The following is a 56100-nucleotide window of genomic DNA, read 5'->3' as shown; positions in this document are numbered from 1 at the left end:
GTGGCCTGTCGCACTCTTTGCCCTGTTTATCCCCTCGGTCCCGCATACTGGACGGCGTCCCCACATCCTGAACCGCTCGGCTAGGCTGCGCAGCATCATGCGTTTCGGGCTGCTTCTCCTTAGCTGCCGCGGCGAGGGTCTGTAGTCGAGGCCGACTCCCTCCCCGCGGAGCTTCGCGTTGCGTCGTCGGCCGTCCCATTCGGACATCCGGACCCCATCGAGGAGCCACGCACCATGGCCAACCGCCAGCAGCCCAGTTCCATGCCGATCCACAAGTACGGCCGTTACGACCAGGTGGACATCCCGGACCGCACCTGGCCGGACCAGCGGATCACCGTAGCCCCCCGATGGCTCTCCACCGACCTGCGCGACGGCAACCAGGCCCTGATCGACCCGATGTCGCCCGAGCGCAAGCGCCGGATGTTCGACCAGCTGGTCAGGATGGGCTACAAGGAGATCGAGGTCGGCTTCCCCGCCTCCGGCCAGACCGACTTCGACTTCGTGCGCTCCATCATCGAGGAGGAGGGCGCGATCCCCGAGGACGTGTCCATCTCCGTCCTGACCCAGGCCCGCGAGGACCTGATCGAGCGGACCGTCGAGTCCCTCAAGGGCGCGCGGCGCGCCACCGTCCACCTGTACAACGCCACCGCCCCGGTCTTCCGCCGGGTCGTCTTCCGCGGCTCCAAGGACGACATCAAGCAGATCGCCGTCGACGGCACCCGTCTGGTGATGGAGTACGCCGAGAAGCTGCTGGGCCCGGAGACGGAGTTCGGCTACCAGTACTCGCCGGAGATCTTCACCGACACCGAGCTGGACTTCGCCCTGGAGGTCTGCGAGGCGGTCATGGACGTCTACCAGCCGGGTCCGGGCCGCGAGATCATCCTCAACCTGCCCGCCACGGTGGAGCGTTCGACCCCGTCCACGCACGCGGACCGCTTCGAGTGGATGCACCGCAACCTGTCCCGCCGCGAGCACGTGTGCCTGTCCGTGCACCCGCACAACGACCGCGGTACGGCGGTGGCGGCGGCCGAGCTGGCCGTGATGGCCGGCGCCGACCGCGTCGAGGGCTGTCTGTTCGGCCAGGGCGAGCGCACCGGCAACGTCGACCTGGTCACCCTGGGCATGAACCTGTTCTCCCAGGGCGTCGACCCGCAGATCGACTTCTCCGACATCGACGAGATCCGTCGTACGTGGGAGTACTGCAACCAGATGGAGGTCCACCCGCGCCACCCGTACGTGGGCGACCTGGTCTACACGTCCTTCTCCGGCTCCCACCAGGACGCCATCAAGAAGGGCTTCGACGCGATGGAGGCCGACGCGAAGGCCAGGGGCGTCACGGTGGACGACCTGGAGTGGGCGGTGCCGTACCTGCCCATCGACCCCAAGGACGTCGGCCGCTCCTACGAGGCCGTCATCCGCGTCAACTCCCAGTCCGGCAAGGGCGGCGTCTCGTACGTCCTGAAGAACGACCACAAGCTGGACCTGCCGCGCCGGATGCAGATCGAGTTCTCGAAGATCATCCAGGCGAAGACGGACGCCGAGGGCGGCGAGATCACCCCGAAGGACATCTGGGCGGTCTTCCAGGACGAGTACCTGCCCAACCCGGCCAACCCGTGGGGCCGCATCCAGGTCAAGACGGGTCAGTCGACCACCGACAACGACGGCGTGGACACGCTCACCGTCGAGGCCACCGTGGACGGCGAGGACCGCGTGCTGACCGGTTCCGGCAACGGTCCGATCTCGGCCTTCTTCGACGCCCTGGAGTCCATCGGCATCGACGTACGCCTGCTCGACTACCAGGAGCACACGATGAGCGAGGGCGCCTCCGCGCAGGCCGCCTCGTACATCGAGTGCGCGATCGACGGCAAGGTCCTGTGGGGTATCGGCATCGACGCGAACACGACGCGTGCCTCGCTGAAGGCGGTCGTCTCGGCCGTCAACCGCGCCGCCCGCTGATCCACCCCCACCGGGGGTTTCGAGGCTCCGGTCGCCGCGCACGGCGGCCGGAGCCCCGTCGCTTCTCGGCCATAGGGCCGGACAGGTCACAGATCGGTATCGTCCGGGGTACTGACTCAGCCTCCGTGATGTGGCTAACATCACGCCAGCGCGGCGATGGTGCCGTGCGGTGAGGGAGGTGCGACGTGCTGCCAGTACGGGGACGAGACGGCCATGACCCCAGGGTCCCGCGCATCCTGGGCACCCGCATCGCATGGACGCCCGTCGGCGACGGCGAGTTCTACTGCCCCGGCTGCGGGGGCGACCGCAACTACCAGCGGCTCACCGGACGCCGCCGGCTCACCCTGCTCGGGGTGCCGGTGCTGCCGCGTGGGACCACCGGGCCCGTCGTGGAGTGCGCCGCCTGCGGCCACCACTACGGCACCGACGTCCTCGACCACCCCACCACCCGCCGCTTCTCGGCGATGCTCCGCGACGGCGTGCACACCGTCGCGCTCGCCGTCCTCGCCGCGGGCGGCACCGGCTCCCGGGCGCCCCTGGAGACGGCCTGTGCCGCGGTCCGCGCGGGCGGCGTCGAGGACTGCACCGAGGACCAGCTCGCCGCCCTGGTCGAGGCCCTGGCCGCCGACACCGGGCGGGTCCTGGGCGAGCCCTGCGGCGCCAGCCTGACGATAGAGCTGCACGAGGCGCTGGACCCGCTCGCCCCGCACCTCGCCCCGGCGGGCCGCGAGGCCCTGCTCCTCCAGGGCGCCCACATCGCCCTCGCCGACGGCCCCTACACCCCCGCCGAACGCGACGCCCTGACCACGGTCGGCGCGGCCCTGACGCTCCCGGCCGACGACGTGACCCGGCTCCTGGCGGCGGCCCGCACCCCGTCCTGACCGCCCGGGGCCTCCCGCCGCTTCCCGCCCCTCCCGATCCGCCGTCGGTGCGCCCGGATTACCCCGAACGGAGTAGCGAGGTCCGGCCGGATCGGGGCAGCATCACGACGTGACTCCGCTGCGACGCGCCGTTCTCACCAGCCTCACGCTCCTCGCCGCCCTGGCGGCCCCCCTGCCCGCCCACGCCACGCCACTCGGCTCCCCGCAGGGCTGCGCCTCTTCCCGGCCCTACACCTCGGGACAGGGCGGGTACGCCGCCTACCGCATCCCCGCCCTGGTCCGCACCGGACACGGCACCGTCCTGGCCTTCGCCGAGGGCCGGCGCGACGGCTCCGGCGACAGCGGCGACATCGACGTGGTGCTGCGCCGCTCCTCCGACGGCGGCTGCACCTGGGGCCCGCTCGCCGTGGTGGCCGCGGGCGAGGGGGACACCCGGGGCAACCCGGCGCCCGTGGTCGACCCGAGCACCGGCACCGTCGTCCTCGTCACCTGTGGAAACCCGGGCGATGTGACGGAGGACCAGATCATGCGCGGCCAGGTCACGGCCGAGCGGGGCCGCCGGGTGTACGTCCAGCGCAGCACCGACGACGGCCGCACCTTCACCGCGCCGCGGGACATCACGGCCGACGTGAAACGCCCCGACTGGCGCTGGTACGCCACCGGTCCCGGCCACGCCGCCGCCCTCACCCGGGGCCCCCATGCCGGGCGCCTCCTCGTCCCCGCCGACCACTCCACCGCCCCGCCCGAGGGCTCCAAGGACACCGGCCGGGAGAACCGCCACTACGGCGGCCACGCCCTCTACAGCGACGACGGCGGCCTCACCTGGCACCTCGGCTTCACCGCCACCGGACCCGGCGGGGTCGTCGACGTCAACGAGACCAGTGCCACCCAACTCCCCGACGGCCGGCTCTACTTCAGCGCCCGCGACCAGTACGGCAGCGCCCCCGGCAACCGCCTCGACACCTACTCCTCCGACGGCGGCGCCACCCTCGACCGCCCCTACGCCGCCCAGCCCGCCCTCAAGGACGTCCCCGTGGTCCAGGGCAGCGTCCTCCAACTCCAGGGTGCCCGCGCCCCGCTGCTGTTCTCCGCGCCCTCCGTGCCGACCGCCCGGCGCGACCTGGCCGTGTGGTCCAGCGCCGACGCGGGCCGCACCTTCACCCGCCTGACCACCCTGAACGACGGCCCGGCCGCCTACTCCGACCTGGTCCAGCTCGGCACCGGCGAGGTCGGTGTCCTGTACGAGACGGGTTCCTACGACGGCCTGGAGTTCCGCCGGCTGACCGGGATCGGCGCTCACTCGCCCGCGGGCTCGCCGTCCCGCGGCTGAGCCTCCGGGGCGGGTCTGAGCGAGGGCAGGGTCAGCTGCCACCAGTCGGTGAGCCGGTCGGTGACGGTGGCCGCGCCCTCCAGCGCCTCGGTGAGGGAGCACAGCCCGAAGAACGCCCGCACCAGGGTCCGGGCGGTGGGCGCGGGGCGCACATGCGCGGCCAGATGGCCCGCCTGCCGGGCCTCGGCGAGCAGCCGGGTCGCGGCGGCGGTCCACAGCGCGAAGGGGTCGGGCAGGGGTGCGTCGATGGTGGCACGCTCGGCCCACAGGCGTGCGCCCGCGCGCGTCAGCGGGTCCTCGGCGAGGGCGCGGGCGATGTCGTAGCTGAGGGCGACGAGCCGGTCGACCGGCGGGACCGCCGCGTCCGCGTAGCGCGCGGTGAGCTGGGGCCAGGTGGCGAAGCGGTCCCGGACGACGGCGAGGGCGATGCCCTCCTTGCTGGCGTAGTGGAAGTAGACGGCGCCGCTGGTCCGGCCGGACCGTGCGCTTATGTCGTTGACGCTGGTGCCCGCGTATCCCTGTTCGGCGAAGAGCTGGGCGGCCGCTTCCAGAAGTGATCTGCGGGTTGTCCTGGCCCGTTCCTGCAACGTTCCGCCTGCCCTCGTCCGGCATTTCCGACGGCTTGAATGTAGTGCGCCCGCGTACGCCGGGAGCAATCAGGAATCACACTCGCGCGGTAATCACGTATTTCTTTCGAGAGTGAACGCGGCTGGGTGGTAAGGGAGTCGTCTGCACATCCCATACACCCGGACATCGCCGCCGTCCAGTCCCTCTATGGGGTTATTGCACGATTTCCCGACGGGAAAATATCGTAGTCGTCGCTATCTTTCCGTTTCCTGTGGATCGATCGGGAATGCCGCAAATCATCCACGCGTGCGCCGCACGCCGCCCCCTGTCCCTGCCACCCTAGGAGGTCACTGTGAACGCCAACCCCCGCCCACTGCTCGACTGGTCACCCCGAGCCGTCGTCTTCGACTGCGACGGCACGCTGATGGACAGCGAGCGCCACTGGCAGGAGGCCCGCAGCCGGGCCTTCCGGGAGTTCGGCCTCCAGGCGCCGCCCGGGTTCGCCGAGCAGGCCAAGGGCATGCACTACGAGGAGTGCGGCCGGCTGATGGCGGACTCGGTGCACAAACCCGAGCTGGCGGCCGGCCTGACGGGGGCGCTCCTCGACCACTTCCTGGAGCTGGTCACCGACGACCCGGTGACCATGCCGGGCGCCGTCCACCTCGTCCGGACGCTGTCCGGCCGGCTGCCCCTCGCGGTGGCCAGCAACTGCCCGATGGTGGTGGTGGAGGGCAGCCTGGAACGGGCCGGGCTGCGCACGCACTTCCAGCACATCGTCGTACCCGAGGCCGGGGACTCGGTACGTCCCAAGCCCTGGCCGGACGTGTACCTGCTGGCGGCGCGGCTGTGCGGTGTGCCCCCGCTCCAGGCGATGGCCGTCGAGGACTCCCTGACCGGGGTGGAGTCCGCCCACCGCGCCGGGCTGCGGGTCCTCGGGGTCGGTCCCCGCCCCGCCGGGAACGGCGCGGCACGGGCCGACCTGTGGCTGCCGACGTTGCGTGAGCCCGAGCTGGTCAGCTGGGCCGAGACGCGCGTGGCCGGCGGGCCGGAGCCGGACTGAGCCGGACCGTGCCAGGCGGTCGCGGGCGCGGGAACCCGCGCGGCGGGCCGCTACAACAGCCCCGCCGACGCGAGGAACTTGGCGACCTTCTCCGTCTCCTCGCCGGACAGCGGCATCTGCGGCTCGGCCGTGACCGGGCAGTCGATCACGCCCCGCAGGTGCAGGGCCGCCTTGAAGGCGCCGAGAGCCGAGGAACTGCCGCCCATCCGCGCCGGATCGCCCACCCGGGTCAGCCCGAACAGCGCGCACAGCCTGTCCTGTTCGGCCCGCGCCCCCGTCCAGTCGCCCGCCCGGCACTGCCGGTAGAGCCGCACGTACCCGTGCGGATCGACATTGGCGAGCCCCGGCACCGCCCCGTCCGCGCCCAGCGCCAGCGCGGCGTCGGCGATCAGCTCGGAGCCGGTCAGCACGGCGAAGCCGGGATGGGCGCGGGCCCCGGTGACGATCTCCCGGAAGGCCGCCAGATCCCCGCTGGAGTCCTTGACCCCGGCCAGCACCCCGTCCCCGGCGAGCCCCAGCACCAGCTCGGGGGGCAGCTTGGTGTGCACGGCGACCGGGATGTCGTAGGCGATCACCGGCACCGGGCTCGTCGCCGCGATCCTGCGGTAGTGGTGGACGATCTCCGAGGGGTGGGTGCGGGCGTAGAACGGCGCGGTGACCACGACCGCCTCCGCGCCGGCCGCCGTGACCGCCCGTACGTGGTCCAGGACCCTCGGGGTCGTCATGTCGATCACCCCGGCCAGCACCGGCAGTTGCCCGCCCACGTGCCCGGCGACGGCCTCCACCACCCGCCGCCGCTGGGCGTCCGTGAGGAAGGCCGCCTCGGAGGTCGAGCCGAGCACGAACAGCGCGTGCACCCCCGCACCCACCAGGTGGTCCACCAGCCGGAGCAGCGAGGGCACGTCGACCTCGCGCTCGGGCGTCAGGGGCGTGCAGAGGGGCGGGACGACTCCGGTGAGTGGTGCGGGGAAGGTCATTCACGGCTCCTGCGGGCTACGTCGCGGGTCGACAGGTCCTCCTCCACAGGATGGTGACAGCGGTAGCGGTGCGCCGGGTGCGACGCGGCCGAGAAGTCCGGCATCACCTGTGCGCACACGTCGTCCGCCTTCCAGCATCGGGTACGGAAGGGGCAGCCGCTCGGCGGCCGGGTCGCGGACGGCACAGGCCCGGCCAGCGGGATCGGGTCGACGGGTGCAGCAGCACGGGGGAGGCCGAGAAGAGGGCGCGGGTGTACGGGTGCCGGGCCCGGTCGGTCACCCGCCCCGCCGGGGTCTCCTCCACGATCCGGCCCAGGTACATGGTGACCACCCGGTCGCTCATCCGCCGTACCGTCTGGATGTCGTGCGAGACGAACACCAGGGCGAGCCCGAGCCGGTCCTTGAGGTCGAGCAGGGGGGGGCGAGCAGGGCGACGAGGACGACGACGGCCAGGAAGCCGACGGCGAGCTTCGACGGCAGCGGCAGCCGGCGCCGGCCGCGCAGCCGCGGGCCGGGCCGGGACAGGCGTTCGGCGAGGTGGGCGCGGTTCTCCATCAGGCCGCCCGCAGCCGGGGGTTGACCAGCAGATACAGGATGTCGATGACGAGATTGACGGCGACGAACCCGGTGGCCGTGGTGAGGACGACCCCCTGCACCACCGCGGGATCGCCGTTCTGTACGGCGTCGATCATCAGCTTCCCCGTCCCCGGCAGCGAGAAGATCGTCTCGATCGCGGCCGCGCCGCCCAGCAGATAACCGACCCGGAGCCGAGCACGGTCAGCGGGTTGACCGGGGCGTTCCTGAGGACGTTCCGTCCGACGACGATCCGGGGCGGCAGCCCGCCGCCGATCGCCGTGCGCACGTAGTCCTTGTCCAGTTCCTCCACCACCGAGGTCCGTACGATCCGGGTCAGCTGGGCGGGCACCGGCAGGGACAGCGCGACGGCGGGCAGCGCCATGGTCCGCAGCCAGCCGGTGACGGAGTCGGCCGGGTTGATGTAGCCCCCGGTCGGGAACCATCCGCGGTCCACCGCCAGGTACTGGATCATCAGCAACGCCAGCCAGAACCCGGGCGCGGCGACGCCGACCAGCGAGACGACCCGGATCACCTGGTCCGGGAACCGGTCCCGGTGGACGGCTGCGGTCACCCCGCCCGCGAGCGCCAGGACGACCGCGAACGCGAGCCCCAGGAACGTCAGCTGGAGTGTGAGGGGCAGCGCGGTGGCGACCTGGTCGGCGACGGGGGCGCGGGTCACGTCGTTATGTGCGGGTCCTCCGTCAAGGTCGGGGAGGCGCGGGGGAGGTACGACGTTCTACGTCCGGTTCGATCAGCGTGACCATAAAAGGGCCATGTGGGCGGTCAAGGGGGTGCGCGCGAATGGGCTGGGCGCCAGAGGTCGGACCAAAGAAGGAGGGCAGGTCCCGAGAGGGCCGGGCGCGCTCCCGTTCGGGTGAAGACCTCGGGTTCGCCGGTGTCGCGCCATGCCCTCGCAGGTTTAGTGAATGCTAAACTCGCGAAGGGATTGAAGGTGGAAGAGCAGTGGGACGTCTACCTGACCGCCGGGGTGGATCAGTGGCTGCACGACTTGGAGAAGTCCGACCCCGACTCGTACGTGCTGGTGAACCAGGCGATCTGGGTCCTCGTGTGCAACGGACCGGCGGAGGGGCGCCCACTGGTCGACCGGATCAAGGGCTCGTCCTTGCACAATCTCAAGGAGCTGCGGCCCGGCTCGTCCGGGCGGAGCGAAGTGCGGGTCCTGTTCATGTTCGATCCCTGGCGCTCCGCGATCCTCCTGGTGGCGGGGGACAAGTCGGGGAACTGGGTCGCCTGGTACGACGAGGCGATCCCCTTGGCTGAGCGGGCCTACGCGGAATACCTGGCTGATCGGCAGAAGGAGTCGGGGAAGTGAGCGAATACACCAAGTGGTCTGCCAGTGGTCACCGTGAACGGGCGGAAGAGCTGGCCGGGGGGCAGGAGTCGTTTCGCGCGGGAGCGGAACGGCTGCTCGCGGAAGCCCGGGCCTGGCGGCTGGTGGAGATGAGGCAGGAGCGGGGCTTCACCCAGGCGCAGGTCGCCGAGCGCATGGGGGTGAGCAAGGGGCGTGTCTCGCAGATCGAGAGTGGGCAGGTGTCCGGGACGGACGTCGTCGCCCGCTACGTCGAGGCGCTGGGCGGAAACCTGGTGATGGTCGCGGTGTTCGCGGACGGGGAGTTGCGCAAGGTCGGCTGAGTGCGGACGCCGATTCGAGAGACGGTCTCCGAAGCCTCCTCTGCTTTCTCGCCCGCCTGTTCGGCGAGGGGTCCGGCCTCATTCGGCTGCCCGGCCAAAGGCGTTACGCGGTGGTCAGGCGCGTGCTGAAGAAGGCCAGGGTCTGTTGCAGGCCGGTCTTGGAGAACATGTCGGTCAGGCCGGCGGCTGATTCGGTGGCGGAGGTGGTGCTGCGGGGGAAGAGGGCGGATTCGTAGGCGGTCAGCGCTGCCTCGGGGTCGGTGGGGTGGGCGGCGAGGGATTCGGCGAGTTCGGCGCCGTCGAGCATGGCCAGGTTGGCGCCCTCGCCGGCGAAGGGGGACATCAGGTGGGCGGCGTCGCCGAGCAGGGTCACGCCCGGGGTCCGGTTCCAGCGGTGGGTGAGGGGCAGGGTGTGGATGCGGCGGGGGGTGAGCGGCCCGTCGGCGTCCGCGACCAGGTTCCGCAAGGACTCGTCCCAGCCCGGGAAGCGCGCCAGCACCGCCTCCTTCGCGGCCGCCGTGTCGGTGAAGTCGATCGTGTCCAGCCAGCCCTCGTCCGCCTTGACCGCCGTGTAGACGTGCAGGCTGCCGTCGGTCTCCCGGTGCGCGAGGAAGCCGTTCTCGTCGCCGAGGCTGATGAAGAAACCACCGCCGATGAGGGCCGCGCTGCGCGGATGACGGGTGTCGGCGTCAGGCAGGTCGGTCTCCACGAAGGAGATACCGGTGTAGGCGGGCCGGGCCGACGAAAGCAGCGGCCGGATGCGTGACCACGCGCCGTCCGCGCCGATCAGGAGGTCGGTGGTGACGGTGGAACCGTCGGCGAAGGCCACCTCGTGCCGGCCGTCGCCCAGCGCCCGCGCCCCCCGGGTCGGCGCGGGTTCGCGGGACGCTCCCGGCGGCTGGCCGGCTCTCTTCTCGCTGTCATCCCGCGATCGTAACGAACGCGTTCGGGACGCCGTTCTGGAAGCGGGTGCCCCCCACGGCGCCGACGAACTGCGACCACGCGGCCGAGCCGATCACCAGTACCGGCCCGGCGGTCACCTTGCTGTCGCGGACGGGGACGACGCCGGGGAATCCGTCGGCGACCTCGATGCAGGCCTCCCCGCCGCTGCCACCGCTGTAGCTGCTCTTGCGCCAACGTGCTTTGGTCAGGTCGTGCTCGCGCATCGTCTGTAGTCCTCCGCCACCGACTCGATCAGGGCCAGGGACGCCTCCGGCGACAGCGCGGCGGCCCTGATGTGATCGTAGGACGCTCGAACGCGCTTCACCACCAGCGGCTCGTCCACCAGATTCCCCGAACGCACCGCTTCTGTATAGACGGTTGGTGGGGCGTCCTCGAACTCCATCAGCCACATCATCTTGCCCATCTCCGGGTGTGCGCCCGCCGCAAAGGGCAGTACCTGAAGCAGCGCCTTGTGTTCCTGCGTCAGTGCCGCGATGTGGTCGAGTTGGTGCGCCATGACCGCCGGGCCGCCCACGGGGATGCGCAGGACTGTCTCGTGCAGGACTGCCCAATACACGGGCCTTGTAGCGTCCTTGAGGAGCCGCGCTCGGTCCGTACGCCCCTTGACCAGTTCCTCGATGTACTCCTCGTTGGCGAACGGATTGCTCGCCCAGAACACCGCCTGAGCGTACTCCCGCGTCTGGAGGAGCCCCGGAACCACCGCCGGTGCGTACTCGCAGATCTCCGTCGCCAGCCGTTCGAGCTCAGCCGCGTGCGCGAAGTACTCCGTGTACCGCTGATCCTTGATGAGCTTCTTCCATAGCCGTTCGAAAAAGCCATCGGTTTGTAGGACGGTGTCGAGCCGCTGCGCCACATCCAACTGCGGCTTTCGGATCGCCTGCTCGAACTGGCCGATATAGCCGCCGGAAACGAAGACGAGGGTGCCCAGCTCGGACTGGGTGAGCGCCGCGTTCTCGCGGCGTCGTTTCAGTTCGGCGCCGAAGAACTCCCACGCTGCCTGACGTGAACCGTTGGCCATGGCCAACCCCTTTGATCTGCCTCGTTGTTGTAGTACCCAGGGTGCTGCCGAGTGTAGAGACGGAGGGTCATCATGGGAGTGCGAAGCGTGAAACCGGGAAAGAAGAAAAGGGAATCGGCGATGGCCAAGAAGCACTCCGCGCTGTGTGTCGAGGAGGCGGACGACGTGGTGGAGAAATTGCGCGAGGCGCTGGGAAAGTCGGGGATCGTGCTGCCCTCGCTGCGGATCGATCTGGCGAGTATCGCCCGGGAGAATCCCTGCCCCCACGTGGAATTGGGCGGGTGTTCCGTGGAGGTCGCGCGCAAGCTCGCCGTGGTGCTCGCCGGAGCGGTGCGGTGACGCTGCTGCCGGTCGGGAGTCATGCCGTGGACACGGAATCCGGGCGGATCGGGACCGTGATGGCGTACGAGGAGACGGTCGTGTGGATGAGGCCGTACGGGGGCGGGCGGGAATGGGAGGCCGACCCCGTGGCCGTGCGGGAGGCCACGCCCGCCGAGCGGATCCGGGCGGAGACGGCGTACGCCAACGCCCGTAGCCGGGGCGAGGTCCTCTAGCCGCGCCGACGGCGGAGCGGGCGCCGGGGCCGTGCACCGGCACGGCCCCGGCCGGCCCATGGGGGAGAATGGGGGGCATGAGTCTGTTCCGCGACGACGGCATCGTGCTGCGCACCCAGAAGCTGGGCGAGGCGGACCGGATCATCACCCTGCTCACCCGGGGGCACGGCCGGGTGCGGGCCGTGGCGCGGGGCGTGCGGCGGACCAAGTCGAAGTTCGGGGCCCGGCTGGAACCCTTCTCCCATGTGGACGTGCAGTTCTTCGCGCGCGGGAGCGAACTGGTCGGGCGCGGGCTGCCGCTGTGCACACAGAGTGAGACGATCGCGCCGTACGGTGGCGGCATCGTGACCGACTACGCGCGCTACACCGCCGGCACGGCCATGCTGGAGACCGCGGAGCGGTTCACCGACCACGAGGGGGAGCCGGCCGTTCAGCAGTACCTGCTGCTGGTCGGCGGCCTGCGCACGCTGGCGCGGGGGGAGCACGCCCCGCACCTCGTGCTGGACGCGTTCCTGCTGCGCTCGCTCGCGGTCAACGGGTACGCGCCCAGCTTCGGTGACTGCGCGAAGTGCGGGATGCCCGGTCCCAACCGGTTCTTCTCCGTCGCCTCCGGCGGCTCCGTGTGCGTCGACTGCCGGGTGCCCGGCAGCGTCGTACCCTCCCCGCAGACCCTGGTACTGCTGGGCGCGCTGCTTACGGGAGACTGGGAGACGGCGGACGCCTGCGAGGCGCGGTACGTCCGGGAGGGCAGTGGGCTGGTCTCCGCCTATCTGCACTGGCATCTGGAACGCGGGCTGCGGTCGCTGCGGTACGTGGAAAAGTCCTAGACGGACCTGGGATAGTCGACCTAGAGAGTCGTAGAGGGAGTCGAGCACATGGTGGTACGCGGGATCCTGGGGCGCCAGCGGCGCGAGTACACGGCGCCGGAGCGGCACCCCTCCGGGGCCCGGCCGCCGAAGCTCCCCGGTGAGCTGGTCCCGAACCACGTGGCGATCGTCATGGACGGCAACGGGCGGTGGGCCAAGGAGCGGGGGCTGCCGCGGACCGAGGGGCACAAGGTCGGCGCCGAGCAGGTGCTCGACGTGCTCCAGGGGGCGATCGAGATGGGTGTGCGCAACATCTCGCTGTACGCCTTCTCCACCGAGAACTGGAAGCGGTCGCCCGACGAGGTGCGCTTCCTCATGAACTTCAACCGCGACTTCATCCGCAAGAGCCGGGACCAGCTGGACGCGCTGGGCGTGCGGGTGCGCTGGGCCGGGCGGATGCCCAGGCTGTGGAAGTCGGTCGCCAAGGAACTCCAGGTCGCGCAGGAGCAGACCAAGGACAACGACCTGCTCACGCTGTACTTCTGCATGAACTACGGCGGCCGGGCCGAACTCGCCGACGCCGCCAAGGCGTTGGCGGAGGATGTGCGGGCCGGCCGGCTGGACCCGGCGAAGGTGTCCGAGAAGACGATCCAGAAGTACCTGTACTACCCGGACATGCCGGACGTCGACATGTTCCTGCGGCCCAGCGGGGAGCAGCGGACGTCCAACTACCTTATCTGGCAGAGCGCTTACGCCGAGCTGGTCTTCCAGGACGTGCTGTGGCCGGACTTCGACCGGCGGGACCTGTGGCGGGCGTGCGTCGAATTCGCCTCCCGCGACCGCCGCTTCGGCGGCGCGATCCCGAACGAGGAACTGCTGGCGATGGAGGGCGACGGCTCGTCCTGAGCCGTGGCCCGGCGATCAGCCGCCCGCGCAGTCCGAACACGTACCGAAGATCTCCACGGTGTGCGCCACGTTGACGTAACCGTGCTCCGCCGCGATCGCCTCCGCCCACTTCTCCACCGCCGGGCCCTCCACCTCGACCGCCTTGCCGCAGGTACGGCAGACGAGGTGGTGGTGGTGCTCGCCGGTGGAGCAGCGGCGGTAGACGGACTCGCCGTCGGACGTGCGCAGGACGTCGACCTCGCCGGCGTCGGCGAGGGACTGGAGCGTGCGGTAGACGGTGGTGAGGCCGACGGAGTCGCCCTTGTGCTTGAGCATGTCGTGGAGCTCCTGCGCGCTGCGGAACTCGTCGACCTCGTCCAGTGCCGCCGCCACTGCTGCCCGTTGCCGGGTCGCGCGGCCCTTCACGGGCGGTCCAGCGGTCGTCACTGTTGCCTCCTCACGTCTCACCCCTGACCCGGGCCATTGTGCCAGCCCGGTCTGCCCGAGGTCAGGCGTTGATCTCCTCTTCCGTGCCGCGCGCGGCGGGAATCACGCATTCCGCCGGGTCCCCGCCGGGCCCCGCCGCCGTCGCCGCGCGGGCGCGTCGGCGGGCCAGCGGAGCGGCCAGCACGGTCAGCGCGGCGAACGCGGCGATGGTGAGCAGGACGATCGTCGCGCCGGGCGGAACGTCCTGGTAGAACGACGTGATCGTGCCGCTCACCGTCACGGTCACCCCGATCGCCACCGCGATCGCGAACGTCGCGGCGAAGCTGCGGGTGAGTTGCTGCGCCGCCGCCACCGGCACCACCATCAGCGCCGAGACCAGCAGCAGCCCGACGACGCGCATCGCGACCGTCACCGTCACCGCCGCCGTGACCGCCGTCAGCAGGTTGAGCGCGCGCACCGGCAGGCCCAGCACCCGCGCGAACTCCTCGTCCTGGTTCACCGCGAACATCTGGCGGCGCAGGACCAGGGTGACCAGCACCACGAACGCGGCCAGCAGGCAGATCGCCAGGACGTCGGACCGCGAGACCGTGGAGAGGGAGCCGAAGAGGTACGTCATCAGGTTGGCGTTGGAGCCCGTCGGCGCGATGTTGATGAACATCACGCCGCCCGCCATGCCGCCGTAGAAGAGCATGGCCAGCGCGATGTCGCCGCGCGTGCGGCCGTACCAGCGGATCAGCTCCATCAGCAGCGCGCCGAGGACGGAGACCGCCGTCGCCATCCAGACCGGGGACGCGGACAGCAGGAAGCCGAGGCCGACGCCGGTCATGGCGACGTGGCCGATGCCGTCGCCCATCAGGGCCTGGCGGCGCTGGACGAGGTAGATGCCGATGGCGGGGGCGGTGATGCCGACCAGGACGGCGGCGAGCAGGGCCCGCTGCATGAAGGCGTAGTTCAGGAAGTCCATCAGCTCAGCAGTCCCGTGCGGATCGGCCCGGGGGCCCCGGGGGCGTGCGGGTGTACGTGGTCGTGGCCGGGCGAGGGAGCATGCCGGCCGACGGTTCTCGGCGGTGGGCCGTCGTGCAGGACGCGGCCGTCGCGCAGGACGACCGTCCGGTCGATCAGCGGCTCCAGGGGGCCCAGTTCGTGCAGCACGAGGAGGACCGTCGTACCCGCCTCCACCTGGGCCTCCAAGGTCCGCGCGAGGACCTCCTGGCTGGCCAGGTCGACGCCGGCCATCGGCTCGTCCATGATCAGCAGCTCGGGCCGGGCGACGAGCGCGCGGGCGATCAGGACGCGCTGGTGCTGTCCGCCGGACAGGGCGGTCACCGCGTCCTTGGCGCGGTCCGCCATGCCGACCTGCTCCAGTGCGTGCCGTACGGCGTCCCGGTCGTCCTTGCGGAAGAGGCCGAAGCGGGTGCGGGCGAGGCGGCCGGAGGAGACGATCTCGGTGACCGTGGCGGGGACGCCGCCCGCGGCCGTGACGCGCTGCGGCACGTAGCCCACGCGGGCCCAGTCGCGAAAGGCGCGCCGGGGCGTGCCGAACAGCTCGATGGTGCCGTCGGTGAGCGGGACCTGGCCGATGAGGGCGCGGATCGCCGTGGACTTGCCGGAGCCGTTGGCGCCCAGCAGGGCGACGACCTCGCCGCGGCGGACCGTGAGGTCGATGCCGCGCAGGACGGGGCGGGCGCCGAGGTCGGCCCGCACCCCGCGCAGGGATATGACAGGTTCGGTGGTTTCCATGGGGTCTCCCGTCACCTGGCGCCCAGCGCCTGCTGGAGGGCCTTGAGGTTGGCGTTCTGGACGGAGAAGTAGTCCGTGCCGCGGGACTTGGCCGTGATGCCCTCAAGCGGGTCGAGGACGTCGGTGCGCAGGTCCGCGTCGTGCGCGATGGTCTTCGCGGTCTTGTCGCTGACGAGCGTCTCGTAGAAGACGGTGGAGACGCGGTCGGCCTTCGCCATCCGCTCCAGGTCCCGCACCCGCGCGGCGCTCGGCTCGGAGTCGGGGTCGAGGCCGTTGACCGCCTCCTCTGTGAGGCCGTAGCGCTCGGCGAGGTAGCCGAAGGCGGCGTGCGTGGTGAGGAAGACCTTGGACCGGGTGTGCGCGAGTCCGGTGCGGAACCGCTGGTCCAGGTCGTTCAGCTGCTTGACCAGGGCCGCGGTGTTCTTCTCGTAGTCGCCCGCGTGCCGGGGGTCCGCCTTTTCGAGGGCCTTGCCGACGCCCTGGGCGACCTGGGCGTAGCGCACGGGGTCGAGCCAGAGGTGCGGGTCCCGGCCCGCGGGCTCCTCGCCGGGCCGGGTGTCGTGCGCGGCCGCGTGCCCGCCGACCTCGTTGCCGTGCGCCTCCAGGGTGGTCAGGGCGGCGGCGTCGATCTTCGTCTTCACCGAGGACTGGGCGACCGCGTCGTCCACGGAGGGCTGGAGGTTCTTGAGGTAGAGGACGGCGTCGGCGTCGTCGATCGCGGCGATCTGCCTGGGGCTGATCTCCAGGTCGTGCGGCTCCTGACCGGGTGTGGTGAGACTGGTGACGTGGACGTGGTCGCCGCCGATCCGCTCGGCGAGGAAGGACATCGGATAGAAGGACGCGATGACGTCGAGCCTGCCGTCGCCGGCCGCCGCCGCGTCGTTCCCGGAGCAGCCGGAGAGGGTGCCGACGCCGAGGGCGGCGACGGCGGTGAGGGCGGCGACGGGTATGAGGCGTCCACGTATGTTCATGACAGTCATTTTCAACAAAAATGGAAACCGTTGTCAACAAGCCCTTCCGGGGGTCCCGAGGCGGGGGCCGATTTGGTCGTGGGGGAGCCTGCGCCGGTAACCTGAAGCATTCGCTGGAAGCATCTCGCTTCAACGCCCGTCGTCGTAATGAAGAGAGCACCGTGGCCGCCGACAAGATCGACACCATCGTCAGCCTGAGCAAGCGCCGTGGCTTCGTTTTCCCGTGCAGTGAGATCTACGGCGGTCAGCGTGCCGCCTGGGACTACGGACCGCTGGGTGTCGAGCTCAAGGAGAACATCAAGCGTCAGTGGTGGCGCTACATGGTGACGTCGCGCGAGGACGTGGTCGGTATCGACTCGTCCGTCATCCTGGCCCCCGAGGTCTGGGTCGCATCCGGCCACGTCGCCACCTTCACGGACCCGCTGACCGAGTGCACCGCGTGTCACAAGCGGTTCCGTGCCGACCACCTCGAAGAGGCCTACGAGGAGAAGAAGGGCCACGCCCCGGCGAACGGCCTGGCCGACATCAACTGCCCGAACTGCGGCAACAAGGGCCAGTTCACCGAGCCCAAGCAGTTCTCCGGTCTGCTGTCGACGCACCTCGGCCCGACGCAGGACTCCGGCTCGGTCGCCTACCTGCGCCCCGAGACCGCCCAGGGCATCTTCACCAACTTCGCCCAGGTGCAGACCACCTCCCGCCGCAAGCCGCCGTTCGGCATCGCCCAGATGGGCAAGTCGTTCCGCAACGAGATCACGCCCGGCAACTTCATCTTCCGCACCCGTGAGTTCGAGCAGATGGAGATGGAGTTCTTCGTCAAGCCGGGCGAGGACGAGGCGTGGCAGGAGTACTGGATGGAGCAGCGCTGGAACTGGTACACGGGCCTCGGCCTGCGTACCGAGAACATGCGCTGGTACGAGCACCCGAAGGAGAAGCTCTCCCACTACTCGAAGCGGACCGCGGACATCGAGTACCGCTTCCAGTTCGGCGGCAGTGAGTGGGGCGAGCTGGAGGGTGTCGCCAACCGTACGGACTACGACCTCGGCGCCCACGCCAAGGCCTCCGGCCAGGACCTCTCCTACTTCGACCAGGAGGCCGGCGAGCGCTGGACGCCGTACGTCATCGAGCCCGCGGCCGGTGTCGGCCGCACCATGCTGGCCTTCCTGCTCGACGCGTACGTCGAGGACGAGGCGCCGAACGCCAAGGGCAAGATGGAGAAGCGCACGGTGCTGCGCCTCGACCACCGTCTCGCCCCGGTGAAGGTGGCCGTGCTGCCGCTGTCCCGCAACCCGGAGCTGTCGCCGAAGGCCAAGGGCCTCGCGCAGGCGCTGCGGCAGAACTGGAACATCGACTTCGACGACGCCGGCGCCATCGGCCGCCGCTACCGTCGCCAGGACGAGATCGGTACGCCGTTCTGCGTGACCGTCGACTTCGACACCCTTGAGGACAACGCGGTCACGGTGCGTGAACGCGACACGATGAAGCAGGAGCGCGTGTCCCTCGACCAGATCGAGGGCTACCTGGCGCAGCGCCTCGTCGGCGCGTAAGCGCTCGTCGCACCGTCACGAAGCCGGGCGGGCCGATCACTTCGGCCCGCCCGGCTTTCGTGTGTCCCGCGTGCGTCAACACCCTTGCGGCGCCTCGGCGTTGTCGTCGAACGTCCGGTCCGCGAGCCGCCACCCGAGTGACAAGTATGGAATGACAGATATTGAAATCTGTCAGCAGCCCTGCCATGCTGCTTCCATGACGACAACCCCGCGTACCCGAAACCTCGGCACCACCGGCCCCCGGGTCTTCGCCCTCGGCCTCGGCTGCATGGGCATGTCCGCGTTGTACGGCGACGCCGACCGCGCCGAGTCCATCGCGACCATCCACGCCGCCCTGGAGGCCGGCGTCACCCTGCTGGACACCGGCGACTTCTACGCCATGGGGCACAACGAGATGCTGATCGGCGAGGCCCTGCGCACCGCGCCCGCGGCCCGGCGCGAACAGGCCCTGGTCAGCGTGAAGTTCGGCGCCCTGCGCGACCCGGCGGGCAACTGGAGCGGCTACGACGGCCGGCCCGCCGCCGTGAAGAACTTCGCCGCCTACTCCCTCCAGCGCCTCGGCGTCGACCACATCGACGTCTACCGCATCGCCCGCCTCGACCCGGACGTCCCGATCGAGGAGACCGTCGGCGCCATCGCCGAACTGATCGAGAAGGGGTACGTCCGCCACGTCGGCCTCAGCGAGGTCGGCGCCGGGACGATCCGCCGGGCCGCCGCCACCGCGCCGGTCTGCGACCTCCAGATCGAGTACTCGCTCATCTCCCGGGGCATCGAGCGGGAGATCCTGCCGACCGTCCGCGAGCTGGGCATCGGCATCACCGCGTACGGCGTCCTGTCCCGGGGCCTGATCTCCGGCCACTTCCCCCGCGACCGGCAGCTCGCCGCCAACGACTTCCGCGCCCACTCGCCCCGCTTCCAGGGCGAGAACCTCCAGCACAACCTGAACCTGGTCGAGGCCCTGCGCGCGATCGCCGAGCGCAAGGGCGCCACCGTGGCGCAGACCGCGATCGCCTGGGTGCTGTCCAGGGGCGAGGACATCGTGCCGCTGATCGGCGCCCGCACCCGGGAGCGCCTGGGCGAGTCGCTCGGCGCCCTTGAGGTGACCCTGGACGCGGCCGACCTGGCGGCGATCGAGGAGGCCGTACCGGCGGACGCGGCGGCCGGCGACCGCTACCCGAGCGCACAGATGGCACATCTCGACAGTGAGCGCTGACCGCGCCGCCGGGTACGGTCTAGGCATGGCACCGACCAGCGAGATCCTGACCGCCGAGCGCATCCTCGAAGCGACCGAGGAGGTGCTGCGCCGTCACGGTCCGGCCAAGGCCACCGTGGTGGACGTGGCCCGCGCGCTCGGGGTCAGCCACGGCAGTGTCTACCGGCACTTCCGTACCAAGGCGGCGCTGCGCGAGGCGGTCACCAAGCGCTGGCTGGACCGGACCTCGGAGCAGCTCGCCGTGATCGCCGCCGCGAGCGACCGGGACCCCGGGACCCGGCTGCGGGACTGGCTCGCCGCGCTGTTCGAGGCCAAGCGGCACAAGGCGGGCGACGACCCGGAGCTGTTCGCCACGTACACCGTGCTGACGGACGAGAACGGCGCGGCCGTCGGCGAGCACATAGCCGAACTGACCGCGCAGCTGACCCGGATCATCGAAGAAGCGGCCGGGTCGGGCACCTTCACGGTGCCCGACCCGGCCGCCGCGGCCCGAGCCGTCTTCCAGGCCACCGGCCGTTTCCACGATCCCTGCTACGCCAGGGAGTGGACCCGGCCCGGCGTCGGCGAGGAGTTCACGGCCGTCGTGGACCTGCTGCTGCGGGGTCTTCGCTGACGTCCGCCGCGGTCAGCCGACCTTCACGGTCAGCGGCGAGGACATGATCTTGCCGTCCTTCGTCGCCACGCGCACCGTCTCGGTGCCCTTGGCGGTGAACGCCCGGCGGATGGTGAAGGTGCCGTTGCGGTTGACGATCGTCGTGGACCGCAGGGTGGTCCACTTGCCGTTCATCCGGTGCTGGAGCACCAGCGTGGCGCCGGACTTCACGCCCTTGACGCGTCCGACGAAGGCCACGGTCTCGCCGTGCCGGACGGTCTTGTGGGCGGTCGAGACCGTGATGGAGCCCCTCGCGGTCGCCGTGCCCGTCGGCATCGGTTTCGTGGCCGCCATGTGCGTGGGCATCGGCTTCATGGTCGGCATGCCGCCGGTCTTGGTCGCCTTCGGGGTGGGGGTGCTCGCCGCGAAGGCTCCGGCCGTACCGCCGGAGAGCAGCGCCACGGTCATCGCACCGGCGCCCAGCGCACGGCCGTAGCGGTGGTGGCGGAGTACGGAGGTCATGGTTTTCTCCTGTCGCTCGATCGTTCGCTCGATCGTTCGCTCGATCGGACGTCTCCCAGGCTGACCCGACTTCGCTCCGTCGGCCACTCGAAACGGTGGGTAACCGGCGGAACGGATCTACGAAGGCGCAGGTCAGAGGCGATTTAGGGCGGCTTCCGACCCCCTGCTCGCGAGCCCTGCCGAAGCGCCGCCGGCCCCCGCGCGCGTCCGCCGAACGGCCGCACCCGGCCACAACGCCCAGTCACCCGCCACAACAACGCCCAGTCACCCGCCACGGCGGCGCCGCTCACCCCACCCGCCACGGCGCCGCCGCTCACCCCACCCGCCGCGGCAGCCGCAGCCCCAGCACCCCCGTCAGCACGATCCCCGCCACCTGCGCGAGCAGCGTCACCACCAGCGCCTCCCGCATCCCCACGTGCGGCACCAGCGCGAGGTAGAGCGTGCCGAGCGTCGCGACCCCGAGCGCGAGCCCCGACTGCTGCGTGGTCACCAGCACCCCGCCGCCGACACCGGCGCGAGCGCTCGGCACCTCGGACAGCACCAGCCGCATCACATTGGGCAGTTGGAGCGCCTGGCCGGCCCCGGCGACCGCCACCCCCGGCAGCAGCGCGACGAGACTCAGATGCGGCCAGTCCCGCCAGACCGCCAGCGCGATCAGCAGCACACCGACGCCCTGCACCACCGACCCGGCCGGCACCACCCGGGTGCCGAACCGCCCGATCAACCGCGGCCCCGCGAGCGAGACGAAGAGGAACACCACCGCCATCGGCGCGAGCGCGAGGCCCGCCGGCACCGGGCCCAGGCGCGCCCCCTGCTGGAGCGCCAGCGCGATCACGAACATGAACCCGCTGAAGCCGACCGTGAACGGCACGATCAGCACCAGCCCGCGCCGCAGCGACGCGAGCGCGAGCAGGCTCGGCGGCACCAGGGGCGTGCGCCCCGCCCGGTCCGCCCGCCGCTCCACCAGCCAGAACGCGCCCGCCGCGAACGGGAACGCAGCCAGTGACAGCCATGTCCACAGCGGCCAGCCCGCCGCCCGGCCCTCGGTGAGCGGCGCGAGCAGCGTCAGCAGGGACACCGCGAGCAGCGCCGTGCCGGGCCCGTCGACGGGCTCCGGGTGCTGGGAACGGGTCTCGGGTACGAGTCGTACGGCGAGGACCAGACCCAGCACCACCACGGGCACGTTGACGAGGAACACCGCCCGCCAGCCGCTCCCCGCGATGTCGGCGGCGACCAGGACCCCGCCGAGTATCTGCCCGGCCACCATGGACAGTCCGGCCGTGGCGCCGTACAGGCTCATCGCCTTGGCGCGGCGCGCGCCCTGGGTGGCGGACTGGATGGTGGCGAGCACCTGCGGCAGCATCGCGGCGGCCGCCGCGCCCTGCGCCACCCGCGCGGCCACCAGGCTCCACGCGCCGGGCGCGAGTCCGCAGGCCAGTGAGGTCAGTCCGAAGGCCGCCATGCCGCCGAGGAAGAGCCGGCGGCGGCCGAACAGGTCCCCGAGCCGCCCGCCGAGCACGAGCAGCACGGCGTAGGCGACGCCGTACCCCGCGACCACCAGCTCCAGCACGGCCTCGCCCGCGTGCAGGTCGGCCCCCATGGTCGGCAGGGCGACATTGACGATGAAGAAGTCGACCAGCGGCAGTGCCGCGGCCAACAGGACGGTGAACAATCCGGACCCGCCGAGCGCGGGCGGCGCGGCCGCCGGGCGGACGGCGTGGACGGTGACGGTCTCACTCATGCCATCGAGCCTGCGGCGCGGCTCAGGCAGGTACCAGAGTGTCCTCATCCTGGTACCAGGACTACCTGGAAACAGGCTGACCGGCACGGCACCCTGGGAGCATGGCCACGATGACGACCACCGCACGGGAAGGGACGAGCCCGGTAGGCGGCGCGGAGATCCGGCGGCACGAACTGGCCGCCTTCCTGCGCAGCCGGCGCGAGCGCATCCGCCCCGAGGAGGTCGGCCTGCCGCGCGGCCCCCGCCGCCGTACGCCCGGACTGCGCCGCGAGGAGGTGGCGCACCTGTCCGCCGTCGGCGTCACCTGGTACACCTGGCTCGAACAGGCCCGCGCCATCCACGTCTCCGTCCAGGTCCTCGACGCCCTCGCGCGCACCCTGCGGCTCGACGCCAGCGAACGCGCCCACCTGTTCCAGCTCGCCGGGGCCAACGACCCGACACCGGCGGCCCGTTGCCCGAGCGTGACGCCCGCGCTGCGCGAGATGCTGGACCGGCTCGGACCGATCCCGGCCTCGGTGCAGAACAGCCGGTACGACATCGTCGCCTACAACCGCACCTACGCCCTCCTCATGGGCGCCGACCTGGACGAGATCCCGCCCGAGGACCGCAACTCCATCCTGCTCGCCTACACCAACCCCCACTGGCGGGCCGCGATCGTGCACCTGGAGGAGAGCCAGCGGCTGATGGCGGCCCGGCTGCGCGCCGCCCTCGCCGGTCATCTCGGCGAGCCCGCCTGGAAGATGCTCCTGCGGCGGCTGGAGGAGTCGCCGGAGTTCCGGGAGAACTGGGAGCGGTACGAGGTGGTCGGCCACCGCTCCAAGACCAAGGAGTTCCTCAACCCCTATGTGGGTCACCTGACGTTGGAGCACACCGATCTGTGGCTGGCCCCCGAACCGGGCGGCCGGATGGTGACGTACACGCCGAAGAACGAGGAGACGCGGGAGCGTCTGGAGCGGCTTCACCGGCTGGCACAAGGGAGTTGATCAGTCCCCCGCGGACTGGTGCGCTTTCGGTAAAACATTCGAGTTCCACAACCCGACAGGGTTGTCCTGTGCATGGCTCCATCGATGGGATGCGTGAGACCACTTCGGTCGACACCAGACCTCTCAGGGGATTTCATGCACATATCCCGTACCGGGCGAGGCGTCGCTGCCGCCACGACCGGCGCTGCCGCCCTCGTCGCCGCGCTGGCGACCGCCGTCCCCGCGGGCGTCACCGCCGCCGCGGCCCCGGCCGCCGTGCCGCACACCTTCGCGGCTCCGGCCATCGCCGGGCACACCCTCGCCCACGACGTGGCCAGCCCGCTCTCCATCGCCCAGTGCCAGGCCAAGTGGCACATCAACTGCTACACCCCGCTGCAGTACCGCACCGCGTACAACCTCGGCTCGCTGTACCGCAAGGGCATCACGGGCAAGGGGCGCACGATCGTCATCGTCGACTCGTTCGGCTCCCCGACGATTCAGCACGACCTCGACGTGTACAGCAAGCAGTTCGGCATGGCGAGCACCAAGGTCTCGGTCGTCAAGTGGGGCAAGGTGCCCCCCTTCGACCCGAAGAACGCCGACATGACGGGCTGGGCCGGCGAGTCCACCCTGGACGTCGAGATGGCCCACGCGGCCGCGCCGGGTGCCAAGATCGTGCTCGTCGAGACGGGAGTCGCCGAGACCGAGGGCGTCACCGGTCTGCCGGAGATGATGAGCGCCGAGAAGTCCCTGATCGACCACGGGGTCGGCGACGTCATCACGCAGAGCTTCGACGCGACCGAGAACACCTTCCCGGGCTTCGAGAAGGGCGACTTCTCCAGCATCCAGAACCTGCGGTACGCGTTCAAGGACGCGGCCCGCAAGGGCGTGACCGTCCTCGGCTCCTCCGGTGACGACGGCCCCACCAACAGCACGCTGGACGGCTCGGGCGACTACCCGGTGCAGGTCAACTCCTGGCCGTCCTCCGACCCGTTGGTCACCTCTGTCGGCGGCACCCAGCTGCACCTGGACGAGCAGGGCCACCGGCTCAGCCCCGACAGCGTCTACAACGACTACGGGGCGGGCGGCGGCGGCGAGTCCCACGTGTTCTCCCGGCCCGCCTTCCAGAACGGCGTCAAGAAGATCGTCGGCAGCCACCGCGGCACCCCGGACATCTCGATGTCCGCCGCCGTCAACGGCGGTGCCTGGGTGTACTCGAGCTACGACCCGACCGCCGTCGGCTGGAACGTCTACGGCGGCACCAGCGAGTCCAGCCCGCTCTTCGCGGGCGTCGTCGCGCTCGCCGACCAGGTCGCCGGGCACCGCCTCGGCAACATCAACGCCGCGCTCTACAGCCTCGCCGAGCACAAGGGCACCGGCGTCGTGGACGTCAACGACGGCACGGACAACAGCTACGGCGGCGTCACCGGCTACAAGGCCGTCGACGGCTACGACATGGCCACCGGTGTCGGTACGCCGGACGCGCCGAGCTTCGTCAAGGCGCTGGCCAAGGCCGCCCGCCGCTGAGGCCCCTCCACCGAGAAGGAGCCGGCCCCGGTGTCGCACCGGGGCCGGCTCCTTCCTCGTGCGTGCCGGGTCAGCCGCGGCCGGCGGCGCCCACCGCCTGCCGGATCTCCGTGGTCTCCAGCCGCTCCGCCGCGCGCTCGGCCGTGCGCCGGGCCCACAGGCCGCTGGTGAGCAGCCCCAGGGTGAGCACGGCGAGACCGCAGACGGTGAGGATCCACCAGCCGGGGCGGGCGGCGGAGACGAAGGCGGTGCGGTACGACGACGCGCCGATGCCGGAGGCGAGGACCGCGCCGATCACCGCGACGCCGAGGGTCTGGCCCAGCTGCCGGCTGGTGGAGGCGACGGCGGCGGCGACACCGGCCTGGGCGCGGGGCATGCCGGAGACGGCCGTGTTGGTGATCGGCGCGTTGACGAAGCCGAAGCCGATGCCGAACAGGACGTACCCGATGAACAGGGTGACGTTCGAGGTCTCCGCCTCGAAGAGCGCGAACATGAGGCCGCTGACCGTCATCGCCGTACCGGCGATCAGCAGCGGCAGGCGGGGGCCCCGGGTGCCGACCAGACGGCCGGACAGGGGTGCGCACAGGAAGGTCGGCGCGGCCATGGGGAGCATCCACAGCCCCGCGTGCAGGGCGTCGAGGCCGCGCACGTTCTGGAGGTAGAGCGTCGACATGAACAGGAAGCCGCCGAGCGAGGCGAAGGCGCTGATCGCGATCACGGTCGCCCCGCTGAACGGAGCGGAGCGGAAGAAGCGCAGGTCGATGAGGGGCTCGTCACGCCGGGGCTCGTACCAGAGCAGGGCGAGCAGGGCGACGGCGGCGATCACGAAGTACGGCGCGACCGAGGCGGGGCCCGCGTCCGGAGCCTGGATGATCCCGTACGTCAGCGCGCCGAACAGGGCGATCACCAGCACCTGGCCCACCGGGTCGGGGCGGCGGCCCCTGGGGGCGCGGGACTCCGGGACGAAGCGCAGGGTGAGCAGCAGGGCGGCCAGGCCGATCGGAAGGTTGACCCAGAAGATCGCGCGCCAGCTCACGGACTGCACGAGCAGGCCGCCCACCAGCGGGCCGAGCGCCATGGATATGCCGACCACCGCGCCCCACACGCCGATCGCGCGGGCGCGTTCGCGGGCGTCGGTGAAGGTGTTGGTGATGATCGACATGGCGACCGGGTTGAGCATCGAGCCACCGACGGCCTGGACCATGCGGAAGACGACGAGCAGGCTCAGGTCGGGCGCGAGCGAGCACAGCACCGAGCCGGCCGTGAACACCATGAGGCCGGCCATGAAGACTCGCTTGCGGCCGATCCGGTCGGCCGTGGAGCCCGCGAGCATCAGCAGCGAGGCCAGGACGAGGGTGTAGGCGTCGATGGTCCACTGAAGACCGGAGGTGGTGGCGTGCAGGTCGCGCTGCATCGAGGGCAACGCCACGTTCAGCACGGTGTTGTCGAGGCTCACGATCAGCAGGCTCATGCAGCAGATCGCCAGCACGAGCAGGCGTCGGCGGTGACTCAGCTCTGGCATGCGCGTCATCGTACGCCGAGTTCGATAGTGTGTCTAACTAATGATTGTTCACGGGCTGCACGGGCTGGAATGTCCACGAGCGGGCGAGGTCGTCCGGCACCTCGGGCGGTGAGGGACAATGGATCCTCGTCCTACGTCGTTCCCGCTGTACGTCCGTCCGCACATCCGTCCCGGAGCCGTCTGATGACCCACCCGCTCTCCATCGGCCCGCACGCCGTGACACCGCCCGTCGTGCTCGCACCCATGGCGGGGATCACGAACGCGCCCTTCCGCACGCTGTGCCGCGAGTTCAGCGGGGGCAAGGGACTGTACGTCAGCGAGATGATCACGACCCGGGCGCTGGTCGAGCGCAACGAGAAGACCATGCAGCTGATCAGGTTCGACGCGAGCGAGACGCCGCGCTCGATCCAGCTGTACGGCGTCGACCCCGCGACCGTCGGCAAGGCCGTCCGGATGATCGCGGAGGAGGACCTCGCCGATCACATCGACCTGAACTTCGGCTGCCCGGTCCCCAAGGTGACCCGGAAGGGCGGCGGCTCGGCGCTGCCGTACAAGCGGAACCTGCTGCGGGCGATCCTGCGCGAGGCGGTGTCCGGGGCGGGGGACCTGCCCGTGACGATGAAGATGCGCAAGGGCATCGACGACGATCACATCACCTATCTCGACGCCGGGCGGATCGCCGTGGAGGAGGGCGTGACGGCGATCGCGCTGCACGGCCGTACGGCGGCGCAGCACTACGGCGGCACGGCCGACTGGTCCGCCATCGCGCGGCTGAAGGAGCACGTGCCGGAGATCCCCGTGCTCGGCAACGGGGACATCTGGTCGGCGCAGGACGCGCTGCGGATGGTCCGCGAGACCGGGTGCGACGGCGTGGTCGTGGGCCGCGGCTGCCTCGGCCGCCCCTGGCTCTTCGCCGACCTGGTGGCCGCCTTCGAGGGCCGCGCCGACTTCCACCGGCCCACGCTGCGGGAGGTCGCCGACGTGATGGTCCGGCACGCCCGGCTCCTCGGCGAGTGGCTCGGCGACGAGTCCAAGGGTGTGATCGACTTCCGCAAGCACGTCGCGTGGTACCTGAAGGGCTTCGCGGTCGGCTCCGAGATGCGCAAGCGCCTCGCCGTCACCTCGTCGTTGGCCGAACTGCGCGCCGGACTCGACGAGCTGGACCTCTCCCAGCCCTGGCCCACCGGCGCCGACGGACCCCGCGGCCGTACCTCCGGCAACAACCGCGTGGTCCTGCCGGACGGCTGGCTGAAGGACCCGTACGACTGCGCGGGCGTCAGCGAGGACGCGGAACTGGACACATCGGGCGGCTGAACCCGCGGGCTCAACGGCTGTCCCGGCCGCCCTCGCGGTCGGAACCCGGACACAGGTCGAGCGGCGTGCACAGCTGGATCACCTGGTAGGAACCCTTCTCCAGCTCCGAGCGGCGATCGCCGTCGCCGTGCGGCAGGAACCGCCACTGCGACGCCTTGGTGTGGGGCGTTTCGCCGGCCTTCTCCACGTGGGTGTGCAGCGTGCGGGCCGCGGGGTCGTTCGTCTCCACGAGGACCTCGTCGTCGGCGAGGGGGAAATGATCGTGCAGCAGGCACAGGCCGAAGCGATCGAGGTTGCCGTACTTCTCCAGCACCGCCACCAGTTCCCGGACGAACTCGGCGTCTTCGGGCCCCAGCCCTTCGGCTCTTTCGAACCGGGGAAGCGGGCTTCTGGGTGCGGGTGTCCGGGTTCCGGTCATGACCCCTCCGTCGGATATCTGACGGTCGTTTCGTCCAGTCTCCGTCACTGCTCGGGGCCCCGCAATTTCCACAACTTCCGCCGAAGGAGTGGGCCGTTCCTCCCGGCACGTGTGTCTGTGCATGACATTGCGACACCGCGAATACATTCCAGCGGAAGGCTGAGGAAGAGGTGTCGGCGCGATGGCCAAGACCCGGTGGTGGCGGCTGCTGATGTGTCTCGTCGCAGCCGTGTCGTGGTGGGGGTGCCCTGCCGCGGCAGCGCGGCAGTTGACAGATGACCCCTGCTGGATGAGCCGACTCGATGTCGACGAAGCCGATGCCACGATCCGGTTGGATCAGCACGGGAGGGACTACAACGTCGAAGTGCGTTCGCACGTGAAAGTCGTGATGTCCGCAGGAAAGTGGCCCCTGACAAGGCATCTGACGTTCAGGAATGATTCCGCCGACTATCGGACGGCCATGCGCTGCCTGTTGCGGGGGAATGGAGACGACAAGCTCAACCAGAATGAATGGCGCTCGGGGGGTCCTCAGGTGAGCGCGCAGGGGGACAAGGTGACGGTGGAGTACGACGCGTACGGCTGGATCAGGAACTACGACACCGTCCGGATCGGCCCGTGGAAGATTCAGCACACCGAGCGGAGGAACTGGGAGATCACCCTCCGCCCGCAGACGCTACAGAGCATCGTCTGGAACAAGGTGACCGCGGAGCTGGGCGGCCTGAAGTTCGCCGACTTGTCGGAGCAGGCGACGTCGGTCGGCGCGAACCGACTGGAGTGGGACCGTCAACCGCCGGACAATGTCAGGATCGGGGTCGTACTGCCCTGGCAGCGTTCCTTCCAGTTGAGCTACGCCGAGTCGTTCTGGCGTTTCGTGAGTGTCGGGGCGTGGTGGGTGTGCGCCTCGTTCGTGATCGTCCTGGCCGCGCTCCGGGCCCGGCCGCCCGGTCCGGTGCCCCCAGCGGGATCCAAGGAGTCAACGCTGAAGTGGATGTCGTGGCGGGCCGACCGCACCGGTGGGAGGCTCGGCGAGAACCCGGCACAGGCGGTTCTTCAGTGGGCTCTGCTCAGCGTGGCCATCGCCATGGCCCTGAACCTGCACGCCTTGTGGCTCGCGAAGTTGCCCCGCTGGCGCGCCCTTGCTTGTATCGCCGCGGGAGTGGCCCTTGTCCTCGCCGCTCGTCCCTGGAGCCGCGGCGCGTTCTTCACCGCGCCGGACGCGAATTCCGGCGACTCCAGCGACTCCCGGGGGGTCCAACGCCGCCAGGTCCGCACGGTCGTCGTCGTCTGCGGTGCGGTGGCCGCGACCGGCATGCTGGTGGTCCTGGCTCCGCGACTGTTCGGTCTGCCGTCCGGGCTGGCCTCTCGTGAGATGCCGAGCGCCGCCGCCGCGACCGGGCTGGTGCTGATGGACCTGGTGGCCCTGTGGTTGTGGCTGGCCGCGATGGCTGCCTGGGCGTGGCGCTTCGCCCGGGAAGGGGGACTCGTCTCTGGGGCCTGGGCCGACAAGTGGGACCGCGAACCGGTTAACTGTGTCGCCGCAGTCACATTCCTGCTGCTCATGGTTGCCGCTGCCCTGATCGGCTGTTGTCGGCAGGCGCTGGAACGTCAGTGGGACCGCGACACGTGGCTCGCATCTCCGAAGGTGCTCGCACAGCATGGAGCCGAAGTCAGCAGGACCCTGGCGAATGCCTACTTCACCGACCTCGTGTGGCTCTTCGCGCGTAGCTGGGTCCTGACGTGTATCGCGCTCCTCTCCCTGCTGCACTTCCGGGTCAGGGTTCAACAGGAACAGCGCGTGAGTCTCGGAAAAGGGATCCCCGTCGGGCCGGAAGGACCGGATCTCTTTCTGACGGTGGTGATCTTCTCTTTCTTCGTGAGTATCAGGGGGACGAAGATCTCGGGCGTCCCGGGCTCCCAGTACGCCATCTGGTTCCTTATGGGTGTCTTCTCTCTCTACCTCGTTCTTTCCGTCGGGCGGCGACGGTCGGTGATGGGTCAGCTGGGCGATTTCTGCGAGCGGCGACTGGGCACCGAGAGGCGCCGCCAGGAGTTGTTGAGGAGATCCCATCGATACCGCACTCTGAATCGTCAGCTCTACTTGGTGGATCAGGGACGCGGCGGCGACGCGGACCGCGATGAACTGGAGAAGGAGCTGCACAAACTGCGCCAGTGGCTGGTGTCCGGATGCGGCACGCGGAGGCCGCCGGATCAGATCTCCGTGCTGGACGTCGCCCTCGCCTGGGGTCCGGAGGACCACTGGTGGTCCAACGCATTGCGTACCGCACGCCTGGCCTTCTGTTTCGGTATTCCGGCCACTGCCGCCTTCATTTACCTTGACCTGAAGGAACCCTGGGAGTGGACGAGCCTCTTTCACGACCCCACGGGGTTTCCGGACATCGTGGCGAAGGCGGCTCTGTACCAGATGGCCTGGGCCGGAGCCGGCTTCGTCCTCGGCGCGCTGTGGCGCCTGTTGCCCGGACGCCGCAGTCCAGGGCGTGCGGCGAGCCTGACCATCGCCTACGCCGTCCCCGTGTCCATGGCGGCCCTGCTCGACCTCGTCACGGACGCGGATGTCGGCTACGTCTTCCTGTACCTGTTGGCCCTGCTCACCATCCTGACGCTCACCAGTATCTGGACGGACATGGCGACCTTCCGGGAGGAGCGGCAGCTCTGGCCCAGCCGTCCCGCCCTCCTGCTGTCGGTCTACCAACTGCGCGGCGTCTCCGGGCAGCTCGCCTCGCTTCTCGCCCAGGTGTCGACCGCCGTGACGATCTGGTACCAACTGGCACACGGTTGAGCCCCCGTCCCGCGTCGTGAGGCGGATGAGCCGTTCGTGGCGACAAGCAGGCGCCGGGGTGCGCGAGGTGCACGACCGCCGCCGCGCGCTACGCGCCCCCCACCGCCGTCAGCAACGCCAGGGGAGCCGCCGCCGAGCGTGATTCGAGGGTGCACGTGTGGGGACAGGGGACCGGCTCGGGGTGGGTGCTGCGGGGGTAGCCGGCGAGGACCTCGGGGAGGCGGTGGGAGGTGGAGAGGGAGGCGGTGAGAAGGGCGTGGGCGATGGCGCGGGACTCGTCGTGCAGGCCGTAGCGGGAGAGGCCGAGGGCGAGGAGGGCGTTGTCGTGGGGCCAGATGGAGCCGCGGTGGGGGGAGAGGGGGTGGTAGGCGGGCTGGCCGGAGGCGAGGGTGCGCACGCCCCAGCCGGAGAAGAAGTCGGGTTCCAGCAGGCGGCGGCCCACCACCTCGCCGTACTCCTTGTCCAGGAGTCCGGTCCACAGCAGGTGCCCCGCGTCCGAGGCCAGCGCGTCGACCCGGCGGCCCTCGCTGTCCAGGGCCAGCGCCGGGAAGGACGCGTCCGGCATCCAGAAGTCCCGCTGGAAGCGGTCCCGCAGGTCGGCGGCCGCCTGCTCCAGGAGTGCGGCATAGGTCTCGTCGGCCCACACCGTGCGCGCCACCCACGCCGTGCGCCGCAGCGCGTCGTACGCGTAGCCCTGCGCGCCCGCCGCCATCACCGGCCCGCTCGGCCGCGTACCGTCGGCCCGGCAGATCGCGCCGGGGGAGTCCTTCCAGTTCTGGTTGGCGAGGCCGCCCTCGTCGGCGCGGTAGACGAGGTAGCCGCGCGAGGCCAGCCCGCCGTGGTCCAGCATCCAGCCGACGGCGGCCCGGGCGTGCGGTTCGAGGCGGCGGGCCGGCGCCAGGTCACCGGTCCGCTCGGTGTACGCGCCGAGCAGGACGAGGAAGAGCGGGGTCGCGTCGACCGAGCCGTAGTAACGCGCGTACGGTACCTGCCCGAAGTGGGCCAGCTCCCCGTGCCGTACCTCGTGCACGATCTTGCCCGGCTCGGCGCCCTGTCCCCGGCCCCCGCCGGTCGCCTGGGTCGCGGCCAGCGCCAGCAGCGTCGCGGCCGCCGAGCGCGGCCGGTACGGGAGCGCGAACAGGGAGGTGAGCAGGGCGTCCCGGGCGAGCAGCGTCAGGTACCAGGGGGCTCCCCCGGCCGGTACCCGCAGCTCCTCGCCGTCCGGCCCGGTGGCCGGGATCTGGAGCGCCGCCAGGTCGGTGAGGCCCCGCGCGCAGGCCGCCGCCAGCTCCGGCCACCCGGTCGGGAAGGCCACGCCCTCCACGAACTCGGCCTCCTGCGCGTCGAGCTGGGCTTCCACGGCAGCAGGGTCCCGGGGCACCCGCAGCGCCCGCCTGTCCCCGTGCGGCCGCGCCATCACCCGCAGGACCAGTTCCCGCGTGCCGTGTGCCGGCAGCTCCAGCGTCCACACCAGGCGGCGTGCGCCCGTGCCCGTCTCCTCCACCGCGTCCGGCGCCGGGTCCGCCGTGATCGTCGTACACGAACGCCATTCCGCGCGCCGGTACGTGAACTCGATCCCGTCGTCCATCACGATCCGGGAGCGCAGGGCGCCCGCCTTCACGTACGTGCGATGGTCCGGGCGCAGCTCGAACTGGTCGGCGAAGTCCGCGTCCGCGGTGATCGCCAGCCGGATCGTCGTCGGCGCCGGGCGATTGCTCGTCACCCGTACCGTCTCCACGAACGAGCTGTCCCCGACCGCCTGTTCACGGAAGAGCGTGTGGGCGGGCGGCTCCGGACGGGCGCCGCGCGGCACGAGGACGCAGCGCGCGGTGGCGCCGTCCGCGACCGGCGTGAGCACCTCGGGCACCGCCCCGTCCACGGTGAGCTGCCAGCGGCTGAGATGCCGGGCGTCGCGCACGAACAACCCGTCCGGGGAGCCGCCGCCCCGGACCCCGCTGATGTCGCCCCGATCGCCCACGGCGGCGAACGTCGCGCCGTGCACGAGCAGATGATGCCGGTCGGTCATCCCCGGTCCCTTCCCTCGTCACTCCTGTCGAACGTGCCGGTGCCCGCCTCGGACACGCCTCGCGACGGGCGCTTGAGCTCTTTATGCAGGTCGCTTGAGAAGCCCTTTATGCGGGCCGGTCGAGCGGTTCTTGGTGCAGGTCGAGCGCGAGCGCGGCGGTCCAGCCGAAGCCGGTCGCGCCGCACGCCTCGCCCGTGTACGGATCGACGTACTCCGCGAAGTCGGTCGCCTCGGCCAGTTCCAGCACCGCCGACCGCAGCGTGTCGGCCGGCGCCCGCTCGCCGTGCAGCCGCAGCCCCCGCTCCACCAGCCAACTGATGTTGAACCAGGCCGGACCCCGCCAGTACCGGTGGGGATCGAAGGCCTCGCCGAGCAGGTCGTAACTGGGCACGAGCCGGGTCGCGCCGCCGAGCCCGAAGTGGGGGCCGGCCAGGGTGCGCACCAGCGTGGTGACCAGCTCGCGGGGGAGCGTGGGGAGCAGGAGGGGGACGAGGCCGGTGACGCCCCGCTCGGGGATCAGCCCGCCGCCCCGTACGTCCCGGCACAGGAACATCCCGGACTCCGGGCTCCACAACCGCTTCACCAGCGCCGACGTCAGCCGCTCGGCCCGCGAGCGCCGGGCGGCGGCGCGGGCGCCCAACTCGGCGGCGATCTGGGCGAGGGCGTGCTCGGAGGCGATGAGGAGGGCGTTGAACGACGGGTCCTCCACCGCGAACTCCCCCTGCCCGTCGGCGTACCGGGCGTCCCGGTAGTCCACGGCCAGGCGCACGTACCGCCCGTAGTCCAGATCCGTCGGCCGGTCCTCGGGCGCGCCGTGGTCCAGGTCGGCGCGCCGGAAGGAGCGGGTCGGCGCCGGGGTGATCCGCGCGAGCGGCATGTCCCAGCAGGGGCTGTTGTCCATCCCCTGCTCCCAGGGGTGGACGACGGACACCAGACCGCCGCCGCCCAGGTCCCGGCACCGCAGCAGATAGCGGTGCCAGGCGGCCAGCCTCGGATACACGCGGGCCAGGAAGCCCCGGGCGTGCGAGAGTCCGGGGTCCGCGCGGTGCACCAGCCAGGCCGCCAGTGCGTGTACCGGTGGCTGCACGATGCCCGACGTCTGTACGGTGCGCGGAGCGCCCGCCGGGTGTCCGGCGGTGCTGGAGCGCCAGAAGTCGGGGCCGGGGAAGTAGGCGCCGAGCGGGACGGAGGGGTTGAAGACGATGTGCGGCACACGCCCGTCCGCCCACTGGGCCGCCAGCAGCGTCTCCAGCTCGGTCTGGGCGCGCAGCGGCGAGACGTGCCGCAGCCCGATCGCGATGAACGCCGAGTCCCAGGACCACTGGTGGGGATACAGGCTCCGGGAGGGGACCGTGGAGCCGCCCGTCCAGTTGGCGTCCAGCACCCGCGCGGCCCTCACACGCAGGGCGGACGGGGTGTCGTACGGCGTTGCGTGGGCGGTGAGTTGGGCGGTGCGGTCCACTCGCGGCTCCCCCGGGGCGACGACGTCCGGACGGACGGCCGACGGGGTTCGGCCCCGACCGCCGTAGAGTTACGTCTATTTAACACGCAAAACCCAGTATGTAATGCACGCTTGGGAAACACAAGGGGGTGCGCATGACCGGACGTCCGGGGAGGAACGGAATGAACTCCAGGAGCGGCAGTCAGGCAGGCGCCGGGGACCTGCTCGAACTGGTGCGCAGCGGACGGGCGGTGACGCGCGGCGCGCTCCAGCAGGCGACCGGGCTGTCCCGGGCGACCGTGGGCCAGCGCCTGGACCGGCTGTTCCGGGCCGGCTGGCTGCGCGAGGGCGCCGGCGGTCCGGTCGAGTCCCCGCTCGGCGGACGCCCCTCCATCACCCTGGAGTTCGACGGCTCCCACGCGGTCGTCCTCGCGGCCGACCTCGACACCCGGCATGCGCGCGCCGCCGTGCTCTCCCTGACCGGCGAGATCCTGGCCGAGCACTCCGGCACCCTGGTGATCGAGGAGGGCCCGGCGCCGGTGCTGGCCGAACTCGGGTGCTGGTTCGGGGAGTTGCTGGAAAAGGCCGGACAGCGGCCGGACGAGGTGTGCGGCGTCGGGCTCGCGGTGCCCGGCCCGGTGGACACGGCGACCGGCCGGGTGGTGCAGCCCCCGATGATGCCCGGCTGGGACGGCTACGACATAACGGACCGCCTCTCCCGCGCCCTCACCGAACACACCGGGGCGCCGCCGGTCCCGGTCCTGGTGGACAACGACGCCAACCTCATGGCGTACGGCGAACAGCGCGCGGGCCATCCCGACTGCGCCGCCTTCGTCCTGGTGAAGGTGTCCACGGGCATCGGCGCGGGTGTCGTCGTCGACGGCTCCATATACCGGGGGATCGACGGCGGCGCGGGCGACATCGGGCACATCCGGGTGGGCGCGGACGCGCTGTGCCGCTGCGGCTCGTACGGCTGTCTCGCCGCCGTCGCGAGCGGCGGCGCCGTGGCCCGGCGGCTGGCGGCCTCCGGGGTGCCGGCCGCCTCCGGCTCGGACGTACGGGACCTGCTGGCGGCGGGGCACCCGGAGGCGGCGGCGCTGGCCCGGGAGGCCGGGCGCCGGGTCGGGGACGTCCTGGCGACCGTCGTCACGCTGCTCAACCCCGGGGTGCTGATGATCGCGGGAGATCTGGCCGGAACACCCTTCCTCACCGGCGTACGGGAGCTGCTGTACCAGCGGGCGCTGCCGCGTTCCACGGCCCACCTGGACGTGGTCACCTCCCGGCTCGGGGAACGGGCGGCGCTCATCGGAGCGGGGGCGCTGGTCGTGGAGCATCTGTACGCGCCGGAGCGGGTCGAGGAGCGGCTGCGGGCCCTGGGTGTGTGACGATGGCGCGACATCCGCTTTGCTCCGGTACGTCCGGCGGCAGGGTCGTCCGCGCGGCGATCCGCCGGAGGTCCGGATGGTGAAATCCGGGGCGCTGTGAGAGCGTGATTCTCGCCACCCCTGATAAGGGTTGCGCTCAAATGAGCGGATGGTGGCCCGGATGCACTTCTCCAAAGGGTGGCACTGGGTGCCACCCTTTGATCGTTCATCGATCGAACTCAATCGTCGCCGTTGGCGCTCACATGAGCGAAAAACCCCCTCTCTCGGGGGGTTTGCGTTCAAGAAATGAACACATAATCGCGCTGCGCCTTGCCAAGCTTTGACTTTCGATCCGCTGGCGGACGGGTGGTTACATGCACATGACCCGCAAGTGGACGTACCCATGAGCCTTCGATCTGGGTATGTTCCTCGCCGTCAGGGCAGCCACCGTGGCCTCAAGGAGTCGAGTCCCGTGTCGGAAAACAAAGCACCCCACGTAGCGAAGTTCGTTTACGACTTCACCGAGGGAAACAAGGACCTCAAAGACCTCCTCGGTGGCAAGGGCGCGAACCTCGCCGAGATGACCAACCTGGGTCTCCCGGTTCCTCCCGGTTTCACCATCACCACGGAGGCCTGCAAGGTCTACCTGGAGAGCGGCGAGGAGCCGGCGGCACTGCGTGACGAGGTGAGTGCGCACCTCGACGCCCTGGAGTCCCGGATGGGCAAGAAGCTCGGCCAGGCGGACGACCCGCTGCTGGTGTCGGTGCGCTCGGGCGCCAAGTTCTCCATGCCCGGCATGATGGACACGGTCCTCAACATCGGCCTGTCGGACAAGTCGGTCCAGGGCCTGGCCAAGCAGGCCGGCGACGAGCGCTTCGCCTGGGACTCCTACCGCCGCCTCATCCAGATGTTCGGCAAGACGGTCCTCGGCGTCGAGGGCGACCTCTTCGAGGAGGCCCTGGACAAGGCCAAGGACGCCAAGAAGGTCAAGGTCGACACCGACCTGGAGGCCGCCGACCTGAAGAAGCTGGTCACCGCCTTCAAGAAGATCGTCAAGAAGGAGGCCGGCCGGGACTTCCCGCAGGACCCGCGGGAGCAGATGGACCTCGCCATCAAGGCGGTGTTCGAGTCCTGGAACGGCGACCGCGCCAAGCTCTACCGCCGCCAGGAGCGCATCCCGCACGACCTCGGCACGGCGGTCAACGTCTGCTCGATGGTCTTCGGCAACCTCGGTCCGGACTCCGGCACCGGCGTCGCCTTCACCCGCGACCCCGCCTCCGGCCACCAGGGCGTCTACGGCGACTACCTCCAGAACGCCCAGGGCGAGGACGTGGTGGCGGGCATCCGCAACACCGTCCCGCTGGCGGAGCTGGAGCAGATCGACAAGAAGTCGTACGACCAGCTCATGCGGATCATGGAGACGCTGGAGAACCACTACAAGGACCTGTGCGACATCGAGTTCACGATCGAGCGCGGCCAGCTGTGGATGCTCCAGACCCGGGTCGGCAAGCGCACCGCGGGCGCCGCGTTCCGCATCGCCACCCAGCTGGTCGACCAGGGCCTGATCGACGAGACCGAGGCGCTCCAGCGCGTCACCGGCGCCCAGCTGGCCCAGCTGATGTTCCCGCGCTTCGACGAGGGCGCGAAGGTCGAGCAGGTCGGCCGCGGCATCGCGGCGTCGCCGGGCGCGGCGGTCGGCAAGGCGGTCTTCGACTCGTACACGGCCGTCAAGTGGTCGCGCTCGGGTGAGAAGGTCATCCTGGTCCGCCGGGAGACCAACCCCGACGACCTCGACGGCATGATCGCGGCCGAGGGCATCCTGACCTCGCGCGGCGGCAAGACCTCCCACGCGGCCGTGGTCGCGCGCGGCATGGGCAAGACCTGTGTCTGCGGCGCGGAGGAGCTGGAGGTCGACACCAAGCGGCGCCGTATGACGGTCCCCGGCGGCCATGTGGTCGAGGAGGGCGACGTCATCTCCATCGACGGCTCCACGGGCAAGGTCTACCTGGGCGAGGTCCCGGTGGTCCCCTCGCCGGTCGTGGAGTACTTCGAGGGCCGGATGCACCCGGGCGCGGACGACGCCGACGAGCTGGTCGAGGCCGTGCACCGGATGATGGCCTTCGCCGACCGCAAGCGCCGGCTGCGGGTGCGGGCCAACGCGGACAACGCCGAGGACGCGCTGCGCGCCCGTCGCTTCGGCGCCCAGGGCATCGGCCTGTGCCGCACCGAGCACATGTTCCTCGGTGAGCGCCGCGAGATGGTCGAGAAGCTGATCCTCGCGGACACCGAGGAGGAGCGCGAGGCGGCCCTGACCGAGCTGCTGCCGCTGCAGAAGAAGGACTTCGTCGAGCTGTTCGAGGCGATGGACGGCCTGCCGGTCACCATCCGCCTCCTCGACCCGCCGCTGCACGAGTTCCTGCCCGACATCACGGAACTCTCCGTCCGCGTGGCCCTCGCCGAGTCCCGCCAGGAGCCGCACGAGAACGACCTGCGCCTGCTCCAGGCCGTGCACCGGCTGCACGAGCAGAACCCGATGCTGGGCCTGCGCGGCGTGCGCCTCGGCCTGGTCATCCCCGGCCTGTTCTCGATGCAGGTCCGCGCGATCGCCGAGGCGGCCGCGGAGCGCAAGGCGGCCAAGGGCGACCCGCGCGCCGAGGTCATGATCCCGCTCGTGGGCACGGTCCAGGAGCTGGAGATCGTCCGCGACGAGGCCGACAAGGTCATCGCGGAGGTGCAGGCGGCGACGGGCACCGAGCTGAAGCTGGCGATCGGCACGATGATCGAGCTGCCGCGCGCCGCGCTGACCGCCGGCCAGATCGCGGAGGCGGCGGAGTTCTTCTCCTTCGGCACCAACGACCTCACGCAGACGGTCTGGGGCTTCAGCCGGGACGACGTGGAGGCCTCCTTCTTCACGGCCTACCTGGAGAAGGGCATCTTCGGTGTGTCGCCCTTCGAGACGATCGACAAGGACGGCGTGGGCTCCCTGGTGAAGGCCGCGGCGGAGGCCGGCCGGCGCACCCGCCCCGACCTCAAGCTCGGCGTCTGCGGCGAGCACGGCGGCGACCCGGAGTCCGTCCACTTCTTCCACGAGGCCGGACTCGACTACGTCTCCTGCTCCCCGTTCCGTATCCCGGTCGCCCGCCTCGAAGCGGGCCGGGCGGCGACCCAGTCCGCGGGCAGCGACCACCGCTGACCCCTGCCGCGGTCCGTATCCCGGGTCCGCCGTCGGTCCCCGACCCTCATCCGATCGACGGCGGACCCGGCGCACGAAAGAGAGGCGGCACCCTGTGCGGAGGTGCCGCCTCTCGGCGCATCATCTGCGGAAAGTGTCAAGTCAAGCCGCTGACCAGGCTGAACGGCGTTTGTCGGCGTTGATTGCCGTTGAGTTTGGCTGGAGCTGTTGTGCCCTCGATGTGCCCTCCGCGTGGCTAAGCCCCGTCACGTGCCGTCACCGCAGGGCCCGGGGGCTGATTGAAGCTGAGCTCCTACGCATTGCGAGTTGGCCGACCTCGGTCGGAGGCGTCGGTTCTACAGGATTGCCCGTCGTTGCCGCGCGGGCTGTGCACCTCAAGTACTTCGGCGAGACAGGCAATGTGCCGGACCGCGAGCCGGACAGCATGCTCCGTGACACCAACGAGGCCCTGCGCGAGATCAAGGCGATCACTAAACGGTTGGCGCAATTAAGACCGACGTGAAGCATGACGACAGGAGCGCCAAGTCTTCTAGGGGCGGCAGCGCCATGACGGCCTCGGCAGGACGGAGAATCGGCGTCAAGTTCAATGGCGACGAGAACCACCCGGACTTGTCGAACTGCGCCGTAACGGTCTGGCCTGCAGCATCCCGCAACAAGCCGGGGGCTGCACCAACTGCGCAGTGGCTGGCCCTGGCGGAGCGATCCACCACCCAAGGTAACGATTCGCTAACGACAGTGACCTGTCCCGCCGCAAGCAGTGACTCGACCGTCCAAAAGCAGTGACTTGACCCTCCGGAGTCACTGATTGCCCTTCGGCTCAGCCGAGCGTGTCAGTTCCGTGCCTCAGAATGGTCGACGCGGCCACGGCCCCCGGCAATGACGGCGGTCACCTGGTCCTAACGCAGGGCTTGGGCCTCTCCGGAAACGGTGACGGCCCCCTGGTCCTACGCAGGAGGCCGCCAACACCGTTAGGAACGCCAACCGAAGGAGGTCGACATTCCCAGCACTGAGAAGTGTAGGCACCGCCACTGTCGGCGACCCACACACAAGATCACTCGTACTGCCCGGGGAGCCCGAAGGATAGGTGCCCAGCTTGCGGAACACCGTGCACGGCGCCATTTCCGCCGGCTCTTGAGTTCTGCCTCGGAAGAGATCATGCGGGCGGGAGTGAAAGCCAGCATGAGTGGAGCAGCGGCCTTGGCTTTCTATTGGTGGCACCACCACCGCTAAGGCACGCCGGTGGTGGGCTGTCGATGATCGGGCGGTTATGCGTTCCTTCGGCAACTCACCACCTTCGCCGTGTCAAGCTTCGTGGTGGGCGTTGACCTTGGCGCGTAGGCCGCTGCGCCCATGCATGTGCGAGCTCCGAGCTTGGGCATGGTGGTACCGGTGTCGCAGATCGAATTCCGTGACCTGCGACCGCAGGTTCGGATGGTGGTCGTCGTCATCGGTCGTCCCCGGCCGCCCTCGGACGGCCCACAGACGGCCCGGCCTCCGGGGAGTCATCCCAGGTGGCACGGCCGAGACCGTGCCACACCGGGTCAGTCTCGCGTGGCAGCGTCCGGGACGAGTCGGCTCGTGAAGCCTGCATCACGCAGCCGCTCGTATGCTGCGGTCACGCCATCGGGGATGTGCTGCTCGATCATGAATCCTTGTTGCGGGTAGATCATGAGCCGCTGCTGAGCACCCACCAACATGTCGATCACTAGGCGCGCGTCCTGGATCGACTCGACGTACTCAGTCAACGTCATGGGCGTGGACGCACTGACCCACTCGACTCCGGGCCACAGTTTGCGAGCCGTCGCATAGGCCCGCCGTTCCTCGTAGGGCTTGCTGACCAGCAGGACCGATGACACCGGGACGTGCCGCTCTTCAAGAAGCACACGAGAGAAGCGGATGTTCTCCCCGGTGTTCCGGGCCCGCGGTTCAACCAGGATCACCTCTGGAGGAACGCCCAGCTCCACCGCCCGTTGACGGTAGTGCTCCGCCTCACCTCGCGGCATGCGGTCACGAGTCGTGCGGCTGGTCGCCCCCGTGAACACGATCAGCGGGGCCATGCCGCGGCGGTAGAGGTCGGCGGTCGTGTCCGCCACCCCGAGATCATGGCTTCCGAGTCCAATCGCGACAGAGCACGGGCGCACTTCATGGCCCATCTGCTGGAAGTCCCAAAGCCGCTGGGCATCCGCCCATGCCTGCGCCGAGATCACTTACCCTCGCCCTCCGTCTCCGTCTCCGTCTTCGCCGAGTCGGGCACCTTGAAGTCGTAGCTCCACGCGAAGCGCGTTGCCGCGTGGACGCCGATCGCGAACTCCACCACGGTCCCGTCTGCGGTGTAGGTGGTCCGGTGCAGTTCCACCACCCATTCGCCCGGCGCGAGCTGAAGGAGCTGGGATTCCTCCGCGGTGGGGATGCGCGCAAACAGCGTCTCTCGCATGTGATCGATCTCGTACCCGGCGTCGTAAAGGACGCGGAACCCACCGCCACGCCCGGCAGGCCCAGGGGCAGGGTCGACAATGCGCGTACCTTCAACGTGCTCGGGACGGTAGTAGCTGGTCAGCGTATGGGTCGGCTGTGAACCCTCCTTGACCAGACGCGCACGGGCGTAGACGTCCGCACCTTCCGGCAGGCCATGTGCTTCGGCGACCGCGGCCGGCGCCTTCACGCGACTGACGGTCTGTGTCTGCTCGTTCCGCTTGTACGTACGTCCGGACGCCACGCGGTCCGCGATGAACGCGACTTCATCTCCATCCCGCCACTTGGCCTTGTCGTACCGCGCGATGCCGAGCCGCTTGAGGGGTGCTCGCTGACGGACGACGGTGCCGTGTCCGCGCGATGACGTGACCAGCCCCTCTGCTTCCAGCGCCTTGTACGCCGCGTGAACCGTGGATTTCGACCCTTCGCCCGCGTCCACCAGCTCCCTGATCTGCGGCAGCTGGTCGCCCGGCGCGTAGTCACCAGCCCTGATCTTCTCGGCTAGCCGGTCCGCGAGCTCCCGCCACTTGGGCGCCATGTAGCCCTCCTCTCGACAGCACCAGTGAAGCACAGTCCCAGGACTGTTGACAGTCCCGGGACTGTGCGTCATTCTCTTGCTCAGCGGTTCGCAGTCCTAGGACAGCGGACGGAAGGGCCTTCGTTGGCCTGCGCTGAAGCGCCCGGTGGGTCCCGTGGCAACGGGAGCCGCTCTGAGCAAGGGCTACCGCGCTCACCGGGGAGTGGTCGTTGTTTGAGAACTGCATAGGTGGGCCCCGTCTCCCCGAGTTGAAAAGGCGGACCGTGCGGCTACGCCGCACATCGACCTTCGCGGCGTGGCCGCGGCCGGTTGCCTCCGTTGCTCGACTCGTACGAGCAGCGCTGAGGGGAGCCGGAGAGTCCGGCCCCGAGAGGGGGAGTTCGATGGAGATCGCCGCCGCGGTTGTCGCGGTCGTCGGCACCGTGCTGGGTGCCGGCGTCGTCGGTGTCCAGCAGTACTACACGGCCCGCACCCAGCGTCGGCAGACGCTGCGCGACCGGGCGCTGACGGCCCTGTCCGAGCTGAGCACCGCGCTCGCGGACCACCGCCGTGCGATGTGGGTCCGCGAGGAACTGCGCCTGTCCGGTGCGGCCCCGGCCGACGTCGCCGCCGCCCGTGAGGCGAGCCACCTCACCCGGTCCGCTATCACCGCCCCGCAGATCGCCTTGACAGTGCTGCTCCCGCAGCTCCGCCTCAACGTGAACAACGCGGTGCGGGCCACGTACGACATGCGCGGCGCCGGGAGCACGGAGGTGCTGGCGTCGCGGCGTGAGTCGGCCATCTCTGCGGCCGACAGCCTCGCCGCCTCGGCGGCCTACCTGCTGTCCCGCCCCTGATCCGCTCCCACAAACGGCCGCACCCCCCGGAGGGCAATCCGGGGGGTGCTCTTCGGGCCGTTCCAACCCTGCGAGAGGAACAACGACCCATGAATGCCATCGCTGCTGTTCAGGCGGTTGTTACCGCCGACGAGTACGACCGTGAGCCCACGGCCGCGGAGCTGGACGCGATCGAGAACGAGATGCCCCTCATCCGCGCGGAGGTCGAGCTGCTGGACGTGCAGATCGCCCTCCTGGACCAGGCGCCGTCGGAGCTGAACACGCGCCGGCTGCGGCGGGCCCGCCGCCGAGTGCTGGCCGCGCGCCGTGCGCTGACCAACCGGGCCACCACGACCGCGGGGGAGGCGGCGTGATCCGCATCGTCACCACCGGCCGCCTCCAGCGGCTGGAGCAGAACGCCGAGCAGATCCGCACTCGGGCACGGGAGCTCCAGGAGCAGTCGGACGCCGCGTGGGTCCGGCACGTTCGCGAGCTGCTGGACCTGACGGCGCGTGCTGAGACTGCCGAGAGTGACGCCGCGATCCTGCGTAAGCACATCGGGGAGTCGGAGGCCGCGCTGGAACGGGCGGAGGCCACCACGACCGAGGTGAGGGCACTCCTCTCCGGTGCCGTGAAGGAGCTGTCCGCCGCGCGGCAGGAGCTGCTGCTGAAGGACATCGAGATCCGCCGGCTCCGCGAGGAACTGAAGGACGGGTCGATGGATGGGCGGTCGCTGACGGTGCTGCTCCACCACGGTGAGCCGCACACGATCTACGCCTCCCGCGAGGATGCCCACGCCGACACCGCCACCCACGGCATGCCGGCGGACCACGTGTGGAAGCCCTGCGATGAACGCCCGGCATCGGCGTTCACGTGGCGGTGCGAGGCGTTCATCTACAACTCGGCCTCCAACGGCTTCCGCCGCTTCCCCATGCCCGCCCCGAAGCAGATCGAGGGGGCGGCGTGAACGGCGTTCATGTCCGTTCAGCGGAGAAGGCCCTGTCGGTTGGTACGTGGGCGATCGTGGCCGGGGCGGTGCTCTACTCGGTCCTCACCGTGACCCCGCTCGCCGCCGCTCACACCCCCGCCAAGTGGGCGTGGACCGCCCCGATCCTGCCCCTGGTCGTGGACGCCGCGGTCGTCATCGTGGTCCGCTTGGACGCCGTCCTCGCCCGCCTCGGAGGGCACGGCGGCCGGTGGCCGGTCGTGCTGCGGTGGATGACCGGCTGCATGACCCTGGCGCTGAACGTCGCCGACTCCGCCCTGAAGAACGACCTGGTCGGCGTGGCCGTGCACGCGGTGGCGCCGCTGCTGCTGATCGTCACGGCGGAGACCGGTCTGGCCTACCGCCGCGCCATCACCACCGCCGTCAAGCGGCTGAACGAGGAGCAGCAGGCCGAGCGCGAGCGGGCCGAACAGGCGGCCCGCGAGCGCGCGGAGGCCGCCCGGCGGGAGGCTCGGGAGGAGCGCGAGCACGCGGCGACGCTGGCTCGTGAACAGCGTGAACACGAAGCCCGGTTGGCCCGTGAAGCAGCCGACAGGGAAGAGCGCCGGCAGCTGCGGGAGCAGGAGGAGCGCGCCGCCCGCGAACGTGCCGAGCAGGCCGAGCGTGAACGTCGTGAGCGCGAGCGTGAACAGCGGGAGCGGGACCGTGAACGCATCGAGCGGGAGGCCGCCGAGCGCCGCGATCGTGAGGCCGCGGACCGGGCCGAGCGTGAACGCCGTGAACGGGCCGAGCGTGAGGAGCGGGCAGAGCGTGAACGCGCCGCGCTGCTGGAGCGCGGCCCGGCCACGAGCAAGCTACCCGAGGACGAGGCCCGGCAGATCGTGGCCGCCGCGTTCGGCGCCGGGCTGCCGGTACGTCAAGCCGCGGAGCTGTGCGGCTGGTCGGTCGGCTGGGTCTCCTCCCGCTACGCCGAGCACCGCGACCCGGCCGCGGGCGGGGCTGAGCTGGCGATCGCGGGCCGCTGATGGCCGCCCTCCCCGTCTACCCGTGGCGGCTCGCGCCTGACGGGCTCGCCACGGTCCGACAGTTACGTGCTCTCGGCCTTCGGCCGGGCGGTCAGGACGTGGTCGCGCAGATCGAGCGCCCGCGCCGCCGCCGCGGCCCGCTGGTCGCCTACCTCTACTCCATCGAGCTGGCCAAGCCGGTGCGGCCCATGACCCCGGCCAAGCGCGCCGCGCTGGCGAAGGCGAACCAGGCCCGCCGTACCTGCCCTGAATGTGGGCAGGACGCGGGCTACACCCTTCCCACGTCGCTCGGCATGTGTGTGGCCTGCGCGGACGCTTCCGCGCAGGCTGCCTGACTCGCCTCCCAGATACGCAGAGCGCCCCGGCCCGCTTCCTACGGCCCGGCCGGGGCGCTCTCGTGCACTCCGAAGGAGCTGTACCAGTGTCCGACACCACCACCGAGGCCACGACCTCCTTCTCCGAATCCGCGGCCGTTACGGCTGCGGACGGCACGTCGGTGCCGATCGAGTTCACCATCACCCAGGCCGCAGCCGAGCAGGAGAAGACCTCTCGGGCGCGCTCCGGGCCGGGTCTGCGGGCGCTGCCCGCCGCGGTATTCGGCGCCGAGGCGCTGTCCACCGGGGCGGCTGCCCTGTACTCCGCGACAGGCCTGGTCGGCACGATGACTGCGGCAGGGGTCGTGGTCGGTACCACGGCGCTGGCCGGGGCGGGGGCCGCGGTACGGAAGTCCCGTCGCACCCGGCGGGCGGGCGGTATGCCCGGCGCCCTGCGCAACGGCGGGCGCGGCTCGCACGGGGCGCTCGGCCTCGGCGGTGGGCGTCCGCACCGCTCCGGGTCTGGCAGCGCCTCGTTCGCCGGAGGGGCCCGCGGGTCGCGGGGCGGCGTCGGCCACGGCGCGTCCGGCATTGGCCGGCAGCGTGGTCACGGCAACCTGGGCTCCGGTTCGGGCAGCGCGAGCGGGCTGTCGCTGGCCAAGGGCCGTGCCCAGCGCGCCATGTCCGTCGACACGGGACCGGCCGCGCCCGGAGCGGGCAGCCCTCAGCGCAACCACACCAGCGGCTCGGGCGGCAAGCGGGGCCTGCTGGACCGCATCGCCCGCCGCAAGGACGGGGCGTCCGGGGGCGCTGGCATGTCTGGCCGCGGGGCTGGTGGAGCCGGGCTGCACAGCAGTACCGGGAAGACGCCAGCGGGTGGGGCGCGGTCCACGGTGGCCGCCGCTACCGGCCGTGCGGCCCGTGCAGCTGCTCGCGGGCTGTCGGCGGTGGGGCGGAAGGCGTCCGGGCTGTTCTCGTCACCGTCCGGTCAGGCGCTGCGGGAGCGGATCCGTTCGGCGCGGCGGGAGTTGGCGAAGAGGGGGAAGGCGGCCGTGCCGTTCCTGCTGCGCGCGGCCAGCGCCTCGCTGGCCGCCGGTGCCCTGGGCGCCCTGGTCTACATCCCCGGTCTGCTGCTGCGGGGCGCGGCGGCCGCGTTCGGCGGTCTGCTGCGGTGGCTGCGGCTGGCGCCCCGCAACGGCAAGAAGTGGGGTGCCCGGTTCACCCGGTGGGCCGTGACGGTCTCCAAGTGGGTGTTCGTGAAGCTCATGCGGAAGGCGAAGGCGAAGTACGCCGACGCGGTCCGCCCCGATGTCCTGACCGACTTTCCCGAGCCCGGCCGCCGCACCAAGAGCGACTGGCCGTCTGATCACTTCGGAGGGAACCTGGTGTCCGTCTTCCAGCGGGAGACCGAGGGCATGCGCGAGGCGTACGCCCACTACGAGCCGCCGATGATGCTGGCGGTGGCCGCCGAGTACTGGGGCCTGCCCGAGGGGCTGACCTCCACCGGCGAGGCCATCCGCCAGCTGGCCATCAACACCTCGGACAAGTACCCGGCCGATGCCCGGATGGCCGACCTGGTCGCCCAGGTCTACGCCCTGCTGCACCAGGCCGCGCAGAAGGCCGCCGAGGTCGGGCCGCTGTTCGCCAAGGTCCACGAGCACGACCTGCGGCGCTACGAGGAGCCGCGGCCGGGCGAGCACATGTGGAACATCCTGGAACGACGGCAGGACGGCAGCTTCAACCAGCACCAGCCCTCGCACTTCGTGGCCGTCACCCAGGACATCGCCCACGTCTACGCCCGCTACGAGCCCGGCCACATGTCCCAGGTCGCCGCCGAGTTCGAGGGCATCCCCGCCGGCATCGAGAACGTCGCCGCGGCCGTGGAGCAGCTCCAGGTCCGCAGCAACGACAAGTACCCGGTGGACAAGGCCATCGTGGACGCCCTGACGGACGTGCACACCCTGCTGCTCCAGGCCGCCTCGGCCGCGCAGGACCTGATGCCGAACTTCCGGCGCCTGCACGCCCCGGACATCGCCCGGCACGAGGCCCCCCGCAACGGCGTCGAGGCCGAAGGCATGTGGGACGTCTGACCCTCTCCTGAACCCCTCTCGTGGGCCGGGCACCTTCGGGTGCCCGGCCCACGGCCTTCCCCCCTCTCGACTTCCGGCGCGACGCCGAAGGAGTTTCCTCATGGCTTCCAGCAACGCTCCTGCCCTGGACTGGTCCTGGGGCACCACCCCCGCCACCGCCGCGGCCCTGGTCGCCGGGGGCGCCTACAGCGCTACCGCTGTCGGCGCCGCCACCGGACTGCCCGCCTCCTACGCCCTGCTCGTCGGGGCCGCGGGCGCCGCCGCGCAGGCCGGGGCCGACCTCTACCAGCGCCGCCCCACCGGGCACATCGCCACCCGGTGCGCGGGGTGGCTGGCCACCGGCGGCTGGGCCGCGGTGGCGCTCGCCGAGCACACGGTGCTGACCTGGGCGGCCACCGGCTGGTGGGCGGCCGGCACCGCGGTCGGCATGACCCTCGCCCGCGGCCTGGTCCGCGCGGAGGAGACGGCACGGACCGAACGCGCCTCCCGGCGCCTGCAGAAGTGGGCCAACGGGCAGGCCAGGGACTGGCACGAGCGTCTCCACCGCCTCTTCCGCCTCGACGGCCACACCGTCGAAGGCGTCAGGCCCTGGACAGGGGACGTCGGCTACACCGTGCGGGTCCTCATGCCGTCCGACACCCCGGAGCTGCCCGGGGATGCGATCCGCAAGCTGGCGGTGGACCTGAAGCTGCCCAAGGGCGGCAGCATCCAGATCCTCGACGGCGAGATCTACGGCCAGATCCTCATCCGCGTCACCGCCAAGGACGTCCTCGCCGAGACCATCGACTTCCCCGAAGAGGTCACCGAGACCAGCATCTACCAGCGCATCCAGCTCGGCCTGCTGCCCGACGCCGAACCCGCCGACTTCCCCCTGACCGACGTGTGTGCGCTGGAGATCGGGCAGACCGGCTCGGGCAAGTCCAACACCATCAACGTCACCAACGCCCAACTCCTGCGCACCAACGACGCCGTGGTGTGGCACCTGGACGTCACCGGCGCCGGCATCAGCCTCCCCTGGCTGCGCGCCTGGGCCGTCGACGGCACGGTGGAGCGCCCGCTGATCGACTGGACCGCCGACACCATCGAAGAGGCCCACATCATGCTGGACGTGGCGATCGCGGCGATCAACACCCGCAAGGCCGCCTACCAGGACCTGATGCACGACGCCGACGACGACAAGATCCCCGTCAGCCCGCAGGTCCCCGCCATCATCATCGTGGTCGACGAGATCGCCGAACTGCCCTACGACATCCTCACCAAGCTCGACACCGTGGTCGACACCGGCCGCGCCGCCCGCGTCCGCACCGTCATCTCCGGCCTGCGGGCCACCCAGGACGTCATCACCGCCGCCATCAAGAAGCAGTCCCGCGTACGGATCGGCATGCGCGTCTCGGACCCCGAGGAGCTTTCGCACCTGTTCCCGACCGGCGGCGCCCGGCTGAACCCCAAGGCCGCAGCCCACAAGGGCTCCGGCTTCCTCTCCGCCCCGGACCAGGACGACGTCGACTCCGAGCCGACCCCGTTCAAGTGCTTCCGCATCAAGCCCAAGACCATCAACACCATCAGCCCGAAGCTCGCCACACGGCGCCCGGCCGTGGACGCGATCTCGCTGGACACCGCGCCGGGCCGCTACTACGCGAGCCGCTGGGGGCGCATCCTGCCCCGCCTCTACAAGGACAAGAAGCTGTCCGCCGCGACGCTGCCGTTCACCGACCTGGAGATCCTGCGGCCCCCGCTGGACGACGTCAACGGCACCCCGATCACCGGCAAGGGACAGCCCCGCAGCTCCGGCAGCCCGAGCCCGGCCACCAGCGGCGCCCCCGCCGGGCGGCCCGCACGGTTCGGCTCGGAAGCACTGGCCGCCCTGCTGAACGCGCCCGCCTCGACCGTCACCGACACGGTCCCCGTCACGGCGGAGGAGGAGGGACCGGAGGTGATCCGGGCAGAGTTCGGGCGCGTCCTGGAGCAGGCCGGCAACCTGACCGACCACCCCAACCCCATCCCGCAGCTGCTGGCCGACGCACACCAGCACGTCGTGGCCGCCAGCGGCCGCATGCACACCGCCGACCTCGCCGCCCGGCTGGACATGGACCCGCTCCTGCTCGGCACCGAGCTGGGACGGCTGCTGCGCGCAGTCGGCATCGAGCGCCCCGGCAAGGGCACCGTCCGCGCCGGAGAGACTGGCGAACCCAAGCCCGGCTACCTCCAGGAGACCCTCGCCGCCGCCCTCCGCGCCTACGCCGACCGTCACGCCGCGTGACCCTCGGGTGGTCTGTGGGACTCCCACAGACCACCCACCACAGCCCCCACCACGGCCCGTGGGACTCCCACACCCCTGTGGGAGGCACTGACCTGCATGTGTGGGCGTGGGACTCCCACAAAAAACATGCCCGCAAAGCCCCTCAGCCGCCCCCTGACAGCCCCCCGGCGCCCTTCTGCTTCCCGGCGTGGGAGTCCCACGCCGGGCCCTCCTGCCGCTCTACAGAAAGTGACACTCGTGGTTCTTTCGATCAGCGGACTCGTCCTCGCCCTCATCCTCACCGCGGTGATGCTGCGCACCCGCTACCTGCCCGCCGGCGGCGCGCTGACCGCCGCGTCCCTGGGCTACTTCCTCGCCGCCAGCGGCGCCGCCCCCTCGATCAACGCCTTCTTCTCCGCCTTCGCCGCCGGCATCTCCAGCCTCGGCCACTCCTTCGGATAGGACCCGTCATGACGCTGACGCCCTGGAGCTACACCGAGATCTCCGACCTGCTCGACCACACCGACATCTCCCGCCTGCTCGACGCCGACACCACCCGCCTGCTCAACGCCTCCAACCAGCCCACTCCGGCGAACCCGGCTGCGCCCGAACGGCCCGTGGACGACGCGGCGTACATGACGGCCGTGTGGCAGCACATCCGCGAACAGCAGGACCAGCGCCCCGCACCGGCCAGCACCACGACGGCCCCCGCGTACGGCCCCACGCCACCCGTCCCGCAGCCGGACCGGCGGATCGTCCCCGCCTGGGCCATGGGCACGGCCGTCGCCGGAATCGGCGTCGGCGCCACCTGCGTCGGACTCGGCTGCGGCACCTGGCTCGCCTGCCAGGGATTCGCCGCCGTGTCCCTGACGTCCGTCCTGTTCGTCACCCTGCCGATCGCCGCCCTGGCCGCCGTCGCCGTCGCCGTCGGCTCCGCCGTCCGCTCGGCCACCACCGCCCGCGCCCAGACCCACCACCACTACACCGGCCCCGTCTACCAGGACCAGCGCAACCTCCACACGTCCACCCGCGGCGTGTGGGCCAAGACCAACAACCAGCAGTGACGAAAGGAATCCCGCACGTGGAAGACGAGATCTACTGCGACGACTGCGCCGACTACGGATGCCCCGGCCACGAGATGTGCGAGGAGTGCTCCGGCGACATCTGCAACGAGTGCGGCGGCTGCGACTGCCCCGACAACCAGTGCCCCGGCTACGTCGCCCACTACACCGGCACCGACTTCTAGCTACGCCAAGGGCGGCCCCCTCACGCCAATGAAGACGGGCCGCCCTTGTCATCCAGCACTGTCAAAGAGAACTGGAGACATCCAGCATGACCCAACCCACCGACATCAGGCGAGTACCCGCCCTTCCGGGACCGTTCCGGGTGTTGGACGCCTACTCCTGCATCGGGGGCGGTACTGAGGGCTACCGGCGCGCGTTCCTCGGATGTCACATCACCGGCGTCGACATCCAGGCGCAGCCGGACTACCGCGGTGACGCCTTCCACCAGGGCGACGCGATCGAGTTCATCCGCGCCCACGGCCACGAGTTCGACTTCATCCACGCCTCGCCCCCCTGCCAGGGAGAGGGCGCCCCTACCAAGGGCACCAACGCCGCGCGCAACGCGGCGATCGGCCGGACCTACCCACGACTCATCGCCCCGACCCGCGCTGCCCTGGAGACGACCGGCCGGCCCTACGTGATGGAGAACGTGGCCGGCTCCGAGGTCCGCAAGGACGTCCGCCTGTGCGGGGAGATGTTCGGCCTCGCCGTGATCATGCACCGCTACTTCGAACTTGGCGGCTGGACCGCGGTGCAGCCCACCCACCCCCGCCACCGCGGGCGGGTGCGCGGCTGGCGGCACGGCGAGTACCACGACGGCCCGTACGTCGCCGCGTACGGGCAGGGCGGCGGCAAGGCCACCGTGGAGGAGATCCGCGCCGCCAAGGGCATCGACTGGTCCACCGACCACCTCCGTCTGCGCGAGGCGCTGCCCCCGGCCTACACCGAGTGGATCGGCCGCGCCTACCTCGCCGCGTTCCCCTCCGCCCTGGCGGTGGCTGCATGAGCGCGAGTGTGCTGCCGCTGCGGCGGCCGAACGGGCTGCGGGTGCTGGACCTGTGCTGCGGAGCCGGCGGCCTTTCCATGGGCTACTACCTCGCCGGGTTCGACGTCGTCGGCGTGGACATCAACCCTCAGCCGAACTACCCCTTCACCTTCGTCCAGGCCGACGGCCTTGAGTACTGCGCCGCCTACGGCCACACCTTCGACCTGGTCCACGGGTCTTGGCCGTGCGAGCGCTACGCCACCGTCACCCGCTGGCGCGGCAACCCCGACGACCACCCCGACCTGATCGGCCCCGGCCGCCAGGTCATGCAGGCAACCGGCCGGCCGTGGGTGATGGAGAACGTGCCCGAGACCGCCGCGGCAGGGCTGCTGCGGCCGGACTACCTGCTGTGCGGGACCCAGTTCGGGCTCAGGGTCCGCCGCCACCGCACCTTCGAGACCTCGTGGGACGGAGGCGGGGACCTGGTCCCGCCGTGCTGGCACCACAAGGGCCTGCTGGCCTTCGAGCACAAGGGCGAGCGCGCCTACGCCGACGCCATGGGCTGCACCTGGATGACCAACCTCGAAGCCCGCAAAGCCGTACCCCCCGCCTACACCCACTGGATCGCCACCCAGTTCCTCGCCCTCGAAGGGAGGACCGCCGCATGACCCCCCATCTGCACACCGCGCTGCACCTCGCGGCGGCCGGTGTCCCGGTGCTGCCCCTGCGGGCGGGAAAGCTCCCGTTCGGGAACTGCCCGGCGTGCGCGCGCAGTGCCTGCGGTGACCGGCCGAACATGAAGGTCCCCGGCCCCTGCGTCTGCCCGGCGCCCTGCCACGGCTGGGCCGCCGCAACCACCGATCCCATGGTCCTTCGCTCCCCGGCGTGGGCGCGGGCATGGCGTGAGGCGGCGGCGGTGGCCTACCACCCCGGCGGCGCCAGCCTGACCGTGGTGGACCTCGACAACCTGGCCGCCATCACCTGGGCACGCGAGGCCCTGCCCGTCACCCGAACGGTGGCCACCACGCGCGGTGAACATTGGATCTACCGGGGCACGATGCAGTCCGCCAACGGCGTCCGGCCCGGCGTCGACATCAAGTCCCGGATGCAGTACGCCCGGTGGCTAGGCCCCGGCACCGGCACCCTCACGGAGCTGCCGGACGTGGTGCGCGCACTGATCGTGAAGGTGCCCGCCCCGGCCCGGCCGGCGCCGCACACCGTCATCGCGCCCGCCCCGGCCGGGGGCGGGGAGTGCCGCCACCGCACGCCCGCCTACCTGGAGCGTGGGATCGCCATGGCGGAGCAGCGCATCACCGAGGCTCGCGAGGCGATCCACGCCACCGTCTACCGCACGTTCCTCGCGGTGCTGTCGACGCACGGCCGGTGCGGCTGCCTCACCGCCGCCCACGTTGCGCGGCTGTTCACCGCGGCGCAGGCCAAGGGCGAGTCTCCGCGGCACTGCACCGACGCCTGGGCCAACGCCCGCACCGCACTGGGGATGTGAGTCGTGTCCGACGACGAGAAGACCCCAGCTCGCCAGATCATCACCGACTACGCGCAAGCGCACTTCCGGTACTTCCGCACCGTCGACGGCACCGTCTACGCGCAGAAGAACGGCCACCCCGTGGCCCGGCCCATCCGCTCCCAGGGCACGACCGGCAGCCACCGGCAGGAACTCATGGTCGGTCTCTTCAGGGACGGCATCGGCGTGTTCAACGGCACCGCACTCAAGGAGGCACTGGACTTGATCGAAGCACTCGCCCTGACCGAGGACGTACAGCCCACCCACATCCGCGTCGCCCCCGGATTCGACGGCGCGACCTGGCTCGACCTGGGCCGCAACGACGGCAAGTCCGTCCGTATCCACCCCACCGGCTGGGACATCCTCACCCCCGACCCGCAGGAAGTCTGCTGGCGACGCACCCAGCTCACCGGCGAACTCCCCCTGCCCGCCCGGGACACCGACGGCAAGGGCATCGACCTCCTGCTGCGCCTGTGCAACTTCGCCAGCGCCGAGACCGAATGCCTGGCCCTCGCCTGGCTCATCGGCTGCCTGGAACCCTCCGTGCCCGTCCCCGCCCCCTTCCTCACCGGGCCCCAGGGCGCCGGCAAGTCCACCGGCGGGCGGATGCTCGTGCGGGTCATCGAGGGCATGAGCGGGGACCTGCGCCGGGCCCCGAAGGACGAGGAGAACATGATCACAGCCGTCGCCGCCGGATGGGTCACCGCCCTGGACAACCTCTCCCACCTTCCCCCCGACCTGTCCGACCTCATGTGCTGCATCGTCACCGGCGCCGAAAGCATCAAGCGCGCGCTGTTCACCGACGGCGACGTCGTCCGCTCCCGCTACCGGCGCCCCATGCTCCTGACCGGCATCGACGTCGGCGTCATCCGCCCCGACCTCGCCGAACGCCTCCTCCCGCTCCGCCTCGTACGGCCCCGCGTGCGGCGCACCGAAGCAGAGCTGTGGGCCGAGTACGCGGAGATCCTGCCGGTCGTGCTCGGCTCCCTGCTGGACCTGACCGTGAAGGTGCGGGCCGCCCAGGCAGACACCCCCACCGACCTGCGGATGGCCGACTTCGCCCACCTGTGCGCGCAGCTCGATGCGGCGACCGGCTTCGGCTCGCTGGCCGCGTACCGGGCCAGTCTCGATGACCTCAACGACGACGTCATTGAGGGAGACCTGCTGGCTCAGACGGTTCTGAAGCACGCTGCCGGGCTCGACGCCGGCGCGGAAGTCCGTATGACGTCGTCGGAGTGGCTGCACTGCCTCACCACCCTCTACAGCGGCGAGGAGTGCCGCCTCCTGCCCAAGGGATGGCCCACCACCGGCAAGGTCCTCTCCGACCGGCTCAAGCGTCTCCAGCCCACTCTCGCCGCCCGCGGCGTCCTCATCGACTGGGGCCGCACCAGCGCCGCCCGCTATATCGAGATGACCCGCCTGCTCCCGCCGTCGGACGAGCAGGAAACAGCGTTCTGACCCGCGCCACCGGCGCCGCACCGAACAAGCAAGAGGAGCACGCGCTGCCCCGTGTGCTCCTCTTGCTGTCCCGGCGGCGTGCCGCCGCTGCGCAGGTCGCGCCGCGGAGCGGCTCCTTCTTCTCGCTCCGAGTCGCACCACACCACCACAGACCCCAACCCCTCTCTTTTTCCTAACAAGGGAGACGCTGCGTCACCCACGTCACCATGGACCACAAAACGGCCCCTGGCCTGCGGATAGACCGGTGACGAAGACGGCCGACACCTGCGTCATCTCGCGTCACCCACGTCACAGGTGACAGAGCCCCGCCTCGCCCTGTGACACGCCCCGACCGGCCCGCGTCACCACAAAGCCACAGGTCAGAGCCACAAATGACGTGCGTGACGCGATGACGCAGAAATCCGAACCTCGGAAGCACACGGATCTCCGATCCGAGACCACGCGCCTCGGGGTGGTGACCACGCGAGCAGACGCCCGTGCCACAGGAAGGACCTCATGAGGAAGTACCTCACGACTGCGGAAGTCGCCGAGCGCTACCGCACGTCGCCCACGACCGTCCGCTACTGGCGCTACGCCGGCACCGGCCCGCAGTGCTTCATCAAGCGCGGCCGACACGTTCTGTACGACGCCGCCGCGCTCGACAGGTACGACGCTGAGGAGATCGGAGGCCACCGCGCAGCATGACCCCGAACAGCAACGGACTCCACCTCCTGTTTAAACCGACCTGCTCAGAGGAGGGGCACTGATGGCTGACGTCTACGACCGCTGGCACCTGTCCCGACCGCCGGCCGACGCCGAGCCGTGCAAGGTGCACAGCAGCAAGACCCAGACGGTCTACCCCAGCGGGGAACACGGCACAGGGAAGCGCTGGCAGGTGCGCTACCGGGACTTGTCCGGCAAGCAGTGCAAGGAGAACTTCGAGAAGAAGACCGCTGCGGACTCCCGGGCCGCCAAGGTGACGACTGAACTCGATGACGGCACCTTCGTGAACCGGGAGTTGGGCAAGCAGAAGTTCAGGGACATCGCTGAACGCTGGCAGGAGACGGCTGTACACCGCGAGCGGACCGAAACGAACGTTGAGCGGGCCCTGCGGTTGCACATCTACCCGACGTTCGGAAACCGGGAGATTGGCCGTATCCAGCGGGCCGACGGCATGAGGTGGATCAAAGAGCGCTCGGCGGTCATCGCTCCCTCGACCTTTGCGACGCCCTGGAACGTCTGCACCAGCATCCTGAAGATGGCCCACCAAGAGGGGGTCATCTCGAAGTACCCGTGGGAGGGGCTGAAGCCGCCGGAGGTCTTCTATCCGGAGATCCACCCGCTCCATCCGGAGGCGGTGAAGGCGCTCATTGCGACCGCTTCTCCCCGGTACCGCGCCCTGGTGAGGCAAGCCGCATCGACGGGCCTACGGCAAGGCGAGTTGTTCGGGCTGGAAGACGAGGAACCCGCCGAGATCGTGGCGGTCAGGCAACAGTTGATCGGCCCCGACAAGGGGGTCCCGTACCTGGGGGAACCCAAGACCAGGCAGAGCTATCGGTCTGTTCCTCAGGGACGTTCGGTCGTGGACGAGATCGAACGTCACCGGGAGGAGTTCCCGCCGCGGGTCGTGTACATCGAGGATCGGACGAACCCCAGAAAGCCCACATGGCGCCACGCTCGGCTGCTGTACACCAGCGAGACCGGTGGGGCGATCCGGCGGGGTAGCTGGGCGAAGATGTGGGCCCGCAACGTCAGGCGGGCCAATGCCTACCTGGAGAAGACCGGCAGCAAGGTCCGTGTACCCGAGGGCACGACGCTTCACGACCTGCGGCACTTCTATGCCTCGGTCCTGATCAAGAACGGGGCAACGCCGAAGCAGGTGCAGAAGCGGCTTGGTCACGCTAAGCCATCGATCACTCTGAACGTCTACACGCACCTGTGGGAGGCGGAAGAAGACCGGACTGCCGACATGATGGAAGCGGCGCTGAACGACGTGCCCTGAGTGGTCGGTTCGTGAGTTGATGTCCGTTCCGGGCTTGGTTACTACTTCCTGCTGAAGGTGCCGGGCTCGGCTTCGGTGAGGATTCCTATTG

At 70.6% G+C, this 56100-nt stretch carries 52 protein-coding genes and 3 pseudogenes; 35 read left to right on the top strand and 20 right to left on the bottom strand.

Features of this window, described 5'->3' with window-relative positions; translation table 11 throughout:
- The first annotated feature begins 234 nt into the window (after nucleotides 1-234).
- The 3 genes from leuA to ACWDD7_RS32615 all read left to right on the top strand — a co-directional run bounded on the left by leuA (nucleotide 235) and on the right by ACWDD7_RS32615 (nucleotide 4167).
- Nucleotides 235-1956 carry a 2-isopropylmalate synthase gene (leuA, locus tag ACWDD7_RS32625; RefSeq protein WP_392212586.1) on the top strand — a complete coding sequence of 574 codons (1722 nt, stop codon included), beginning with the start codon at nucleotides 235-237 and terminating at the stop codon, nucleotides 1954-1956.
- Between the two features lie 185 nt (nucleotides 1957-2141).
- Nucleotides 2142-2837 (top strand): TerB family tellurite resistance protein, encoded by a 696-nt coding sequence (locus tag ACWDD7_RS32620; RefSeq protein WP_351879239.1) that lies wholly within the window; start codon nucleotides 2142-2144, stop codon nucleotides 2835-2837.
- A 109-nt stretch (nucleotides 2838-2946) separates the two neighbouring features.
- On the top strand, nucleotides 2947-4167 hold the full coding sequence (locus ACWDD7_RS32615) for a sialidase family protein (RefSeq protein ID WP_450460037.1): 1221 nt from the start codon (nucleotides 2947-2949) through the stop codon (nucleotides 4165-4167).
- On the opposite strand, the gene ACWDD7_RS32610 is transcribed toward ACWDD7_RS32615, so the two are convergent.
- Complete coding sequence (locus ACWDD7_RS32610; RefSeq protein ID WP_450460036.1) at nucleotides 4134-4754, bottom strand: ScbR family autoregulator-binding transcription factor; 621 nt, start codon at nucleotides 4752-4754, stop codon at nucleotides 4134-4136. The genes ACWDD7_RS32615 and ACWDD7_RS32610 overlap by 34 nt on opposite strands.
- A 332-nt stretch (nucleotides 4755-5086) precedes the next feature.
- On the opposite strand from ACWDD7_RS32610, the gene ACWDD7_RS32605 reads away from it, so the two are divergent.
- Entirely contained in the window at nucleotides 5087-5794 is a 708-nt protein-coding gene (locus ACWDD7_RS32605) for an HAD family hydrolase (protein WP_351879230.1), read from the top strand.
- A gap of 50 nt (nucleotides 5795-5844) precedes the next feature.
- Here ACWDD7_RS32605 and ACWDD7_RS32600 read toward each other — a convergent pair whose 3' ends face one another.
- From ACWDD7_RS32600 to ACWDD7_RS32585, 4 genes and pseudogenes are all read right to left on the bottom strand, one after another.
- Nucleotides 5845-6771, bottom strand: a complete 927-nt coding sequence (locus ACWDD7_RS32600) for a dihydrodipicolinate synthase family protein (protein ID WP_351879227.1) — start codon at nucleotides 6769-6771, stop codon at nucleotides 5845-5847.
- Nucleotides 6768-7186: pseudogene (locus tag ACWDD7_RS32595) on the bottom strand (oligopeptide/dipeptide ABC transporter ATP-binding protein); the annotation flags it as partial. The gene ACWDD7_RS32600 and the pseudogene ACWDD7_RS32595, both read right to left, overlap by 4 nt.
- A complete protein-coding gene (locus ACWDD7_RS32590; RefSeq protein ID WP_450460035.1) occupies nucleotides 7111-7326 on the bottom strand; it encodes a hypothetical protein in 216 nt (71 codons plus the stop codon). The pseudogene ACWDD7_RS32595 and the gene ACWDD7_RS32590, both read right to left, overlap by 76 nt.
- A pseudogene (locus tag ACWDD7_RS32585) lies at nucleotides 7326-8026 on the bottom strand (ABC transporter permease); the annotation flags it as partial. The gene ACWDD7_RS32590 and the pseudogene ACWDD7_RS32585, both read right to left, overlap by 1 nt.
- Before the next feature lie 273 nt (nucleotides 8027-8299).
- Here ACWDD7_RS32585 and ACWDD7_RS32580 point away from each other — a divergent pair.
- Nucleotides 8300-8680 carry a type II toxin-antitoxin system RelE/ParE family toxin gene (locus tag ACWDD7_RS32580; RefSeq protein WP_351879224.1) on the top strand — a complete coding sequence of 127 codons (381 nt, stop codon included), beginning with the start codon at nucleotides 8300-8302 and terminating at the stop codon, nucleotides 8678-8680.
- Nucleotides 8677-9000: a helix-turn-helix domain-containing protein gene (locus tag ACWDD7_RS32575; protein WP_351879221.1), complete on the top strand. Its 324-nt coding sequence runs from the start codon at nucleotides 8677-8679 to the stop codon at nucleotides 8998-9000. The genes ACWDD7_RS32580 and ACWDD7_RS32575 overlap by 4 nt, the downstream gene beginning before the upstream one ends.
- 103 nt (nucleotides 9001-9103) lie before the next feature.
- On the opposite strand, the pseudogene ACWDD7_RS32570 reads toward ACWDD7_RS32575, so the two are convergent.
- From ACWDD7_RS32570 to ACWDD7_RS32560, 3 genes and pseudogenes are all read right to left on the bottom strand, one after another.
- Nucleotides 9104-9865, bottom strand: a pseudogene (locus ACWDD7_RS32570) (FAD-dependent oxidoreductase); the annotation flags it as partial.
- Nucleotides 9866-9920: 55 nt separating this feature from the next.
- Complete coding sequence (locus tag ACWDD7_RS32565) at nucleotides 9921-10166, bottom strand: DUF397 domain-containing protein (protein ID WP_450460034.1); 246 nt, start codon at nucleotides 10164-10166, stop codon at nucleotides 9921-9923.
- The gene (locus ACWDD7_RS32560) at nucleotides 10148-10981 is read right to left on the bottom strand and encodes a helix-turn-helix domain-containing protein (protein ID WP_450460033.1); all 834 of its coding nucleotides are present in this window, start codon (nucleotides 10979-10981) and stop codon (nucleotides 10148-10150) included. The genes ACWDD7_RS32565 and ACWDD7_RS32560 overlap by 19 nt, the downstream gene beginning before the upstream one ends.
- Before the next feature lie 120 nt (nucleotides 10982-11101).
- Between ACWDD7_RS32560 and ACWDD7_RS32555 the strand changes: the two genes are divergently transcribed.
- From ACWDD7_RS32555 to ACWDD7_RS32540, 4 genes are all read left to right on the top strand, one after another.
- Nucleotides 11102-11320 carry a hypothetical protein gene (locus ACWDD7_RS32555; RefSeq protein WP_392212595.1) on the top strand — a complete coding sequence of 73 codons (219 nt, stop codon included), beginning with the start codon at nucleotides 11102-11104 and terminating at the stop codon, nucleotides 11318-11320.
- Between the two features lie 26 nt (nucleotides 11321-11346).
- Nucleotides 11347-11535, top strand: coding sequence for a hypothetical protein (locus ACWDD7_RS32550; protein WP_351879248.1), 189 nt, complete (start codon nucleotides 11347-11349; stop codon nucleotides 11533-11535).
- A gap of 77 nt (nucleotides 11536-11612) precedes the next feature.
- Nucleotides 11613-12362 carry a DNA repair protein RecO gene (gene recO / locus ACWDD7_RS32545; protein ID WP_450460032.1) on the top strand — a complete coding sequence of 250 codons (750 nt, stop codon included), beginning with the start codon at nucleotides 11613-11615 and terminating at the stop codon, nucleotides 12360-12362.
- A 48-nt stretch (nucleotides 12363-12410) separates the two neighbouring features.
- Nucleotides 12411-13247 carry an isoprenyl transferase gene (locus tag ACWDD7_RS32540; RefSeq protein WP_450460031.1) on the top strand — a complete coding sequence of 279 codons (837 nt, stop codon included), beginning with the start codon at nucleotides 12411-12413 and terminating at the stop codon, nucleotides 13245-13247.
- A gap of 15 nt (nucleotides 13248-13262) precedes the next feature.
- Here ACWDD7_RS32540 and ACWDD7_RS32535 read toward each other — a convergent pair whose 3' ends face one another.
- The 4 genes from ACWDD7_RS32535 to ACWDD7_RS32520 all read right to left on the bottom strand — a co-directional run bounded on the left by ACWDD7_RS32535 (nucleotide 13263) and on the right by ACWDD7_RS32520 (nucleotide 16384).
- Nucleotides 13263-13673: a Fur family transcriptional regulator gene (locus ACWDD7_RS32535; RefSeq protein WP_351874601.1), complete on the bottom strand. Its 411-nt coding sequence runs from the start codon at nucleotides 13671-13673 to the stop codon at nucleotides 13263-13265.
- A gap of 61 nt (nucleotides 13674-13734) precedes the next feature.
- A complete protein-coding gene (locus tag ACWDD7_RS32530; protein ID WP_351874604.1) occupies nucleotides 13735-14637 on the bottom strand; it encodes a metal ABC transporter permease in 903 nt (300 codons plus the stop codon).
- Nucleotides 14637-15413 carry a metal ABC transporter ATP-binding protein gene (locus ACWDD7_RS32525; protein ID WP_450460030.1) on the bottom strand — a complete coding sequence of 259 codons (777 nt, stop codon included), beginning with the start codon at nucleotides 15411-15413 and terminating at the stop codon, nucleotides 14637-14639. The genes ACWDD7_RS32530 and ACWDD7_RS32525 overlap by 1 nt, the downstream gene beginning before the upstream one ends.
- Before the next feature lie 11 nt (nucleotides 15414-15424).
- Nucleotides 15425-16384 carry a metal ABC transporter substrate-binding protein gene (locus ACWDD7_RS32520; protein ID WP_450460029.1) on the bottom strand — a complete coding sequence of 320 codons (960 nt, stop codon included), beginning with the start codon at nucleotides 16382-16384 and terminating at the stop codon, nucleotides 15425-15427.
- Between the two features lie 161 nt (nucleotides 16385-16545).
- On the opposite strand from ACWDD7_RS32520, the gene ACWDD7_RS32515 reads away from it, so the two are divergent.
- From ACWDD7_RS32515 to ACWDD7_RS32505, 3 genes are all read left to right on the top strand, one after another.
- Nucleotides 16546-17928 (top strand): glycine--tRNA ligase, encoded by a 1383-nt coding sequence (locus ACWDD7_RS32515; protein ID WP_351874612.1) that lies wholly within the window; start codon nucleotides 16546-16548, stop codon nucleotides 17926-17928.
- 196 nt (nucleotides 17929-18124) lie between these two features.
- A complete protein-coding gene (locus tag ACWDD7_RS32510) occupies nucleotides 18125-19141 on the top strand; it encodes an aldo/keto reductase (RefSeq protein ID WP_392212600.1) in 1017 nt (338 codons plus the stop codon).
- Nucleotides 19142-19166: 25 nt separating this feature from the next.
- Nucleotides 19167-19754 carry a TetR family transcriptional regulator gene (locus tag ACWDD7_RS32505; RefSeq protein ID WP_450460028.1) on the top strand — a complete coding sequence of 196 codons (588 nt, stop codon included), beginning with the start codon at nucleotides 19167-19169 and terminating at the stop codon, nucleotides 19752-19754.
- Nucleotides 19755-19766: 12 nt separating this feature from the next.
- Here ACWDD7_RS32505 and ACWDD7_RS32500 read toward each other — a convergent pair whose 3' ends face one another.
- Complete coding sequence (locus tag ACWDD7_RS32500; protein WP_450460027.1) at nucleotides 19767-20255, bottom strand: hypothetical protein; 489 nt, start codon at nucleotides 20253-20255, stop codon at nucleotides 19767-19769.
- Between the two features lie 313 nt (nucleotides 20256-20568).
- Nucleotides 20569-21996 carry an MFS transporter gene (locus tag ACWDD7_RS32495; RefSeq protein WP_450460026.1) on the bottom strand — a complete coding sequence of 476 codons (1428 nt, stop codon included), beginning with the start codon at nucleotides 21994-21996 and terminating at the stop codon, nucleotides 20569-20571.
- Nucleotides 21997-22106: 110 nt separating this feature from the next.
- Between ACWDD7_RS32495 and ACWDD7_RS32490 the strand changes: the two genes are divergently transcribed.
- Together ACWDD7_RS32490 and ACWDD7_RS32485 are read left to right on the top strand one after the other, a co-directional pair.
- Nucleotides 22107-22979 carry a helix-turn-helix transcriptional regulator gene (locus ACWDD7_RS32490; RefSeq protein ID WP_450460043.1) on the top strand — a complete coding sequence of 291 codons (873 nt, stop codon included), beginning with the start codon at nucleotides 22107-22109 and terminating at the stop codon, nucleotides 22977-22979.
- Between the two features lie 135 nt (nucleotides 22980-23114).
- On the top strand, nucleotides 23115-24485 hold the full coding sequence (locus tag ACWDD7_RS32485) for a S53 family peptidase (RefSeq protein WP_450460025.1): 1371 nt from the start codon (nucleotides 23115-23117) through the stop codon (nucleotides 24483-24485).
- Between the two features lie 70 nt (nucleotides 24486-24555).
- On the opposite strand, the gene ACWDD7_RS32480 is transcribed toward ACWDD7_RS32485, so the two are convergent.
- The gene (locus ACWDD7_RS32480; RefSeq protein WP_450460024.1) at nucleotides 24556-26007 is read right to left on the bottom strand and encodes an MFS transporter; all 1452 of its coding nucleotides are present in this window, start codon (nucleotides 26005-26007) and stop codon (nucleotides 24556-24558) included.
- Nucleotides 26008-26190: 183 nt separating this feature from the next.
- On the opposite strand from ACWDD7_RS32480, the gene dusB reads away from it, so the two are divergent.
- Entirely contained in the window at nucleotides 26191-27321 is a 1131-nt protein-coding gene (gene dusB / locus ACWDD7_RS32475) for a tRNA dihydrouridine synthase DusB (protein WP_450460023.1), read from the top strand.
- Nucleotides 27322-27331: 10 nt separating this feature from the next.
- On the opposite strand, the gene ACWDD7_RS32470 is transcribed toward dusB, so the two are convergent.
- A complete protein-coding gene (locus tag ACWDD7_RS32470; RefSeq protein ID WP_450460022.1) occupies nucleotides 27332-27739 on the bottom strand; it encodes a hypothetical protein in 408 nt (135 codons plus the stop codon).
- A 181-nt stretch (nucleotides 27740-27920) separates the two neighbouring features.
- Here ACWDD7_RS32470 and ACWDD7_RS32465 point away from each other — a divergent pair, with 181 nt between their 5' ends.
- Complete coding sequence (locus ACWDD7_RS32465; RefSeq protein WP_450460021.1) at nucleotides 27921-30536, top strand: DUF6185 family protein; 2616 nt, start codon at nucleotides 27921-27923, stop codon at nucleotides 30534-30536.
- 88 nt (nucleotides 30537-30624) lie between these two features.
- Here the strand turns inward: ACWDD7_RS32465 and ACWDD7_RS32460 are convergent, their stop codons facing one another.
- Entirely contained in the window at nucleotides 30625-32562 is a 1938-nt protein-coding gene (locus tag ACWDD7_RS32460; RefSeq protein WP_450460020.1) for an amylo-alpha-1,6-glucosidase, read from the bottom strand.
- 106 nt (nucleotides 32563-32668) lie between these two features.
- Nucleotides 32669-34024 carry an MGH1-like glycoside hydrolase domain-containing protein gene (locus ACWDD7_RS32455; protein ID WP_450460019.1) on the bottom strand — a complete coding sequence of 452 codons (1356 nt, stop codon included), beginning with the start codon at nucleotides 34022-34024 and terminating at the stop codon, nucleotides 32669-32671.
- Nucleotides 34025-34158: 134 nt separating this feature from the next.
- Here ACWDD7_RS32455 and ACWDD7_RS32450 point away from each other — a divergent pair, with 134 nt between their 5' ends.
- Nucleotides 34159-35388, top strand: a complete 1230-nt coding sequence (locus ACWDD7_RS32450; RefSeq protein ID WP_450460018.1) for an ROK family protein — start codon at nucleotides 34159-34161, stop codon at nucleotides 35386-35388.
- 451 nt (nucleotides 35389-35839) lie between these two features.
- The gene (gene ppdK / locus ACWDD7_RS32445) at nucleotides 35840-38560 is read left to right on the top strand and encodes a pyruvate, phosphate dikinase (protein ID WP_392212611.1); all 2721 of its coding nucleotides are present in this window, start codon (nucleotides 35840-35842) and stop codon (nucleotides 38558-38560) included.
- Between the two features lie 1541 nt (nucleotides 38561-40101).
- Here ppdK and ACWDD7_RS32440 read toward each other — a convergent pair.
- Both ACWDD7_RS32440 and ACWDD7_RS32435 read right to left on the bottom strand, forming a co-directional pair.
- Nucleotides 40102-40767 (bottom strand): YdcF family protein, encoded by a 666-nt coding sequence (locus tag ACWDD7_RS32440; RefSeq protein WP_450460017.1) that lies wholly within the window; start codon nucleotides 40765-40767, stop codon nucleotides 40102-40104.
- Nucleotides 40764-41570, bottom strand: coding sequence for a GntR family transcriptional regulator (locus ACWDD7_RS32435; RefSeq protein ID WP_450460016.1), 807 nt, complete (start codon nucleotides 41568-41570; stop codon nucleotides 40764-40766). The genes ACWDD7_RS32440 and ACWDD7_RS32435 overlap by 4 nt, the downstream gene beginning before the upstream one ends.
- A 383-nt stretch (nucleotides 41571-41953) precedes the next feature.
- Between ACWDD7_RS32435 and ACWDD7_RS32430 the strand changes: the two genes are divergently transcribed.
- From ACWDD7_RS32430 to ACWDD7_RS32355, 16 genes are all read left to right on the top strand, one after another.
- Nucleotides 41954-42406, top strand: a complete 453-nt coding sequence (locus tag ACWDD7_RS32430) for a protein kilB (RefSeq protein ID WP_450460015.1) — start codon at nucleotides 41954-41956, stop codon at nucleotides 42404-42406.
- Between the two features lie 89 nt (nucleotides 42407-42495).
- Nucleotides 42496-42759 (top strand): DUF6284 family protein, encoded by a 264-nt coding sequence (locus tag ACWDD7_RS32425; RefSeq protein ID WP_450460014.1) that lies wholly within the window; start codon nucleotides 42496-42498, stop codon nucleotides 42757-42759.
- Complete coding sequence (locus ACWDD7_RS32420) at nucleotides 42756-43352, top strand: hypothetical protein (RefSeq protein ID WP_450460013.1); 597 nt, start codon at nucleotides 42756-42758, stop codon at nucleotides 43350-43352. The genes ACWDD7_RS32425 and ACWDD7_RS32420 overlap by 4 nt, the downstream gene beginning before the upstream one ends.
- Entirely contained in the window at nucleotides 43349-44356 is a 1008-nt protein-coding gene (locus ACWDD7_RS32415) for a DUF2637 domain-containing protein (RefSeq protein ID WP_450460012.1), read from the top strand. The genes ACWDD7_RS32420 and ACWDD7_RS32415 overlap by 4 nt, the downstream gene beginning before the upstream one ends.
- Nucleotides 44356-44691, top strand: a complete 336-nt coding sequence (locus ACWDD7_RS32410) for an RRQRL motif-containing zinc-binding protein (protein WP_450460011.1) — start codon at nucleotides 44356-44358, stop codon at nucleotides 44689-44691. Before ACWDD7_RS32415 ends, ACWDD7_RS32410 begins: the two co-directional genes overlap by 1 nt.
- A gap of 86 nt (nucleotides 44692-44777) precedes the next feature.
- The gene (locus ACWDD7_RS32405; RefSeq protein WP_450460010.1) at nucleotides 44778-46760 is read left to right on the top strand and encodes a hypothetical protein; all 1983 of its coding nucleotides are present in this window, start codon (nucleotides 44778-44780) and stop codon (nucleotides 46758-46760) included.
- A gap of 100 nt (nucleotides 46761-46860) precedes the next feature.
- Nucleotides 46861-49020, top strand: coding sequence for a hypothetical protein (locus ACWDD7_RS32400; protein WP_450460009.1), 2160 nt, complete (start codon nucleotides 46861-46863; stop codon nucleotides 49018-49020).
- A 237-nt stretch (nucleotides 49021-49257) separates the two neighbouring features.
- Complete coding sequence (locus tag ACWDD7_RS32395) at nucleotides 49258-49461, top strand: hypothetical protein (protein ID WP_450460008.1); 204 nt, start codon at nucleotides 49258-49260, stop codon at nucleotides 49459-49461.
- Nucleotides 49462-49469: 8 nt separating this feature from the next.
- Entirely contained in the window at nucleotides 49470-50063 is a 594-nt protein-coding gene (locus ACWDD7_RS32390; RefSeq protein WP_450460007.1) for a hypothetical protein, read from the top strand.
- Nucleotides 50064-50080: 17 nt separating this feature from the next.
- The gene (locus tag ACWDD7_RS32385; RefSeq protein WP_392218659.1) at nucleotides 50081-50245 is read left to right on the top strand and encodes a hypothetical protein; all 165 of its coding nucleotides are present in this window, start codon (nucleotides 50081-50083) and stop codon (nucleotides 50243-50245) included.
- A gap of 86 nt (nucleotides 50246-50331) precedes the next feature.
- A complete protein-coding gene (locus ACWDD7_RS32380) occupies nucleotides 50332-51069 on the top strand; it encodes a DNA methylase (protein ID WP_450460006.1) in 738 nt (245 codons plus the stop codon).
- Nucleotides 51066-51716: a DNA cytosine methyltransferase gene (locus tag ACWDD7_RS32375; protein WP_450460005.1), complete on the top strand. Its 651-nt coding sequence runs from the start codon at nucleotides 51066-51068 to the stop codon at nucleotides 51714-51716. The genes ACWDD7_RS32380 and ACWDD7_RS32375 overlap by 4 nt, the downstream gene beginning before the upstream one ends.
- Complete coding sequence (locus ACWDD7_RS32370; RefSeq protein ID WP_450460004.1) at nucleotides 51713-52552, top strand: bifunctional DNA primase/polymerase; 840 nt, start codon at nucleotides 51713-51715, stop codon at nucleotides 52550-52552. Before ACWDD7_RS32375 ends, ACWDD7_RS32370 begins: the two co-directional genes overlap by 4 nt.
- A 3-nt stretch (nucleotides 52553-52555) precedes the next feature.
- Nucleotides 52556-54028, top strand: coding sequence for an ATP-binding protein (locus tag ACWDD7_RS32365; RefSeq protein WP_450460003.1), 1473 nt, complete (start codon nucleotides 52556-52558; stop codon nucleotides 54026-54028).
- 495 nt (nucleotides 54029-54523) lie between these two features.
- Nucleotides 54524-54712, top strand: coding sequence for a helix-turn-helix domain-containing protein (locus tag ACWDD7_RS32360; RefSeq protein ID WP_450460002.1), 189 nt, complete (start codon nucleotides 54524-54526; stop codon nucleotides 54710-54712).
- Nucleotides 54713-54773: 61 nt separating this feature from the next.
- Nucleotides 54774-56009 (top strand): tyrosine-type recombinase/integrase, encoded by a 1236-nt coding sequence (locus ACWDD7_RS32355; protein WP_450460001.1) that lies wholly within the window; start codon nucleotides 54774-54776, stop codon nucleotides 56007-56009.
- Nucleotides 56010-56100 lie beyond the last annotated feature (91 nt).

Source organism: Streptomyces sp. NPDC001056 (assembly GCF_053598955.1).
Note: the sequence above shows the minus strand (reverse complement) of the source record. Positions and strands in the feature narration are given on the sequence as shown.

Coding starts and splice junctions, on each gene's coding strand:
- leuA (WP_392212586.1), top strand. CDS start 235: ATGGCCAACCGCCAGCAGCCCAGTTCCATGCCGATCCACAAGTACGGC.
- ACWDD7_RS32600 (WP_351879227.1), bottom strand. CDS start 6,771: ATGACCTTCCCCGCACCACTCACCGGAGTCGTCCCGCCCCTCTGCACG.
- ACWDD7_RS32590 (WP_450460035.1), bottom strand. CDS start 7,326: ATGGAGAACCGCGCCCACCTCGCCGAACGCCTGTCCCGGCCCGGCCCG.
- ACWDD7_RS32565 (WP_450460034.1), bottom strand. CDS start 10,166: ATGCGCGAGCACGACCTGACCAAAGCACGTTGGCGCAAGAGCAGCTAC.
- ACWDD7_RS32560 (WP_450460033.1), bottom strand. CDS start 10,981: ATGGCCAACGGTTCACGTCAGGCAGCGTGGGAGTTCTTCGGCGCCGAA.
- ACWDD7_RS32555 (WP_392212595.1), top strand. CDS start 11,102: ATGGCCAAGAAGCACTCCGCGCTGTGTGTCGAGGAGGCGGACGACGTG.
- recO (WP_450460032.1), top strand. CDS start 11,613: ATGAGTCTGTTCCGCGACGACGGCATCGTGCTGCGCACCCAGAAGCTG.
- ACWDD7_RS32540 (WP_450460031.1), top strand. CDS start 12,411: ATGGTGGTACGCGGGATCCTGGGGCGCCAGCGGCGCGAGTACACGGCG.
- ACWDD7_RS32530 (WP_351874604.1), bottom strand. CDS start 14,637: ATGGACTTCCTGAACTACGCCTTCATGCAGCGGGCCCTGCTCGCCGCC.
- ACWDD7_RS32525 (WP_450460030.1), bottom strand. CDS start 15,413: ATGGAAACCACCGAACCTGTCATATCCCTGCGCGGGGTGCGGGCCGAC.
- ACWDD7_RS32520 (WP_450460029.1), bottom strand. CDS start 16,384: ATGAACATACGTGGACGCCTCATACCCGTCGCCGCCCTCACCGCCGTC.
- ACWDD7_RS32510 (WP_392212600.1), top strand. CDS start 18,125: ATGACGACAACCCCGCGTACCCGAAACCTCGGCACCACCGGCCCCCGG.
- ACWDD7_RS32505 (WP_450460028.1), top strand. CDS start 19,167: ATGGCACCGACCAGCGAGATCCTGACCGCCGAGCGCATCCTCGAAGCG.
- ACWDD7_RS32500 (WP_450460027.1), bottom strand. CDS start 20,255: ATGACCTCCGTACTCCGCCACCACCGCTACGGCCGTGCGCTGGGCGCC.
- ACWDD7_RS32495 (WP_450460026.1), bottom strand. CDS start 21,996: ATGAGTGAGACCGTCACCGTCCACGCCGTCCGCCCGGCGGCCGCGCCG.
- ACWDD7_RS32490 (WP_450460043.1), top strand. CDS start 22,107: ATGACGACCACCGCACGGGAAGGGACGAGCCCGGTAGGCGGCGCGGAG.
- ACWDD7_RS32485 (WP_450460025.1), top strand. CDS start 23,115: ATGCACATATCCCGTACCGGGCGAGGCGTCGCTGCCGCCACGACCGGC.
- ACWDD7_RS32480 (WP_450460024.1), bottom strand. CDS start 26,007: ATGCCAGAGCTGAGTCACCGCCGACGCCTGCTCGTGCTGGCGATCTGC.
- dusB (WP_450460023.1), top strand. CDS start 26,191: ATGACCCACCCGCTCTCCATCGGCCCGCACGCCGTGACACCGCCCGTC.
- ACWDD7_RS32470 (WP_450460022.1), bottom strand. CDS start 27,739: ATGACCGGAACCCGGACACCCGCACCCAGAAGCCCGCTTCCCCGGTTC.
- ACWDD7_RS32465 (WP_450460021.1), top strand. CDS start 27,921: ATGGCCAAGACCCGGTGGTGGCGGCTGCTGATGTGTCTCGTCGCAGCC.
- ACWDD7_RS32460 (WP_450460020.1), bottom strand. CDS start 32,562: ATGACCGACCGGCATCATCTGCTCGTGCACGGCGCGACGTTCGCCGCC.
- ACWDD7_RS32450 (WP_450460018.1), top strand. CDS start 34,159: ATGACCGGACGTCCGGGGAGGAACGGAATGAACTCCAGGAGCGGCAGT.
- ACWDD7_RS32435 (WP_450460016.1), bottom strand. CDS start 41,570: ATGGCGCCCAAGTGGCGGGAGCTCGCGGACCGGCTAGCCGAGAAGATC.
- ACWDD7_RS32430 (WP_450460015.1), top strand. CDS start 41,954: ATGGAGATCGCCGCCGCGGTTGTCGCGGTCGTCGGCACCGTGCTGGGT.
- ACWDD7_RS32425 (WP_450460014.1), top strand. CDS start 42,496: ATGAATGCCATCGCTGCTGTTCAGGCGGTTGTTACCGCCGACGAGTAC.
- ACWDD7_RS32410 (WP_450460011.1), top strand. CDS start 44,356: ATGGCCGCCCTCCCCGTCTACCCGTGGCGGCTCGCGCCTGACGGGCTC.
- ACWDD7_RS32400 (WP_450460009.1), top strand. CDS start 46,861: ATGGCTTCCAGCAACGCTCCTGCCCTGGACTGGTCCTGGGGCACCACC.
- ACWDD7_RS32390 (WP_450460007.1), top strand. CDS start 49,470: ATGACGCTGACGCCCTGGAGCTACACCGAGATCTCCGACCTGCTCGAC.
- ACWDD7_RS32380 (WP_450460006.1), top strand. CDS start 50,332: ATGACCCAACCCACCGACATCAGGCGAGTACCCGCCCTTCCGGGACCG.
- ACWDD7_RS32375 (WP_450460005.1), top strand. CDS start 51,066: ATGAGCGCGAGTGTGCTGCCGCTGCGGCGGCCGAACGGGCTGCGGGTG.
- ACWDD7_RS32370 (WP_450460004.1), top strand. CDS start 51,713: ATGACCCCCCATCTGCACACCGCGCTGCACCTCGCGGCGGCCGGTGTC.
- ACWDD7_RS32360 (WP_450460002.1), top strand. CDS start 54,524: ATGAGGAAGTACCTCACGACTGCGGAAGTCGCCGAGCGCTACCGCACG.
- ACWDD7_RS32355 (WP_450460001.1), top strand. CDS start 54,774: ATGGCTGACGTCTACGACCGCTGGCACCTGTCCCGACCGCCGGCCGAC.